The following is a 57,671-nucleotide window of genomic DNA, read 5'->3' on the forward strand; positions in this document are numbered from 1 at the left end:
CATGTGCTGCCGTCTTTCCGCTTTTTGTTGACCGCAAAAGCTTTTTTTCCAACATAGTTCAGTGCTGTACTGTTGATCCTGATCACTTTGACTGCCGGGCACTGGTAAAAAGCTCTGGCATCTATATGTCTGACACTGGCAGGAAGTATGAAATTTCGCAGTTTTGTACACTGTGCAAATGCGTTGCTGCCAATTCTTTTTTACTCTGCTACCAAATCTTATGTTCCGCAGATTCGGGCACTGGCTGAACGCATATTTTCCAATCGTTGTTACATTATTTCCAAAAATAACATCTGTAATTTCTTTGTTCCCGCTGAAGGCATTCTTGTCAATTGTAGTTACTTTATAAACTTTATCATTGATCACAACTGTAGCCGGAATCTGTATCACATTATATTCCGCAGCAAGACCTGTAACGCTTACTTCTCTTTCATTCAAAATCTTATAGCCAATTCCACCTATCAGGTACTTATAGCTTCCACCCTGTTCAGTTAACGGAGCTGCATTGAACTGATATCTCACAGGTTGTACAATATCGTTTTTCTCCCATATACCTCCTGTATATTCTTCTCTCTGGAAAAAGACATATATATTGTATGCACGTTCCACCTTTGTATAAATACCCTTTGCAGAACCGATTTCCCATTTCCTGTGAATATCGCTTTCCTGCGGTTTGAGAGAAAGACTCCAGTATAATGGTGTCCATCTGACATCTCCCTCAACAGGATTCGTATTCTGCGTTCCGGCACCGGTCACATTAAATTTATAGTAAGTGTTGGGATAGAAAACCAAAGGTTTGTCAAGTCCTTCAACGACACTGTCATTTGCACTTACCCCTTTGCTTTCATCTGTGTCTGTTGAAGTTTCCTCTCCGGCTGCCCAGATGAAATTCTGTGTATCTGCTCCATCCTGAAATTCCGCTGCACCGGTCGTACTGACCGGAACTGCTGCCAGAACACCTGCCAGCACCATAGCTGCTATTTTTTTCATTACTCTCTCCTCCTCTTTTTCAGCAGTATATCAAATATATACAACTGTTCAGTCCTTTCTTATAGCAATAGTGAACTGTTACTGTTCTGCTTACAATTTATATCTACATCTTGTATTTTACTTATTTTTCTGCTAAATGTCTACCTTGATTTTCTGCTAATCCTGTCGTATTTTTACTTCATCTGTATTCCACCTCTCATACGTGATATAATCCGCACCCATTTTCCTGAAAATGTCTACCATATCCTCATTCCGGCAAAGCCATACGGATATGCGGATTCCATTCTGATGAGCATTGTTGATATCATTCATACTGATATTTTTATACTCTGCACTTATGTCCAGATCATATTTCTTACACTGCTGTATCATAGAAGCATTCATGCGCACTGTACGGATCCACTGCATTTTTCCTGTAAATCCCATCTCACGCAGTTTACCAAGTGTTTCTATGCGAAAACAGATGAGTACCGGCTCTTTCTGTGATTCAGTCAGAAGCTGCATGAACAAATTCATGGCTTCTTCCGTACGGATTGACTTTATTTCAATCACCGGCGTCACAGAGTACTTATTGCAGCATGCAATATACTGTTCCAGTGTAGGAATAAGATTATCCGGATACTGCGAAGCATTTCTTCCATTTATAATCGGATACTGCTTTATCTCCTCATAAGTCATCTCTGAAATAAACCTGTCCTCCCCGCACATCCGCAACAAAGAATCATCATGAGAGACAACCAGAACTCCATCTGCGGTCTCTCTCACATCTGTCTCCACAAACTCCGCCCCATTGCGTCCTGCCGTCTCAAAGGCAGGCATGGAATTCTCAGGTGCTGCTGTCTGTTCACCTCTGTGCAAAATATAATGAGTAACTCCATCCAGGGGTTTCCGGAACTTTTCTTCATCTTCCGGTGCAGGTGTGATTTTCGGAGTTGGCGTGACCGTTACCGTCGGCTCCGGGGTCACAGATGGTGCTGGTTCATCCGGCGTCAGTGTAGGCGTAATTTCCGGAGTTTCTGACGCTGCCGGCAGGACGATCACTTCTATCTCTGATACATATCTGTCAGTACCATAAGAAACACTGGTGATTTTGACATTTCCCGCCTTTTTTGCAGTAACTTTTCCTTTCTTTGATACAGTTGCCACCGTTTTATCAGAAGAAGTATAAGTCAGCCTTTTTCCATACTTCTGCGGCTCCAGAATAACTGTCTTTCCTGCTGTTACTTTCACCTGTTTTTTGTATTTCTTAAAAAGAACTGTTTCCGTTTTATTACAGACAAAAACCTCGCAGTTTACTTTCAGTCCACTCATCTGTGCTGTGATCGTTGCCTGTCCGGGCTTTAAACCATATATCCTGCCATTTATAACCTTTGCACATTTTGAGTTACTGCTGGTCCATTTAAACTTCTTTGGACTCACTTTTGTATCATGATTCAGGATCTTTACTGTATAAGTGGCACCGGTCTTTACAACCACCTCAGATTTATGCACTCGATATTCGTCTGCTGCATAAGTATTATCTGCCACATATATTATACTGATAAAACCTGTAATTATAAGCACAATAGCAAATATGGCAGACCTTACAGTCTGCATGCCTGTTCTTTTGTCTCTGTATTCTTTTTTCTTATCTCCCATTATTCTATCTCTCATCTCTCATATGCCATTCCTGATCTGCTGCTTTTATTTCCGGTATGTTCCTAAACACTTCACAATCCTGATCACATTCGTCTCTGATGCAGGGACAGACCATCTTTACTTTTTTAAAATGTCCGGGAACACCCTCATATTGTACACTCCACAGACCATTGTAATGCAGCTGTTTACACATTCCTGTTTCATATTCATATTTAATCATATGTCTACCTCCGAACAGACAAAATTTTTACAGTACATTCTTCTGAAATCACTGTTTCTCCATGCAAAACGAAAGGCACTAACCTTCCAGCATCATGCACAGATCAGTACCTTTCTTTTTGTGTGTTTTTATGTCATATCTGCCCCGGCAATACCACAAGATAGTAAATTACAGAATAATCACAGCATTATTCCATATCTTCCAGTAATTTCTCATAAATCGGGAAGCAGTCAAATGTTGCGAAATAATCCTTCGGTGTCTCGGCACGGCGGATCATCTCGAAACTTCCATCTTCATGGAGAAGGATCTCAGAAGATTTCAGTTTACCATTGTAGTTATATCCCATGGCAAAACCATGAGCTCCTGTATCATGGATCACAAGAAGATCTCCCATATCAACCTTCGGAAGATAGCGGTCAATTGCAAACTTATCATTGTTTTCGCAGAGAGAACCTGTCACATCATACATATGATCACATGGCTGGTCTTCTTTTCCCATAACAGTGATGTGATGGTATGCGCCATACATTGCCGGACGCATCAGGTTTACAGCACACGCATCCACACCAATATATTCTTTATGAGTATGCTTCTCATGGATTGCCTTAGTTACCAGGCAGCCATACGGTCCCATCATGAAACGTCCCATCTCTGTATAGATTGCAACATCACCCATTCCGGCCGGAACAAGTACTTCTTCGTATACTTTGCGGACACCCTCACCGATCTCTCTGATATCATTCGGAGTCTGATCTGGTTTGTAAGCGATTCCAACACCACCGGAAAGGTTGATAAACTTCACATGAGCGCCTGTCTCCTTCTGAAGTTTCACTGCCATTTCAAACATCTCTTTCGCCAGCATCGGATAATACTCATTTGTCACAGTATTGCTTGCAAGGAATGCATGGATACCGAATTCCTCGGCACCTTTTTCCTTCAGGATCTTGAATGCTTCAAAAATCTGCTCTGTTGTCATACCATATTTGGCATCTCCGGGGTTGTCCATAATATCGTTGCTGATCTTAAACACTCCGCCCGGATTATAACGACAGCTGATCACCTTCGGAATATATCCTACGGCTCTTTCTACGCTCTCGATATGTGTGATATCATCAAGATTGATGATCCCGCCGATTTCATTTGCATATTTGAATTCTTCTTCCGGTGTATCATTGGAAGAAAACATGATATCTCCCTCTTTGCATCCGATTGCTTTGGACATCATCAGCTCTGTCATGGAAGAACAGTCACAGCCACAGCCATACTCCTGAAGGATCTGGATCAGAAATGGATTTGGAGTTGCCTTCACAGCAAAGAATTCTTTGAAGCCCTTATTCCATGCAAATGCTTCTTTCACTGCCTTTGCATTCTCGCGGATACCTTTTTCATCATAAAGATGGAAAGGTGTAGGAAACTGCGCGGTGATTTCCTGAAGTTTATCCAGGGTGACAAATGGTACTTTTTTCATAATAATCTTTTCTCCTCTTACTTCTTGTGTATATGTGTATATAAATGATCCTGACAATACTCGTAGTTTCCGTTACATTTAGAACAGAAACGGAATTCCAGATTCGGATCATCTTTCTCTGTACGGCCACAGACTGCACATTTGTGCTTCGTCACTTCCCCTGACTTGCTGCCACCCGGGAAGGGAACGGTCTTACTTTCTCCCATTGCTCTCTTAAACTGATTTCTGCGATGGATTTCCTTCGGATTGTATCTGTTAAGATTTCTTGTACCAAGGAAGAAAATAATAAAGTTCAGTAAGGATGCGATGATCGGCAGTGCCATAAACCATGCTCCTCCCATAAAATATCTGACAATATCATATACCACAAGAGCAGCATATACAATCGCCATCCACTTCATCTTGATCGGGATTACAAAGTACAGTAAAACCTTCATATCCGGATATGTCAGCGCATATGCCAGAAAAATAGATAAACTGATATAATACGTTGAAAACTGTGATCCATTCAGATAAGCATCTAACACTCCACCTGTGATAAAATACAAAATAAACGCAGAAATTACTGTAAAAATCATTCCAGATAAAATATATACAGTAAATCTGAATGATCCCCATGTACGTTCCAGCGATGCACTGATCGGATAATAAAAGAACAATATCGCAATCACAAACCATAAAGCAGATGACGTACTCGGCGGATAAATAATCCATGTAACAAGTCTCCATATCTGACCATGCAGGATTTCAGAGACATTCAAACTCAACATGGAAAGAGCCCCTGGATTAATATACATCAATGCATATCCCAGTACATAACTTACAATAATATAAATCGTAAGATTCTCAATCCCGCGATTTCCAAATTTTCGTTCCAGTTTGTCAATAAATTTCATAAATCTCCTTTTCTCACAAAATGCTATTCGTTCTTTCGTTACAGCGGATATCCACAATCTGCTTTCTCTGCGTAATTCTGCACCGAATAACTGCCTCTCAGTTCAGACACAAAATCAGAAAAACTTCTTCCTGGAAAGAAATATCGCTGCAATGATACTTGCCACTACAGAAAGGATGATAACGATAAGAAATCCCCATGGTGTCCTGGAAAACGGCATTCCCGCAGCACTCAGGTTCATACCATACGCACTGAAAACAATAGTCGGAATACTCATAACAATGGTAATAACAGCCAGAACCTTCATGACAATGTTCAGGTTATTAGAAATAACTGATGCAAAAGTTCCCATCATACTGCTGAGGATACCACTGTAAATATTAGCCATCTCAATGGCCTGCTTGTTCTCAATGATAACATCCTCCAGAAGCTCTGTATCCTCCGGATATTTCTTGATACTCTCCACCTTCAGAAGTTTCTCCAGAACCATCTCATTGGAACGCAGAGATGTGGTAAAGTATACCAGTGATTTCTCCAGTTCCAGAAGTTCCATCAATTCCTGATTTCTTGTAGACAGATGAAGTTTCTCCTCAATCTGCTCGCTCTTCTTATCTATAATACGCAGATATCTCAGATACATGCTGGCATTACGGTACAAAATCTGCAGAATAAATCTGGTTTTCATATAGGTAAAAAAGTTTCTTACCCTGCCTTCCATAAATCTTGTCAGAACCTGTGTGTCTTCCAGACATACAGTAAAGATCATCTTCTGAGTCACGATAATACCAAGAGGAATGGTCACATACCAGTCCTTCTCGTTACGTTCTTCAATCGCAGGTACATCTGCAAGGATAAGGGTATAATTGTCCTCCACTTCTATACGGGAACGCTCTTCCTCATCCAAAGGTGCGCGCAAATCGTCCACCTCTATCCCAAATTGCTCGGAAATTTCAAAAATTTCTGTTGCCGTAGGATTCGTCAGCGCAATCCAACAGCCCTCCTGTGGTTCCTGTATTTCATGGATAGCGCCATCGATTGTCTTAAAAATCCTTACCACGATCCACACTTCCCTTCTTTTTCTCGATTTCCCCTCAATAGATTGTTACTGTTTACTCTGTTCTCAGTAACAATAAATCTGCAACTATTCAGAGTTTCTGCAAGAGATTACTGAACAGTTACGTTTGCTCTTTATTTTCACAAAGACTCAAACATCATTATAATTTGAACATGAATTTTTGTCAATTCCAATGCTTTCGGTTTACAAAACTTTTACACTTCGCTATAATAAAGTAGTATTTATTTATAAAAGTCCCGTAAAGTGGGGCGTACAGATTGCGGGAGTGATTTTCCAAACACGCTCTAACTATGGCAACTGAATTCAGGTGAAATATCCCGCAAAGTGGGGCGTGCAGATTGCGGAAATGATTTTCCAGACACGCTCTAATACAATAACAGGAAAGGATACAAATCATATGAGCCAGTCATCATTTGGAAATAAATTTAAGGTAACTACCTGGGGGGAATCCCACGGAAAAGCTCTCGGAGCTGTGATAGACGGATGCCCGGCAGGCCTTCCTCTCTGTGAAGAGGACATTCAGAAATTCCTCGACAGAAGGAAACCCGGACAGAGCAGATACACCACCGCCCGTAAAGAAGGAGATCTGGTAGAAATCCTCTCAGGTGTCTTTGAGGGCAAAACCACCGGAACTCCAATTTCTCTGATGGTAAGAAATACAGATCAGCGCTCCAGAGACTACGGAAATATCGCATACTCCTATCGTCCCGGACATGCAGACTATACTTTTGACCAAAAATACGGATTCCGCGACTACAGAGGCGGTGGACGTTCTTCAGGGCGGGAAACCATCGGAAGAGTTGCAGCAGGTGCCATTGCTTCTAAAATATTAGAAGAACTTGGCATTTCAATCTGCACCTATACCAGATCTATCGGACCTGTTGAAATTGCTTCTTTTAATAAAGAAGAAATCCATCAGAATGCATTTTATATGCCGGACGCACAGGCAGCAGTGAAGGCCGGTGAATATCTGGAAGAATGTATGAAGAATCAGGACAGTGCAGGCGGCGTGATCGAATGTCGTATTACCGGAACACCTGCCGGACTTGGCGAGCCAGTCTTTGACAAGCTCAGTGCTCTTCTTGCCCACGCCCTGATGTCCATCGGTGCAGTCAAGGCTGTTGAAATCGGTGACGGCATTGCAGTGACTTCCTCAAACGGTTCCACTGACAATGATGGATTCACAGTCAAAGACGGTGAAATCATCAAAACCTCCAACCACGCAGGCGGAATCATGGGAGGAATCAGTGACGGCAGTGAAATCATACTTCGTGCCCATATCAAACCAACCCCATCCATCAGCCAGCCGCAGCAGACCGTAACCAAAGATAAAGAACCTCTTTCTCTGGAAATCCATGGCCGACATGATCCGGTCATTGTCCCAAGAGCAGTGGTTGTGGTAGAATCTATGGCAGCAATCACACTGGCGGATGCGCTCTTTGTCAATATGAGTTCCCAGATGGATAAGGTTCGGGATTTTTATCGGAAATAATTCCAATTAATCCACGCAAAAATACCTTCACTTGAATTCTGAGCTGATCTCAGTTTCAAATGAAGGTATTTTATTATCTGCCTATATTGCTGATTCTATGTAACGAATCTGTTATTCTTCCGGAACCGGCCAGATTCTGATACAGTTTGGCTCTGTAATCTTAATCGGCTTGCCGTTCATCACAATAATATTCTTCTCATAATCCACTGTAAAAGTAGTCAGTGTATTACTTGCATGATTAGCCAGCACCAGATGCTTATCATCCGGTAAAAGTACCAGATCTTTCGGATATTCACCACTGATCGGAAGTGTAAACTTCCTTGTCAGCATACCAGTCTCCTCATCACGCTCAAACATGGAAACTGTATCCTCACCTGCTGTTGTACAGAAAAGATGCTTGCCATCATTTGCAAGAGAAAGACCGGACGCTGCATTATGTGTATCATGAACATCCTTCTTCGCACTTGTCTCAATCGTCTGGATCAGTTCAAACGCCGGAACCTTACCGCTTCCATCATATTTGTAAGCCCTGATCTCATTACTGAGTTCAAAGAGAATATAAGCAAACTTACCATCATCGCTAAAACGAATGATACGCGGGCCGCTCTCTCTCGGACATCTCAGGATGTCTACCAGTTCCAGCTTATTGCGCAATTTGTTGACACGGTAAATCTTCACCTGATCAATTCCGTTATCTACTGCACAGAGATATTTATTATCCGGAGTTGGACGAACACAGTTCACATGGGGACGGAAGTTACGCTCTGCAACACTTCCGAGTCCTGTATGGAATACGCCATCCATCAGGCTTCCAAGTCTGCCGTCCTTATGAGTATGTACAACAGTCACCTTACCGTCATGATATCCGGCAACATAAAGATACTTACCGTCAACATCTGTAGAAAGGAAACAGCCTCTCATTCCATCAATATTTACACTGTTGATACGTGACAGATCACCATTTTTATCACGTTTAAATACTGCAACACCCTCATCCTCGATAGAATAAAGATACTTACCATTCTTTGAAACAGCCATGTGGGATGCATTACTTACTTCAACACTGCTGCGTTCTGTAAGAGTGCCATTCTCAACATCAACATCATAAACATGGATTCCCTGTCTGGAAGAGCCATGTGTATAAGAGCCCACATAAGCTACATATTTCTTTTCACTCATAATGCTTTTTTCCTCCTGCTGTCCTGAAGTTTATTTATCATCGCTCACTCTGTTCCCGTCTGCTGTCAGCGAGCAATAATATTTTCGTCCCAATATTGCCGGACGATGTCATACGATAAGGTGATTATAGCACATTTTCCTAATCAGAACAAGATTACGGAACTCAGTTTTATGTATTTTTTCCAGTTCATGGGTTACTGTCGTTACTGTTCACATACAAGCCAAAATTCTATTGCCGCAGGCAATCTGGAATGAATTTTGGCTAAGTTCTATACCGGATAAGCGCTCTGCTGTTTATTTGGTAAAATAATTTCTGACAGCCTCCAGTGTCTGGTCTATGATCTCATCTGTATGGGCAACAGATAAAAACATTGCCTCAAACTGTGACGGAGCCATATGGATTCCCTGCGCAAGCATTCCCTTGAAATATTCCGAGAAAGCTTTTGTATCTGAAGATTTGGCTGATGTATAATCCACAACCTCCTGCTCTGTAAAGAACAGGCTTCCCAGGGAGGATACGTGATTGATATGGTAAGGCAGATTTTTCTCTGCTAGGATTTTCTCCATACCGCCATAGAGACGTTTTCCTTTTTCCTCCAGATCTTTATAGATTTCCTGGTGCTCATAGAGGTATTTTAACTGTGTCAGTCCTGCTGCCATTGCAATAGGATTTCCGCTTAAGGTACCGGCCTGGTAAACCTTTCCCACAGGGGAAACCAGTTCCATAATCTCTCTGCGTCCGCCGTATGCGCCTACCGGCATACCTGCACCGATGATCTTACCATAGGTAACCAGATCAGGGGTCACGCCAAAATATTCTGCAGCACCGCCAAAAGCCAGACGGAAACCAGTGATAACCTCGTCAAAGATCAGAAGGGCGCCGTACTCATCGCAGAGCTTTCTCAGACCTTCCAGGAACCCCTTTTTCGGAGGAACCACACCCATATTGGCGCCTACAGCTTCCACGATAACAGCAGCAGTCTGTCCGTCAGCCTGCTCCATCAGTGCACGTACACTGTCCAGATCATTATAAACAGCAGTCATGGTATCCTCTGTGCATCCCTTAGGCACACCGGCACTGTCCGGAACACCGCTTGTCATCACACCGGAGCCTGCACTTACCAGCATGGCATCACTGTGTCCATGATAGCATCCTGCAAATTTAATGATCTTATTCTTTCCTGTAAATCCTCTGGCAACACGGACTGCACTCATAACAGCCTCTGTACCGGAATTTACCATACGCACCATATCCACATGTGGAATATGGTCACAGATGAATTCAGCCATCTCCACTTCGATTGCAGTTGCACATCCGAAGCTGAGGCCCTTTTCACATGCCTTCAGTACACTTTCTTTTACTTCCGGAAAATTATGGCCCAGAATCATAGGTCCCCAGGAATCGATATAATCCACATATTCTTTTCCATCAACATCATAAATATGGCATCCGTCTGCGCGGTCGATAAATCTCGGTGCAATACCGATTGCGCCATAGGCACGTACAGGACTGTTTACTCCTCCCGGAATCACCTTTACCGCTCTGTCAAATAATTCTTCTGATAAACCCATCAGCCGATTCTCCCTTCATCCATGCATTTTGCAAGTTCTTTTGCATAATAAGTAAGATAGATCTGGGCACCTGCACGGTATGCACTGACTGCCATCTCACACATAATACGTTCTTCATCGATCCATCCCATCTTTGCAGCTGCTTTCACCATTGCATATTCACCGCTTACACTGTATGTTGCAACCGGCACATTTACAGCCTTTGATACCTCAGAGACCATATCCAGATAAGACATGGCAGGTTTTACCATAATGATATCTGCGCCCTCTTCCACATCCGTAAGAGCTTCCTTCATTCCTTCTCTTCTGTTATGGAAATCCATCTGGTAGCTCTTTCTGTCACCAAAAGACGGTGCAGAACCTGCTGCATCACGGAATGGTCCGTAGAAAGCAGATGCATATTTTACTGCATAGGACATGATCGGTGCTCCATAATGTCCGTTCGCATCAAGAGCCTCACGAATAGCACGTACACGTCCGTCCATCATATCAGAGGGAGCTACCATATCTGCGCCTGCCTCTACATGGGAAACAGCTGTCTTAGCCAGTAATTCCAGTGTTGCATCATTATTTACATCATGACCGCAGAGCACTCCGCAATGTCCGTGTGAAGTGTACTCACACATACATACATCTGTGATATAGTACATGTCCGGGAACTGTTTCTTTGCTTCTCTCAGGGCTTTCTGTACGATTCCGTTGGGGTCGTACGCACCGCTTCCCACCTCATCCTTGTGATCCGGGATGCCGAACAGCATAATGCTGTTTACTCCTGCATTCTGCAGACGTTCCAGTTCAAAAGGAAGACGGTCTACACTGTAGCGGAACTGTCCTTCCATAGAAGGGATCTCTTCTTCAATTCCTGTTCCCTCTTTTACAAATAAGGGATAAATAAGGGAAGACTTGTCCATTCTTGTCTCTCTTACCATTTTTCTTAAATTTTCACTGCCTCTTAATCTTCTTGGTCTCTGAATTAAATCCATGTCTTTTTGCTCCTTTTATCAACAATTCTCATAACTGTTCCATTTTTTGCAGAATAGTTATCAGTTTTCCTGTTTCATCTCTTCCACAAGCTCTATGAGACTTTCGATGGTAGCCTTCTTTGCCATGCGGGTCTGCATACCATAAGCATCTGCTGCAGCTTTGGTCTGTTTTCCGATACAGGCAGCTTTTACCTTCGTATAGTCCAGTCCCTTTGTGCCTTCCACAAAGCCCTTTACAGTGGATGCACTGGTAAATACTACACAGTCCACACTTCCTGTCTCCAGCTCTTTCTTCTCATCGATCAGCCTGCTCTTTTCATAACAGGTTGTGTAAGTAGCAATGTCATCTACCTTCGCACCTGTCTGCTCCAGCAATTCTGTCAGCTTTTTATTTCCGGCTTCGGCTCTTGGGATCAGAATTTTTTCATTTCCCTGAAGTTGTTTTGCAAGCTCTGCCCCAAGAGTATCTCCGTCATACACACCTGGCACAAAATCAGCCAGCAGGTGATGCTCTTTCAGCTTTTTCTTCGTTCCTTCACCGATCACTGCGATCTTCGCCTGTCCCAGGCTGCGCACATCCATCTCTTTTCTGTCCATCTCGTCAAAAAAGATCTCCACACCTGCAGGGCTTGTAAAAATGATCCACTGATAAGTATCCAGTTTCTCAAATGCCTCATACAGTCTGCCATTATCCTCAACAGGTACTGTACAGATAGACGGCAGCTCCAGAACCTCGGCACCTTTCTGACGGAGAAGATCTGCTGTCTTTGAAATATGCTGTCTTGGTCTTGTGACCAGAACCTTCCAGCCTGCCAGAGGAAGTTTCTCGTACCAGGCAAATTTGTCAGCCAGAGAACATACCTTTCCCACAACAATAATGGCAGGTGTCTCTATCCCCTGTCTGTCCACCTCTTCCTTGAGGGTACCTACAGTAGCAACCACCCGCTTCTGTCCTGCTGTTGTTCCTTTCTGAAGAACTGCTGCCGGCATATCCGGGTCCATGCCGCCTGCAAGAAGTCCTTTGCAGATATCCTCCAGTGCTGCAATTCCCATTAGAAACACCAATGTTCCCTTTGTCTGGGTCAGTGCTTTAAAATCTATATCATACTCCTGCCCTGCGCGTTTATGTCCTGTAATAATATGTAAGGACGAACAGAAATCCCTGTGTGTCACAGGAATCCCATTGTAAGCAGGAACAGAAATCGGAGATGTCACTCCGGGCACGATCTCATAAGGGATTCCATTCTCAGAAAGAAGTTCCAATTCCTCCCCGCCTCTTCCAAAGAGAAAGGGATCTCCACCTTTAAGCCTTACCACTTTATTTCCTTTTTCAGCTTCTTCCAGAAGAACCTTATTAATATCCTCCTGCACCATTGTATGGTGATTTGCTCTTTTACCTACATTAATCAGTCTGGCATGCTCCGGGATCTTTGCCAGAACCCCTTCGCCCACCAGACTGTCATATACTACCACATCTGCCTGCTGCAGAACCGCTGCGCCCTTTAATGTAAAAAGCCCGATATCACCCGGTCCTGCACCAACCAGCCAAACCTTGCCAGCTGCCATGTTTCTTCTCCTTTTTGCGTCACAAGAATTTTCTTTTTATAATTTTTTTTATCTTCCCTCACAGTCAGATTTCAATTGCTTTGCAAGAGCTGTTCCAAGCTTCTCTCCATCCTCTGCTGCACCTCTGATCTGACCTGTAAGCCACTTTCCTGTAGCTTCACTGTAATATAAACCGCGGATAAAGATCTCATCTCCGCCCACCTCTGCAAATGCAGCTACAGGCGAAGAACATCCTCCGTCCAGATATTTTACATATGCGCGCTCTGCAGTTCCTGCAAGCCAGGCATCCCTGTCACAGTATCCGTCCAGATACCCATAATCCTCACCTTTGCGTCCCTGCACAGCCAGGATCCCCTGACCTGCTGAAGGAATCATCTCATCCGGTGTAAAATATCTGCTGATCCTGTTTTCCAGCCCCAGTCGTTTCAGACCTGCCGCTGCCAGGATCAGCCCTGAATACTCTCCTTCATCCAGCTTGCGAAGCCTTGTCTGCAGATTTCCACGGATACTCTTTACCTCCATCTCAGGATACAGCTTCTTTAACTGAAGAGTTCTCCTTAAGCTGGAACATCCCAGAGGTTTATCCGGATCCAGCTCCGCCACTCCCTCAGGAAGCACCAGTACATCTCTTGGATCCTCACGCTTTGAAAAGGCCAGAAGCGGAAGCTCTTCCGGCACCTCCATAGGCATATCCTTAAGACTGTGTACAGACAGATTGCTTTTACCATCCAGCAATGCCCTGTCCAGTTCTTTTACAAACAATCCTTTTCCGCCCACCTTATCCAAAGTACGGTCCAGAATAATATCTCCTGTTGTTTTCATAGTCAGGATATTTACTGTTATTTCAGAGCCGGCATTTTTTTCACGGTTTTTCTGCTCTATGTAACTTTTTACCATCTCACTCTGGAGAACTGCCAGCTTACTCTCTCTGCTTCCAATGATCACCTCAGTCATCATTCTCCTCCTCATTATCATCTTCCTGCGCAACCCTCTCCAGGGCATTCTGGATCTCTTCTCTTATCCTGCGCGCTTTTTTATGGTCCAGACCACTGGCTGTAATTCCCACTACCAGTCCCTCTTCCATATAAATTCCCGGGAAATAAAAATCGCACTGCTCCCTGTCACTGGCTACATTAACATAAACGCCTTCCTGCCTGCAGATCCTGTGGATCTCATCATTTAACTTTCTGTCATTGGTAGCTGCGATCACCATATATGCCATCGCAAAATCTGTACGCTTCACCGGACGTGTGATCAGCTCTACATAGCCGGCTTTGCCAAGCTCCATCATCTCCATGGTGACCTTCGGAGCAATGACTCTGATATTTCTGGTGAATGATAAAAGGGTTTTCACTCGACGAGTTGCAATGTTTCCGCCGCCTACAACCACGATATTCTTATCTGATAAGTCTATAAACATTGGAAAATACGGCTTATTCTTCATATATTTTCTCCAGTCCTGCCACACACTCAAGGAAAATCTCCTGATTCAGACTGTCACGCAGACCAAAGATCAGTTTATTTACTACTTTTCCTGCTGCCGTATCCACTGCATGGACCAGATTCTGCCTGTCATCCTCTTCCATAGGTGTTTTCTTTAATATCTTTGCAATCCTTAAATTCAGGTCATTGACTGCCTCATCTTTAATATCCTGAATTCTTGGGATCAGGTCTCTTCCATCCAGCCATTGGAAAAATTCATCCATCTGCTCTCTTACGATCGCGCCTGCTGCCTCCAGATTTTCCTGAAGCTCTGCAGGAACTTCCTCTATACGGAAGCTGTCCATGTCATAAAGTGTGACCCCCTGGATTTTTCCAACAGATGGCTCTATATCTCTGGGAACTGCCAGATCGATCAGGATCAGGTCATCCTTTGTCCTGATTCCCTGGAACAATTCTTCTTTTAATGTAAAATTCGGGCTTGCAGTTGCACTTACTACAAGATCACACTGTGGCATATACTCCATTCTGTCACCGTAATTAATACGCTTGCAGCCCAGCGGAATATTCACAACTCCGCTTCTGTACTGACGGATGGTCACTGTTACATCTGCACCTGCCTCCTGCAAGGCCTGAGCAGCCACCTTGCCCATCTCACCGTTACCGATGACCATACAGGTCTTATCCCTGAGAGAATACCCCTTCTCTGCCAGAAATCCGATGGCCTGATGGATCACTGACGGATTTCCATGGGAAAAAGGAACCTCTGTCTTAATTCTCTTTCCTGCTGTGGCAGCCATTCTGAACAGAACCTCCAAAACACCATCTGCCGCAAAATTCTCTCTTGCCAGATTCAGGGCATCCTTCACCTGTGTAAGGATCTGATCCTCCCCTATGATCTGTGATTTCAGACCACTGGTAAGATAAAAAAGATGCTCAACTGCCTCCTGATCCTTACGCTCTACAAAATATTGTCTGTAAGAATCCTCAGTAATTCCCTTTATCCTGCAGAGGCAGTCATAAAGACAGACATCCACCTCATCATCCACACTTGCCCAGACCTCCAGGCGGTTACAGGTGGACAGGATCACGCATCCATATATTCCATTTTGATTCTTTATTTTTTCCATTGCTTCACCGGCATTTTTCTTTGTAAATGCAAATTTCGCACGAATATCCACCGGTGCCATATTATGGTCAATTCCAATCATGGAAATACTCATAACTTCTAACTCTCCTTCGTATTTCACCATTCCTCATTCATTTCATATCAAATCAAATATCCCACTGGCAACAGGGTATTTGATTTGATAAGAAATCCGGACAGCTAAAAAGCACTGTCAGAGATATCATAATCATTTCCTGTTAAGATGTCAATTGTAAACACGGAAAAAACTCAGCATTAGAGTAAAGGATGTTACTGTTCACATACCACTATCCCGAGACATACAAGCCAAAATTCCATTGCCGCAGGCAATCTGGAATGAATTTTGGCTAAGTTACTGTGAACGGAGTGAACAGTAACTAAAGGATAACGTGACAAGACCTCATTACCGTTCGTTCTGCATCCGGTAATGAGGTCAGAATATTCTGTGTTTACTGTTTATCTATTCTCATCAAAACTTTACATTTCTTTCTGTAACAGGCGATTCCATATTTTATGATTGTATGAATTCCTTCCTGTTCCAACGCCTCAGTATATCTGATATCTATAATCTGCTGAAGTGCTTTTTCGCACTCTCCCTGAAGATTTCCGTCATCTGCATATTTTACTTCGATCACAATCCCCACATCTTCATCCTCTATACGGATCAGAATATCCCCGAATCCATCTCCTGATTCCCGATTGGACATTACTGACCAGTTCTCTTTGAATCCCAGAATCCCCAGCAGCAATCCATGATAGAAATTTTCTTTCGTTGGTTTCTGCGCAAAGGTATCTCTTATGCTGATCGTTTTCTTCATATATTCTGTAAAAATCAACTCTACTTTTTCCGGATTTTGGTTCAGCAGTGCATCACACAAATCACTGACTGTTTTTCCATCGTCCTTTACATTTTCTTTGAACATTTTCAGAATATGGTTGGTGATAATATTTCGGATTTCTCTATTGGGAATGACCAGATTATACCTGTTGCCACTGGGTTCCCCTCTCTGTGTCAGATATCCTGTCATAAAAAGTGTACTCCACAGATTGTCTATGGAAGAATATAATTCCTTATAGGTAAGCTCAGAATTAATTTCTTTCTGGACAATCCCTCCATTTACCAGCTGTTCCAGTTCCATTCTGGTCAGCTTCTGTGGTTTTCCCACACTGTCAATGAAATGGCTGATCACACTGTTTCCACTTGTATTCGCCCAGTAATTCTTCGGTTCCAGCCCGGGATCTGCCAGATGATCGCTGCAGAAATTGATCACATCCCATGGACAATAAACATCCACATTTCCAAACCGGTAGCCGTCATACCACTCTTTCACTGTCTCATAATATTTTTCCTGTCCATAATACCGGAGGAGTTCCTTTACTTCCGCATCTGTAAATCCAAATGTTTCATCAAAACTCTTATCTGTAATGGAATAAACCTTAAAGTTGTTAAGACCTGTAAAAATGCTTTCTTTTGCAATCCGCAGGCATCCTGTCAGCACTGCGAATTTCAGACTGCTGTTGGTTTTTAATGCATTCTCAAATAAATTACGGATCAGCAATACCATTTCATCATAATAGCCATTTTCATTTGCCTTTGCCAGAGGTACGTCATACTCATCGATCAGAACAATTACTTTGCTGCCATAGTGCTTTTCCAGCAATTCTGTCAGCTCACGGATACTGTACACCAGAGAATCGTTTGTCATTTCTTTTTTCTTTAACTGTGTCAGTAATTCGTGATCTGTTTCATCAAGCTCTGTGCTGTCTGAAAGTACGGATAGTCTGCGGGCTTCTTCATTGATTGTTTTTATGAGAAATCTTCGGGCTTCCTCATATGTGGCACCATTAATTCCCTTCAGACTGACAGAAACCACCGGAAATTTTCCCTGATATTTTTCACATAATTCCTGATTATCTGAAATCCTCAGCCCATCAAACAGAGTCTTATCTTTTCCAATCTCAAAAAAACTCTGGAGCATACTCATATTCAGGGATTTTCCAAAGCGTCTCGGACGGGTAAACAGGTTTACCTTTCCCCACTGGGTAAGCAATTGTTCAATTACATGTGACTTATCTACATAATAGAAATCTTCCCGACGCATCTCTTCAAAATTCTCAATTCCAATTGGAAGTTTTTTTAATCCTGCCATCTTATATCCCCTTCCATTTATAAAGCATACCTTCTTATTGTTATCCGTCTTATTACTGTTTATAATATCATGAATCCTATCGTAATTCCAGAAAATAATGTAACCTGTTACTATCGCAAGTGACAGTGGCAAGCGAAGTAAAATATGTAATAATATGATTGAGATACTTGCAGAAAATATTAACAGAAATGGAAGGTGATGAAAATTATGAAGATATTGAAGAAAGCAGGAGGGATTCTCCTTGTAATAATCGGAATATTATTTTTTGTATCTGCTTTAAAGATGATCTTTGTGGATAACCCCAAAACAAAAGCAGCTCTGAAAGACGCAGTTTACGTTGATGCAGCAGATACGATCGACCCGGAAAACGATGGAAAGACAGTCATTGTATGCGGCACATTCGAGCTGACTAAACCGGCACATGATGATGAGCTTGGACTGGACTTTGACAGCATCCGCATTTCAAGTTCAAAACAGACAATGAAATTAACAAAATCTTCTTCCAAAAAGAAGGAGGCAATGACTGACGACGAAAAGAAATATGGCGTTCTGGAATGGAATTCATCTTTCAGCAGCATGCCGGTATCAGGCCAGGGGAAAATTGGAAATTATGCACTTTCGCAGGATTTTATTGATGATATTATGCTGACCAAAACCTGGGAAGATTACGACAAGGCAGCATTATCATCTGCCGGTTATACATATGTACCGGATAACACCTATACACAGAAGCATTTTATAGAACCATCGAACCAGACGACACGTTCACATAAAGAATATGATGTTCGTTATTATTATTCTGCTGCTGATTTCGAAACAGGGCAAACCGTAACTGCTATCGGCATACAGGACGGACAGACTCTCAAATCCGCACCCGGAATCACAGAGAATCTGATGAAAAATAAACTTGACCGCGATGAAGCGATCAAACAGGGCGGCACCCCAGGTGTAGGAGCCCAGATCTTTTCAGTTGTTTCCTCATTGCTGTTAATATTGGGAGGGTTCCTTCTTATTATATTATGAGAAATAAATCTATAGCAATCCTCTTAAATGCATTATTTACGAGGATTGCTATAAAAATAAGATATTGTTGTATCATTAAATCAGATGGTTGGGCGATATCCTCTGTGACATACTCCGTATCTAGTACATCGTTTTCGAAATAACTATACCAATCGCGTAGGATGCGGATTGGTATAGTTATTTACGAAACGATGTACTAGCTTTTTACTTCTCAATTCTAAGCATGCGATATCCAATGCCAATATGTGTCTGGATGTATTGCACTCCATTTTTCTCAGGCTCCAGTTTTTTCCGCAATGTTGCCATAAAAACTCTAAGAGAAGCAACATCATTATCCGAACATCGTCCCCAAATCTGCTGGGTAATATAGGTATGTGTCAATACCTTTCCCACATTGCGGGACAAAAGACAGAGCAACTTATATTCTATAGGTGTCAGATGCAATTCCTCTCCCTTCAGATATGTACAGCCTGCCGTATAGTCTATCTTTAATCCACCATTCTCAAAAACAGAGCTTTCTATCTGCTCTCCGCTCTGCATAACCGCAAGTCTCCTCTGGGTGACACGGATACGCGCAAGTAATTCTTCAACAGAGAACGGTTTCGTAATATAATCATCTGCTCCTGCATCCAGCGCCTCTATTTTATCTGTGTCCTCACTTCTGGCGCTGATCACAATAATCGGCATATTCGACCAGGTACGGATTTTTTTTATCACTTCTACCCCTTCCATATCAGGAAGCCCCAGATCCAGAAGAACAATATCCGGATTGTGGGACGAAGCTTCCAGAATGGCTGAAGATCCGTTTTCTGCAGCCAGATATTTATAGTCATGTGTTTTTAATGTAGTAACGATCAGATTGCGTATGGGTCTGTCATCCTCAACCACCAGAATTAATGTTTTATTCATTTAATGTCACCTCGCTTAAGGGTAAAGTAAAAGTAAAATTGCATCCATGAGGATCATGATCTGTCAAAACCAGGGTTCCTTCATGTGCTTCTATAATAGAGTGGCAAAGTGCCAGTCCAAGTCCCAGACTTCGGTGACTATCCGCAACTGTCGTTTTCCCTGTATAAAACATCTCAAAAATATGTGACTTCATTTCTTCCGGAATTCCCGGGCCATTATCTTCCACACTTATCTGCGCTTTCCCATCTGTTTTCGTTCCCCGAATACAGATCACAGAACCCGGCGGTGTATATTTTATTGCATTATCAATTAAATTTACCAGAACCTGCATAATAAGACGTACATCCATACGTGCAAGAACAAGTTCTTCGCAGTCTGTCACAATTTTATAATCATCATGTTTCCGGCTGATATGCCTCAGGGATTCTGCAATCACCTCATCCAGAAGCTGGTCTGTAAATTTAAATTTCAGTCTTCCGTCATTCAGTCTGGTAATGGAAAGCAGATTCTCCACAACTCCGATCAGCCATTCAGAATCATCATAGATATCGCTATAAATCTGATGTTTTGTAGCTTCGTCCAGACGGTCACTATTGCCAAGCAGCATATCTGCATTACCGGAAATGGAGCAAAGCGGCGTACGAAGATCATGCGAAATCGCCCGAAGAAGATCTGCCCGCAACTGTTCATTTTTGGCTATAACTGCATTTTTTTCTTTTTCTAATGCATTTTTCGCATTTTCCATTGCAAGCGCACATTCATTTATTACAGACAACAGGATGCTGTATTCAAAAGTGTCCAGTGTTTCTTTTTGCAATGGTATCCCGATCACACCGTAAACATTATCCCCGCTTCGGATTGCCAGATATAAACATTTAGCCTGAGGAAAATGGTGTGTGGACGCACCGGCATGCTGTCTGTTTTCACAGACCCATTTGGCTATCTGCTGCTCTTCTGGTATCAAAAAATCTTCTGTGTCCTCTTTTTCCCCGGAGAAAAGCTTTCCCTCTGATAAAGTTCCATTTTCTACTACATATGCTGTAATATTGCGGTTTAATAAACGGAGAAGCTGTGTACAGGTGACATCAAGAATCTCTGTTTCTCCTTTTGCCTTTTGCAGCAGACGGTCTGTATCGAACAGAATCTGTGCACGAAAGGCAAGCTGTGTAGACAGCTTTGCATGTGTTTTCAGCTTTGCTGCAAGTGCTCCCGTAAGTACGGATGAAATAAGCATTATGAAAAATGTCACCGGATAACCCACCGCATAGGTTTTGAAAGACATCCTTGGTTCTGTCAGAAAAAAACAAAATAAAAATACACTTAAGAAAGAGCCTGCCACACTGCAAAGATAGCCATCTGTCACAATCGAAGTAAGCAAAACCCCCAGAATATATATGGTTACAATATTCGTATCCGTAAAATTCAGTTTCTGAAACAACAGACCAATTAAAGTGCATACCGCAAATATAAATACCGTCAGAAAATAATCCTTTGCAGACGGTTTTTCCATAGACCATGTAAATGACCGTTTCTGATGATTCACATTTTTTAAACTCATCCTGTCCCCCACCTTTTTTACTGTTTTGAAAATTATATCATGGGGCTGTGTTGTGGTCAAAAGTCTTTTTTACTATATGCGGAAGCACTTCTGAAGAGCTCTGTATTCTCCCAGCACCAGTAATTTACTATTCTCTTCCAAATACGTATCCGGAGAAATTGCAATATTAAATTCTCCTTCATTTTTTACTGCCAGAATATTAATATTGTAACGCTTTCTGATATCCAGTCCGCCTACAGTTTTTCCAGTCCATTCCTCTGGCACTTCTACCTCAAAAATCGCATGGGAAGCATCCACCTCCATATAATCAAGGATATGATCATCTGTGTAACGGATAGATGCCCATTTTGCAACCTGCTTTTCCGGATAAACCACCTTATCTGCACCATTGCGTAAGAGAAATTTTTCCTGAACATCACGTTCAGCTCTGGATATTACCAGTTTTGCTCCCAGTTCTTTCAGAAGGGAAGTGGTCTCAAGAGAATTCTGAAAGCTTCCTCCAATAGTCACAAAACAGATATCGTAGTTTCCAATTCCAAGGGATTGTAAAAATTCAGCATTGGTACTGTCCCCGATCTGGGCGTTAGTCACAAACGGAAGCACTTTGTCCACCCTTTCTTCATTCCAGTCAACTGCCATAATTTCATGCCCAAGCTGATTCAGCTGCATGGCAATATGTCTTCCAAATCTTCCAAGTCCAATAATCAATACATTCTTCATGATATTACTTTTCTCCTTCTCATCCAACTGTGATTTTCTCCAGAGGAAGCTTTGCATTTCCCTTATTTCTTCCTGAGAATACTGCATAAATCAGGGTCAGGCCGCCTACGCGTCCCAGATACATCAGTATGATCAGCACAACTTGTGAAAAAACATGAAGTCCCGGTGTGACTCCCAAGGTCAGACCTACCGTGCCCACAGCTGAAGCTGCTTCATACAGACAATCCAAAAGGGGAAGACCTTCGTATACGCTGATTGCAACACCTCCACAAAAGAATAATGTAAAATAGAGCATAGCTATTGTGGCTGCATTTTTTATCACATGATACTCCAGTCTCCGTCCAAAAGCCCCTGCATTTTCCTGACTGCGAAAGGTTGCAATTGCATTCAGAATCAGTACCGTAAAAGTAGTTGTTTTCATTCCTCCTGCTGTAGAACCCGGCGAACCACCGATCAACATTAACAGTATCATAACCGCTTTTGATGCCTCGCTCATCTCTGAAATGTCTATGGTATTAAAGCCGGCAGTTCTTGTAGTTACCGATTGAAACATGGCAGCTAACAGGCGTTCTCCCGCAGGCAGGTTTTTCAAATCACAGGCAAAGAAAAAAAATGCCGGAAAAACAATCAGGCATACAGTAGTCATGAGAATAATCTTGCTTTGCATGCGGTAACGTTTAAAATTCATTTTATTCCTATAAATATCATCCCAGGTAAGAAAACCAATTCCTCCTGTAATGATCAGCAGCATAATTACCACATTTATAAGGATATTTCCGGAATAGCCCGTCAGAGACGGAAAGGCATTATCTGCTGTTCCCAGAATGTCAAATCCTGCATTACAAAAAGCAGAAACAGAATGAAAGGCTGCCATCCAGATTCCCTTTAAGCCATAATCCGATACAAAAACCGGCAGCAATAACATAGCTCCTGCTGCTTCAATCAAAAGAGTCCCCTTTAAAATGAACCTTGTCAGTCTGACAATTCCTCCAACTTTAGGTGCTGAAATTGCATCCTGCATTGTACTTCTTTGCATGAGAGATATTTTTTTCCCTGAAAGAAGCGAAACCGCTGCCGCTACGGTTACTACTCCAAGTCCACCTATTTGTATAAGCGCAAGAATAACTGTCTGTCCGAACACAGACCAGTAACTTCCGCTGTCCTTTACTACAAGTCCTGTAACGCATACTGCCGAAGTGGCTGTAAAAAGTGCCTCATGAAATGGCGTCGGCACTTTGTCCAAAGAGGAAACCGGAAGCATCAGCAAAATGCTTCCCAAAAGAATCACACCTGCAAATCCCAGAATAATTAGCTGAAAAGACGTCAGGTGTTTTTTCTTACACATTTTTTCCGGCATAAATGATCATAACTCCTTACTAATGATTCTATAGCAATATCTTCATAATGCGTTTTATTATATACAATTGCTTTCAAAGATAGTATAAAAATCTATGATTCCGTATTAAGATTGTATAAAGACAGTCAATACTTTTACACAAGACGTATCAGCATATGGCATAATCTTATTGATGTAGAACTGTCTGTTTATCATAGAAATCACCTTCATGGTTCCATGATACCCGCAATCGCATCAAAAAATAACAGGTATTGTGATTTATAACCGCAATACCTGTTATTTTGCTACTTGTCTGATTCGATTAAACACACACTAATTCATCTGACATTTCTCTCTGAGAGTGTCATAAATTTTCTTTGTTTCTGATTCATCTACGCCATTTACCACCAATATTTTTCCGCCTATATCCATAACTACATATGAGTGGCAGGATGCATGGGTGTAGCGGATATAATCTCCATAAATATCATTTCTGAAATTTCCCATACCATACTTCAGGTTTCCCATACCATTTGTTCTGCGATCATTCCCATTTTGAAATAAATTTTCTTTGTATGAGATACTGTCAATCTGCTCATAATCCACTGTATAATCACTCCATCCCTGTGCCTCAACAGTAAAATCATTATCATGGAAACTGATATCAATACCACCCCAGAACAAAGTCCATATAGTAAATATTACGACAAAAACTGATACGATTACATATATCACGATTGTCTTCTTGTTATACTGGATTTTTAATTTTTCTCCGGCTGCCATTTTTTTCTTATAAAAAAGATAAGAATAAAGAATGCTGACAATTGCAGCAGCCATAATGCTCACAATATACAAAACCAAAGCAGCAATGCTTTCTCCAAAAAGGCCGCAAAGCATACATAAGACACCTGATGCCACCCATAATTTTCCACTGAATCTATGAGTTGCACTCCAGTTTTCTTCATCCTGCAATGTCCATACAACCCTGATTCCTATGGTGTTATTCTGTTTCACCTTTGGCAAATAATTTCCTATAATCATAAACAGTAATCCTGTTCCAAAGTAAATTACTGCCATAAACAGATTCTCACTATCCGCATCCATACTGATCAGTCTTGCCATACCATTATAGATTAACGCGGTAACAGGTATCATCCATATGACCATCCCTATAACCTTGCTGCTCTGCTGTCTGTTCCTGTTGTCATAAAAGATGATTGTCACCAGTATACAATCTGTCACTACAAAAAACACGTTTATCCATATGCTCTGCGCCATCGTAAAACCCACCAAAATTCCTGCAAGCATTACCAGTACAGAACAGATCAATGTACCTTTATATTTTTTAATCATTTCCTTCATAATCCGATACCCCCTTTAAGTCTGTGATCCACAACATAACATCCTCCAATACAGAAGTATTTAGTTCGTAATAAATAAATTTTCCTTCCCTTTTGCTCCTGATCAGATCAGCATCCTTTAATATTGCCAGATGTCTGGATATAGACGCCCCCGTCACTGAAAAATGTTCACATATCTCTCCTGCTGAAAGCCGTCCGCCCTTTAACAAATTTAGAATCTCACGTCGTATTGGATCTGCCAGTGCTTTCAATGTATCCTGTAATCCCAATAGTTCATCACAGCCTTTCATTTAACATTTAACCTAATTGTTAAATATAATATAGTATAAAGAATATCATATGTCAAGTGCACTCTCTTATTGCTTATTACTTTTTGCAATTTTCGAAGAAGGGGACTTCATCCTGCCCGGAAGGCTTTTTATGTTATAGAAACATTACGGAGTAATTTCCTATAACATAAAAAATAAGCAGCCACGCACGGTAAGGTGCATGACTGCTGTAGTTTTCAGGCAAATTTAAAAGCAAAAACAGAAATTTTCTATTCTGTATCACGGTGAATATTTTCTTACTCTTAACGGAATCCCATTCTGAGCAGCCAGGATTTTACTCTGCTCTACTTTTTCCTCGCCAATCACATCTACAACTGTGAAGCGTACATCATCAAGATACTGCTTGCAGTCTCTTGCAAATTTCAGCATGGCGTCAAAGGACTTCTCGCCGTATGCTGGACGGACTACTTCATTGTAGGAAGCTGCATCCGGCATATTCAGGCTGATGGATATACTGTCTACAGCCTGACAGATTTCTTCTGCAGTAGAACGTTTGTGAATCAGATCAGATAATCCGTTGGTATTCAGCCTGATCCGGAATGGGTATCTTTCCCTGATATATTTGCTTACTGCTATAAGGTTCTCAAGAGCCATGGTCGGTTCTCCGTATCCGCAGAAAACCACTTCATTACAGTCAGAAAAATCAAACTCATCAATGGCTTTGTAAATCTCTTCCAATGCAGGTTCATGTTCAAACCAGAGATTGGATGCCTCACCGATAGCATCCTCTGTATTTCGGATGCAGAAAGTGCATCTGCATGGACATTTATTGGTGATGTTAAAATATACCTGGTTTTTATATCTGTATATGATATCTGTTGTCATTTTATATTCTCCTCAGTGTCAAGCGGATAAAATCATCCGCTTCGCTACTTGATCCGGTTAAATTCAGTTGTTTCATTTTTCGTATTATTTCGCAATATTCGTCTTAAATCCGATTTTATCAAGTGCAGTACCGATGATCACAAACATAATGGCACTTCCACCTGACTGTACAATACTTCCGCTGACAGAGGTAAAGAAGGATGCTGTAAATCCAAACATAATTCCTTCTGCAATATAGTATCCTGTTGCTGAGATGGCGAATGCAAGGAATAATGCAACTACATTTCTCTTTGTGACCAGCTTTGTTCCTTTAGAAGAAAACGGAAGACAGATCAGCATTTTGATAATTATGGTTGCAGGCGCCCATACAGGTGCTGTCAGAAGATCTGCCAGGCCACCTCCGATCGCTCCTGCCGCACATGCGTAAGGTAGTGGCAGAAATGCTGCTGCCAGATAGATCATCGTGTCGCCCAGATGTACATATCCTCCGTTCACTCCTACCGGAATATGGAAAATATAAGCTGTCATTAAAGTAGTCAATGCTGCCATTACCGCTGTGGCTGTGATCCTTTTCACTGTATCGGCTGTTTTGATGTTTTCTTTTGCTGTTAATTCAGACATAATATGGTCCCTCCTGTTATATATTTTACTTAACTATCCGGCATTTGGTATCTATGATTTCCTGTTTTATATCTGTGTCAGTATCCCCAGATATTTTTCAAAGCAGACTCCGTCATTTCTGTCAGTTCCTTCTTCCACTGCATCGTGAATAGCTCCTCCCAGAAATTCAACAGCCTTCTCCACACATGCTTTCATGGGAATCCCTCTCACCATTCCCGCACTCAGTACAGATGCCAGAAGATCTCCTGTTCCGGAATAACTGCCGCCCTCTTTTACAGAAAAACACCAGTCTGCTTTTTCTTTCTCCAGAACCAGATTTCCCATTCGTGCTCTGCCGTCACTGCCGGACACCTCTACTCCTGTGATCACAATTGCTTCCAGCCCAAAACGCTGAGTCAGATTTCTTCCAGATTTTTCAATTTCCTTAAGCAACTGTGTTTCTTCCATATCAGAAAGTGCTTTCATTCTTTCTTTCATCCCCTCTTCTCCATACAGAAGAAGAAGTGCCTCTGTCAGGTTCGGCGTAATCACTGTAGCTTCTCTGACCAGAGTCCGCATTTTTTCACAGAGAGTCTCTGAATAGGTTTTGTATGTTTCCCCTCTGTCTCCCATAACCGGATCAACCAGGATATGTGTTCCCTCTGTGCAGAACATATCTACAAATTTCAGGATCAGATCCACCTGTCTGGCATCTCCCAGAAATCCTGTATAAACACCATCCGGTGTAAATCCCGTTTTTTTCCACTCGTCCATGATCAGCTCCATCCGGTCTGTATAATCATCCCAGAAATAAGATCCATATCCTGTCTGATTACTCAATATTGCGGTGGGCAGCGGACAAGCCTGGACTCCCATGACGGAAATTACAGGAATCGCTGCTGTAAGAGAGCATTTTCCCAGACCGGACAGATCATGAATTACTGCAATTTTTTTCAATTTTTTATTCCTCTTGCTTTCTTTTATGCTTTGTATTAATATAGCATCACAGTGGATATATGAATATAGCCAGATTTAATGTTTTTTTAAGGGTCAGTTTATTTTTAACCCTATAGCAATTCAAGAATGCCATCAGCATGTTTGAAGGATCGGAGTTTTACATATGGAATTGATTTTAGATAAGAATAAAAAAAGGGAGCACCTGTATCTGGAGGTGTTCCACTATTACAGGGAGCTGATCATGGAGAAAAAGCTCCCGCCCGGAAGCAGGATGCCCTCTCTTCGAAAATGTTCGCAGGAACTAAAGCTGAGCCGCACCACCATTGAAAATGCCTATCTGCAGCTGGCTGCGGAGGGATATATTATTTCCAAAGCCCAGAGCGGATACTATGTGACAGATATAGCTGACAGACAACACACATCTGTCAGAAAAACAGAGAAACATGCTCAGACACCTTGCCGGTTTGATTTTGCATCTTCAGGAGTAGATCGGGAGAGTTTCCGTTTTGACCTTTGGAGACGTTATATCAAAAGCGCTCTTCGCCAGGATGAAAGATTACTGTCTTATGGAGAGCCTCAGGGTGAGGCTGACCTGAGAGATACACTTGCCGATTATGTGAGAGAACGTAGAAACGTGCTATGTAGTGGGGAGGATATTGTGATCGGTGCAGGTATCCAGAGCCTTTTGCACATCCTCTGCCCGCTCCTTGATCAACGTCGGACTGTTTCTTTTCCCAATTCTTCTTTTGTACAGGGAAGTACTGTGTTCCATGACTATGGATTTCAGGTAGATTACAGGAATAAGGACTGTGATATTATTTATGTTTCCCCTGCACATATGACAAAATGGGGTGATATTATGCCTGTTTCCAGACGCCTGGAACTGGTGAATTACTCTGCTGCACATGGCAGTCTGGTCATTGAGGATGATTTTGAAAATGAATTTGTGTATCTGCAGAAGCCTACCCCTTCTCTTTTTGGTCTGGCAGGCGGTCAGAATGTGGTGTATCTGGGAACCTTTTCCAGACTTCTGCTGCCCTCCATCCGTATCAGTTTTATGGTCCTGCCTCCGGAGCTGTCTGCACTGTACAGAAAAAAAGCAGACCAATATAATCAGACAGCATCAAAGGCAGAGCAGATTGCTCTGTGCCAGTTTATCCGGGATGGTCACCTGGCAGCACAGACCCGTAAGCTGAAACGTCTGTATTCTGTAAAGCTGAAAGCACTCCGCAGTGCTGTGCGGGAAGTATTTGGAAAAGATTCCCAGATCCAGACCGGAGCCGCAGGTACCAGCCTGGCCCTGACTCTGTCCACAACTCTTACCTGGCAGGAGCTTCAAAAAAAGGCACAGACCAATGGTCTGCGCCTGCAGCTTCTGAGAGAGGCTCCCGGTAAGATTACCCTGATTCTCTCCTGCTCCTCCATGCCTGTGGCAGATTTCGTCCCGGCATGCAAGCTGTTAAAGAATATCAGTCAGATACAGAATTAGTATCCTCTGTTATTATCAATCATATAAAGCAATGCATTACAGATACATGCGGCAACATTGCTTCCGCCCTTTCTTCCTCTGGCTACAATATAAGGTACGTCTGCCTGCATGATCAGTTCCTTGGACTGAACCACGTTTACAAAGCCTACCGGCACACCGATGATCAGCTCAGGATCCAGCTTGCCATCCTCAATCAGTTCATAGAGACGTACCAGCGCAGTGGGGGCATTTCCGATGGCAAAGATCAGCTTCTTTCCCATGGCAGCAGCCTTATCCATGCTGGCTGTAGCTCTTGTGGTTCCGTTGGCTTTGGCTGTGGCAGCTACGTCCTCGTCAGAGATAAAGCAGAATACTTCTCCGCCGTAACGGGAAAGGACTCTCTTGTTGATCCCGGACTCTGCCATGTGTGTATCTGTCACAATGCAGGCACCGTCTTTGATAGCAGCAATTGCTTTCTCAACTGCATTCTCAGAGAAACAGAGATTCTCTGCATAATCAAAGTCTGCGCTTGTGTGAATACATCTCTTTACGATCAGCTCTGTTCCGGGAACCAGCTTTTTATCTCCAAGTTCCTCTGTGATGATCTCAAAGCTGCGTTTCTCTATATCCATTGGTTTTACATTTTCCAGTTCTACTTTCATTCCTTATCTCCCAAATTCCATAAATTCCCGTATACAATAGTTACATCTATCACTCATTATAGCAATCCTCTAAAATAATGCATCTTAATCCAGCCCATCAGAGTGTGAAATTTTACGAGGATTGCTATAGTTTATCTGGATTTTCACCATATAGTTCCGGATCAGATCCCCTGCTCCAGAATGTCATAGATTTTCTTCATATCCAGATGCTTCCTCAGTTCTGCTGCCAGGATATCATACTGGGTTTCTTTAAATGCTGCAAAATCGATTCCTGTCATCTGAGATACATCGATTCCCTTTTTCTCACCCAGAACACGTATAACAGCCTCTGCCACATCTTCCCTGTCAAAAACTCCATGGACATAGGTTCCGCAGACATTTTTACGGTATGCACCGTCTTCCTTACACTCTCCTGACACCTGATCTTCAATGGATACACTGTGTCCGGCCTCGCCTTTTAACACAGTTTCTCCCATATGGATCTCGTAACCCTCCAGTTCTGCGCCGGAAAGTGCCTGAAGCTCTCCCTCGAGTTCCAGAAATCTGCCGGAAACTCTGGTTCTGGTTTTCTTTTCCGCAAAAACAGTATCCATAGGAAGCAGTCCCATTCCCTTGATGGTTCCTCCGGCTTCCACATGATGAGGGTCACTTAAGGTCTCACCCAGCATCTGATAACCGCCACAGATTCCAAAGATGATCTTACCCTTTGCAGCTTCCTTCAAAACTGCAGCTTCCAGACCATTAGCCCGCATCCACAGCAGATCTTCCATTGTATTTTTTGTTCCTGGAAGGATGATCATATCCGGATTTTTCAGTTCACTGACATGCTGTACATATCTCAAGGAAACTCCCGGGATACTTTCCAGTGGATTAAAATCTGTGAAATTGGAGATCCTTGGCACCCGGATCACTGCAATATCAATAAGATCCACTTCCTGTTTTCTGTCAAATCTTTCTGTGAGGCTGTCCTCATCCTCCACCTGAATATCCAGATACGGAGCCACTCCCACTACAGGGATATGGCTTCTCTCCTCCAGCATCTGCACTCCCGGATCAAGGATGGTCTTGTCGCCGCGGAATTTGTTGATAATCAGACCCTTTACCATCTCTCTTTCATCCGCTTCCAGAAGCTCCACTGTACCGATCAACTGTGCAAAAACACCACCTCTGTCAATATCTCCCACCAGAAGCACCGGTGCCTTTGCCATCTTTGCCATTCCCATATTTACGATATCTTCTGTTTTCAGATTGATCTCCGCCGGGCTTCCGGCCCCCTCGATCACAATGATATCATTTTCTGATGCCAGTTTATCATAGGCCTTCATAATGTCAGGCACCAGCTTTTTCTTATATTTAAAATAATCTCTGGCACTCATGGTTCCCAGGACTTCTCCGTTTACGATCACCTGGGAGCCTACATCATTGGTAGGCTTCAGAAGAATGGGGTTCATCAGCACAGAAGGCTTAATTCCGGCTGCTTCCGCCTGCATCACCTGAGCTCTGCCCATCTCCAGCCCCTCTTCTGTAATAAAAGAGTTCAGTGCCATATTCTGGGATTTAAAGGGTGCCACCCTGTATCCATCCTGTTTAAAAATCCTGCAAAGCCCTGCTGCCAGAAGGCTTTTTCCTGCATTGGACATTGTCCCCTGCACCATAATCGCTTTTGCCATTTTTTGTTTCCCCTTTTCTCCTGTATAAATACTTATGAAAGCACTTCTTCCAGTACCTCTATCAGCTTTTCATTCTGTTCATGCAGCTTCACTGCCACACGGTAATATCCTTTTTTCAGCCCCAGATAGTTACTGCAATCCCGGATCAGGATCCCCTTTGCAACACATCTTTCAAAGAGATCCTCAGGTCCGTAAAAGAATATATAATTTGCTTCAGAAGGATATACCGTCAGCCCAACCTGTCTCATCTTTTCCTTCATCCATGCAGATTCCCTGAAAATGATCTGCCGTCCTGCTTCCACATATTCTGATTCCTTCAGTGCTGCCATTCCTGCCTGCTGTGCCATGGTAGACACATTCCAGGGCTGGGTGACTGCCTCCATCCGGTCAAGTACTTTCCTGTCCGAACAGAATCCATAGCCCAGACGCACACCGGGGATCGCATATCTTTTGGTAAATGCCTTAAGAATAAAAAGTCCCGGATATTTTTCCAGTTTTCCCTTCAGCGTATATTTCTCCGGATCTTTTACAAAATCCAGGAAGCACTCATCTACTACCATAAATATTCCCTGCATGGCACAGGTTTCCAGGATTTCTTCCAGAAGGTCCTGAGGTATGGTAATCCCTGTAGGATTATTGGGATTACACAGGAAAATAATATCCGGCTTTTCTCTTTTCAGAACATCCGGATAATCTTTCTGTATACAGAAATCATTTTCCTCTTTCAGATAATATCTGCTGATCTCACAGCCAACACTGACCAGTGCCTGTTCATACTCCGCAAAGGTAGGAGCAGGAAGAAGGGCCTTCTTTGGATTCAATGCCCTGCTGAGGGAAAAAATAAGGTCTGCGGCTCCATTCCCGCAGATCAGATATTCTTTTTTTGTATATTCATAATCTGCGATTGCCTCTTTCAGAGGTCCGCATCCTACACGGGGATAATCACTCAGGTCCTCTACGCTGTCTATGATCGCCTGCTTTACACTCTGCGGTGTTCCCAACGGATTACAGTTTGCAGAGAAATCCAGACAGTGATCATATTTATAAACATCACCGCCATGTATATGTTTTGTCATCAGTTGTCTCCTGTCTTACTATACATGTTTTATATTAATTACTATTCGGCAATCCACGTTACCGGAATTATAAAAAGAAACAATATCGCACCGCGCTTCCGATCAGAATAAATATCACAGCCCCCAGGATCGCTGTTGCATAAAGCAGACGATTGGAACGTCTGATATCCTCCACCTCCACAGGGCGGATTCCATCTCCTATGGTTGGTTTCTCATAAAGCTTTCCGAAATAGTAAGCATTGCCTGCAAGCTGTACCTCCAGCGCACCTGCCATTGCTGCCTCTGTCTGTGCAGAGTTGGGGCTGGCGTGATTTCTTCTGTCTCTGCGGTAAATCTTCGCTGCATTTTTCACATCCATTTTTACAAATGCAGAGGCTGCCACCATCAGCCATCCTGAAAGTCTGGCTGGAATATAATTGGCCACATCATCCAGCTTTGCAGCGCAACGACCAAAATACAGATATTTATCATTCTTATAACCCAGCATGGAATCCATGGTATTGATTCCTTTGTAAAGAAACATCAGCCACACTCCGCCGATTGCCATATAGAACATCGGTGCTATGACACCGTCTGAAGCATTCTCTGCCACAGTCTCTACTGCCGCCTTTGTAACACCCTCCTCTGTCAATGACTGGGTATCACGGCCTACGATCATGGATACTGCATAACGGGCCTCATCCAAAGTTCCGTTTTTCAGTCTGTCATAGACTTTCATGCTCTCTGTTTTCAGAGATTTCGTTGCCAGAAGCTGATAACACCAGAAGGTTTCCAGTGCAAATCCCGCCCATACTGAGATTCCATAGAGAATGTGGAGGATCAGAAATGGGATTCCACCGCTTAACAGACAGACAAGGATCACTTCCACTATACCTGCAGCCAGTTCGCCCTTATCTGTTTTCGGAAAAATCTTCCGAAGTATTTTTTCCAGAAATGCGATCAGATTTCCGATCAGACACACCGGATGATACAGCCATCTGGGATCTCCTATCATAAGATCAAGTATGAAGCCTGCTGCAAGGGCAGGCATACTGTAATATAACATATTTTTAAAACTCCTTGTTATGATATTCCAGACATTTCATGAGAAAAGCCCTGGGAATCTGGGGATTTCCATAATAATAGATATGAGGATATCCTGCCAGCAGATTACTGCTGCTATGTATACAGTCCCAGCCTCTTTTACTTAAAGGCTTCGCCGCATGGAAGTCACTTCCACAGTTCTCAGAATCAAAATAGTGGAATTCATGGGCCGGAATCTCGCCGATCTCCTCTGCACTTCTGCCAAAAACAGGTTTCCTGGCGGTTAATGTGATATATCCAAATCTGGTCAGTCTGGGAGTACGGAAACATTTTCCGGGGATCACTCCGCAGGTTTTCCGGAACACTCCGCCCATATCCTCCATCTGCTCATGAAGATACATGAAGCCTCCGCATTCTGCCATACATGGCATGCCCTGTTTAACTGCCTGTGCAATCTCTTCTTTCATGGATGCATTGCGTTCCAGTGCCTCTCCATTTAATTCCGGATAACCGCCATAAAGAAGAATCCCATCCAGATCTGCAGGAAGATGTTCATCATGAATTGGCGAGAAATCAACCAGCTCTGCCCCCATTTCCTGAAGGAGACGGAAATTGTCTTCATAGAAGAAACAAAAGGCTTCATCCTTTGCCACTCCGATACGCAGCTTCTGTGGCAGACAATATCCATATGTCCTGTCTTTCTGTATCAGAGATTCCGGCACTTGCAGCTCCTCTGCATTTTTGGCAAGCCCAAGGATCTGTCGATTTCCAGTGTATCTTCCAATATTCCGGCCAGCTTCTGCAAGCGTTCCCTCAGATCAGAAATCTCCTCAGGAAGCACAAGACCCAGATGACGGCTCTCGATCACACAGTCCTCTACCTTTGGCACATATCCAAGAACCTCCACCTCAAGCTGTTCTTCCACCAGCTTCTTCATTCTGGGATAAAGCATGGGAGACATCTGGTTAAAGATCACGCCTTTGATATGGCTTTTCTCTTTGTACTCCATAAAACCTTTGATATAAGCTGCCAGGGAAATACTCATTCCTCTGCTGTTTACCACAAGGATGACCGGAGTATCTGTGGTATCTGCCAGGTCATAGGCGCTTGCTTTCGTGGATATTCCACCCACGCCGTCATAATAGCCCATAACACCTTCCATCACTGCAATATCGCAGTCTGCTGCATTTTTTCCAAGCAGGTATCGGGTAGTCTCGGCATCTGTAAAAAAGGTGTCCAGATTACGGGATTTCGTCCCGATGACTCTGGAATGAAACATGGGATCTATATAATCCGGTCCGCATTTAAAAGATGCCACTTTCATTTTTCGATTGACCAGTGCCTGCAGAAGTCCGCAGGTGATCAGTGTTTTGCCACTGCCGCTGGCTCCTGCTGCAAGAAGTATTCTTGGAATATCCATCCCTGTTCTCCTCTGTTTCTGTCCTATATTTTTTCAACAATTTCAGGGCATTCCAATCTATTAACTGTTAATCTGTATTTCCTTAACTGTTAATTTGTAATCCCTGATATCTGCATCATTTGTTATTTCCCGGGATTCTGAAGTGTAATAATATAAATAGGATTCTCGCCCATCATCATATGATAACGTCCGATTGCCTTTGAACGTGCCGCACTTAGCTGCACGATTTCATTTTCTTCAAATCCAAACTCTTTCGCTGTTTCCAATGCTTCAGACACAGTTTCAAGAGTGATACAGTTGATCACGATCCGGACATGAGGGTTCTTTTCAAGTAACAGCTTCACGATCTCTTTCAGATTTCCTGACGAGCCTCCGATAAAAGCATGGGTTGGTACCGGAAGATCTTTCAGAGCCTCCGGTGCAAGTCCTTCCACAATCTCCAGATTATCCGCTGCAAATTTCACCTTATTCCGGTGGATCAGTTCAACTGCGTCTTCCTTTTTCTCAATTGCCCAGACCTGTCCCTGATGAGCACGAAGTGCCATCTCTATTGACAGTGAGCCTGTTCCTGCACCCACATCATAGCAGACAGAATCAGCAGTCAGCCGCAATTTGGAAAGGGATACCGTACGCACCTCTTCCTTTGTCATAGGCGCTTTGCCTCTGATAAATTCTTCATCTCTGATCCCATGCGTCTCCAGACGTGTTCCTGCATTTTCATTTACTGCACAGATGACGGACAAAGGATCACCCTTATATTCTGTCAGCTCGCTGGCAGGTTTTACAAAAATCTTCTCATTTTCATAAGACAGATTCTCTCCCACATAAAGGAGCACATCACCCATCCCGTATTTTACCAGTTTCTCTGCCAGAACTGCTACACCGTCTGAGGTTCCAAGTATGGAAAATACTTTCTCCGCATAACAGATATGTGAGATAAGATTACATCCTCTTCCATGTGCACTGACGATTTTGGCATCATCCCAGGACAATCCTATTTGGGACATAAAATATACAACTGAGGAAATCCCACACTGAATCTCTATCTCTGTATTATTTTGTGCTGAACTATCCCGTTCTTCCTCACTCTTCTCTGATCCGTTCTTTCTCTGTACTCTCAGATCCGCACTGTCCTGACACAGTACTTCCAGAAGTTTTCTGGCTCCACTGTAGAAGCCCACATCTCCGGAAAGGACAATCACAATATTGTCATACTCCGGGTGTGCATCAATATAATCCCTGATCTCCTGGCTTCTGTATTCCACGAACACATCCTGTCCCGGACGTTTCACAGAATCCACCATCCTCCTGGCACCGATCAGAAGATCCGCCTGCTCCAGGCTGTTCTTACCCTGGACAGTGAGAAGTTTTTGACTTCCCATTCCAATTCCCAGCAATGTAATATGCGGTCTGTGGGCTAAGCTGAAATGTTCTGTAAGAAATCTCTTACATTCTCTCACAGACATTCCTTTCTCCTTCAGAGGACGCCCGATGATCACAGGAACTGCATCACATTCCAGGGCAGCATCGATCTTATCCTGAAATCCACCTGCTTTTCCTGTATCCTTTGTGACCAGATATCTGCAGTCATACTGTCTGAGCATTGCAGCATTCAGCTCTCTGGAAAAAGGTCCCTGCATTCCTATCAGATGTTTTCCCTCAAATCCCAGCTCTGCACAGGCTTTCATCACATTGGGCAGAGAAAGGACTCTTGCATAAAGACGGTTCTGATAATCCTTCATGCCTGTGAAGCCGGCCAGTTCCTTGCTTCCTGTTGTCAGCAATACATTTCCCTGGGTCTGATCCAGATAATCTGTAGCAGCCTGAACACTGTCCACATATACTGCCCTGTCCTCATGTTCTCCTGCTTCTCTCAGCACCCTGTAATATGCTGTCTGCGTATTCTCACAGGCTGTCCTGATATTTACAGTCACCTCAGCAGCATAAGGATGAGTGGCATCCAGCACCATTTCCGGTTTCTCCTGTAAAAAGGTCTCCTCCATGGCTGCTGCATCCAGTCTTCCGGTCTGAACAGTGAGAAATTCATTTTCTGTAAGAGATTTGCTGCCATATTCTGTGGCAACAAATCCCTTTGTCTCTATCTTATGATCTGCCAGAAACCGGCAGATCTCGTATCCTTCTGTTGTTCCCGCAAAAACAAGAACTTTATACATTCCTATATCCCCTCGGTGTTACCATCTTATTGTTGATTTCCTTTGTCTGAGAATTACCGATAAATACTGTGGTAAACATATCCACCTGTGTATCTCTCAGTTCTTTTAATGTCATTACATGAGCTTCTTCGCCTTCTCTTGCGATATTGGAAACTGTTCCGCAGATGGTATCCGGTGATTTGTATTTCATCATCAGATCACAGGCTTTCTGCAGGTAATCATGACGTTTTTTACTTGACGGATTATAAAGGCATACAACAAAATCTGCCTGAGCTGCTGCCAGAAGTCTTGCCTCTATCTTTTCCCATGGTGTGAGAAGGTCACTTAAGCTGATCAGACAGAAGTCATGGATCAGAGGTGCACCCAGAACAGCAGCTCCGCCTGTTGCAGCTGTCACACCCGGAATGATCTCCAGTTCTGTTTCCGGATAATTGACACCAACCTCATACATCAGACCTGCCATACCGTAAACCCCGGCATCACCGCTGCAGATCATGGAAACAGTCTTACCTTTCTTTGCCTCTTCAAAAGCAAGGACACAGCGGTCCACTTCCTTTTTCATTGGTGTAGTCATAAATTCTTTTCCCGGAAAATATTCCTTCACCAGGTCTACATATACGGTATATCCGATGATCGCATCACTTTCATTCATGGCGCGGATCGCTTTTCCTGTCATCTGGTCATAAGCTCCCGGTCCGATTCCGATTACATATATTTTACTCAAAATGTATCCTCCATTCCCTGGCAGCCACTGCTGTGGTCACACCATTTTCTCCTGTTTTTCTCTGCAGCAGTCTGCCATTTCCACTGGCAAGGACTGCACTTCTCTCACAGACATTGTCCACACCTGTGATCTTTTTTACAAAAGGTGAGGGAGTAAATTCTCCAGGCACCTGTTTTAATTCTTCTTCTGTATAAGTCACAAAAGGAATCTGCCAGTCCTGTGACAATGACAGGATTCCCTTTTCTTCTTTCTTCAGATCGATGCTTGCGATCTGCTCAAATGCTTCTTTATGAAATCCGGATCTGTCCAGCACCTTCTGCGCTGCCTCTGCGATTCCACGGGCATCCTTGTCTTTCCTGCAGCCCATACCCAGAGTCAGACATTTCGGAACTACCTGTGTGGTAGAAATAAAAGGATTACAGGAAGTATGTACAGTAACTGCAACTCCGCAGTCTATATTCGTACAGTCTGTCCCTGTTCCATCAAAACCAGAGCTTTTCTGTGTTTCCTCTTCTGATCTGTCATCCGTACTGTTGACAGGATTCCCATATTCGTCACACCGGGCCAGCCCCTCCGGCAGTTCGCCGTCCGTCGGAAACTCACTGTAAAATCCAACTTTCTTTCCCGCCAGAAGTGCAGCAGAGACTTCCTTTGCTGCTTTCATGTTAAAGATATTGCAATTATTTTTCTTTGCAAAAACATCTACTGCAAAACGGTGATGCAGGTCTGTGGCTGTTGTGACCACTGGTATTGCTTCCAGAATTTCTGCTGTTTTTAGCGCCAGTTCATTGGCACCGCCCAGATGTCCTGACAGAAGGGAAATGACAAACTTTCCACACTCATCTACGACCAGCACCGCAGGGTCTGACTTCTTTGACGCTACATAAGGCGCAATGCTGCGGACGGCAATTCCGGTGGCACCGATAAAAATCAGTGCATCTGAATCAGAAAATTTCTCTCCTGCCCATGCAGAGGTACTGATCTGAATGGAATCCGGAAGATATTTACTTTTTTTATCCAGTTCTGCTGTCATACCGGCAGCTTCCAGCCCCCGGCATAATCTCTCCCCGGTCTGCTGACCGGTAAGGCTGAAGCATATAAGTGCAACCTTCACTGTTATATTCCTTCTCTTTCTCCTGTTTACAGTAATCTCATAAACGATAGCAATTCCTTAAGGTTACCAGATTCTATGAGTGATGTGTTTTTGATTTCACAGCTTCACGAAATTCTGTGGTAAACTCCGGATCATACAGCTTGGAACGGTCATAGTGTGCTGCTGCAACTGTATCTCCGATGATCATCAGAGCTGTTTTTGTAATATTATTTTCTGCAGCTGTTTTTGCCAGTGTTCCCACTGTGCAGACGAAGGTCTTCTGTTCCGGCCAGGTTGCCTTATATACAATGGCTGCTGGTGTATCTGCTGTGTAGCCGCCTTCAATAAGACGTTTGCTCAGTTCTTCCAGCATTCCTGTACTTAAGAATACAACCATGGTTGCCTGATGAGCAGCAAATGACTGAATGCTTTCCTTGGACGGAACCGGAGTTCTGCCTTCCATTCGTGTAATGATCACACTCTGGGAAATATCCGGCAGAGTATATTCCAGATTCAGGGCACTTGCAGCACCGCAGAATGCACTGACACCCGGACAGTAATCATAAGCAATATTTTTCTCATCCAGAATATCCATCTGTTCACGGATCGCACCGTAAATACACGGGTCTCCGGTATGAAGGCGGACAGTTGTCTTTCCTTCTGCTTCCGCCTTCTCGATCACATGGATCACTTCCTCCAGTGTCATTTTTGCACTGTTGTGGATAGTGCAGATGTCCTTTGTATATTCCAGAAGCTTTGGATTTACCAGTGATCCTGCATAGATCACCACATCTGCTTCCTCCAGATACTGTTTTCCTCTTACTGTGATAAGATCCGGTGCTCCCGGACCTGCTCCTACGAAATGTACCATAATCTATCATTCTCCTTTATAAATTTATTTCAACTGTTCAATACTTTCACAGTTGTGAGTCAAAATCCATTCAAGCGGATATTCGCAATCCGCTTCGCTACTTGCTCATAACCGAATAACTGCTCCGCAGTTTATCAGAAGGAGCTTGCACTCCTCCTGATACAAGCAAGTCCCCACCCACTGCTTATTGCTTTTCGCAATTGAAGCAGGGGACTTACTTGATTCGGTTAAAATCGCCTTTGCGATAGGATCTTTACTGTGCCTCATCATTCTGTGCATTGATCAGTGTTATCAGCTTCTCTGCATCTGCAGTCTGCCCCAGATACCCATAAGTATTATTAAAAATCACTGCCCCCAGAAGAATCTGCTCATAGGATCTGTGATTTAAATAAAACTGGATCCTGTCCAGGATCTCTTTCATGGTCTTCTGAAGTATCTGATATTTTTCCAGAATGTCTATTGCTTCATCTGTAGTAGATGCATTCAGGATTTCCTTTGCACACTCTAACGATGCTCCTGCCCGGATCGCATTGGATGCCAGCACTTCCATCCTGGCATCTGCACTGTGGGAATGGGTATTCATGATCCCTGCTGCAACTTTTACAAACTTTCCAATATGGGCGATGAAAAGGATTCCCTTAACTCCCATATCAATTGCCATGTCAATGGTCTCACCTACATAATTGCTGCATTTGATATTTTTTTCATAAGGGAGATCCATATGCTCCCGCAGATAATCTGCCCCGTAATTTCCCGGTGTTACCAGAAGATATTCTTCTCCCTGGGAAAAATGCTGCTTCATCTCTACATTGATACTCTGTACAAGAGCAGCTTCGCTCATAGGTTCTACAATCCCGGAAGTTCCCAGAATGGAGATTCCTCCCACAATTCCCAGACGTGGATTAAAGGTTTTCTTTGCAATTTCCACACCTTCAGGAACGGAGATGGTGATCTTCAGTCCGCCCTCATAATCATATTTCTCAGCAATTTCTGTAGCTTCACGCAAAATCATGGCCTTTGGCACAGGATTGATGGCTGCTTCCCCGATTTTCTGGGAAAGTCCGGCTTTTGTTACCCTTCCCACACCAACGCCTCCGTCGAGGATGATTCCCGGTTCTTTTGTTTTCTGCACCGTAGCATAAACCAGTATTCCGTTTGTAGTATCCGGATCATCTCCTGCATCCTTCTGAATTGCACAGGTCACCTGATTTCCTTCAATCCGGATGTCTTTCAGTTCCAGTGTAAGCAGGATTCCCTTAGGAGTCATCAAGGTGACATCCTTCTGCATGACACCACCCAGCAGGATCTTTGCAGCACCCTTACATGCAGCTGCTGCGCAGGAGCCTGTTGTATAGCCAAACCTCATTTTTTTATTGCCACGTATCACGTAGTAATCTTCCAGTCCGTTTTTCATGATATCTCCTTTGCTGCATTGTTGTCACATCCTGTCTGCAGATTACTATAATGTCATTTATATAACATCTACATAAAAAGGAGGGATTTCTGTGTGCAACAAAATCCCTCCTGAAAGTTCTTTTCCCGAAATATCCTCTGGTTGCCGCAGATCATATTTCCTCTCTACAATGAAAAGCAGACAGTATCTGGCTGTTACAGTAACGGACTTGCGCAGGAATTTCACCTGACTTCCTGTAATGCTTTTCCAGAATTATTTCCGAGAATCATTATATAATTTTGAGCAGTAAAAGTCAACGCATTTCATGGCTATACCACCTTGTTATACTACCTTATGCTTCAGCCATTTCCTACTGTGGAAGCGAAGAGAAAATACGATTCCCCGCACTGTCCAGTCAGTAAACATTCCAATCCATACAGCCATTGGGCCGAAGCCTCTGAAACGAATCAGATATACACAAAGACAAAAACGGAATGTCCACATAGTGATACAGGATGTGATCATGGAAAATTTTACATCTCCGGCTGCTCTAAGGCCATAAGCAGGGATAAATGCCAGGGTCCATACAATAGGTTTGACAACCGTTATCCAGGATATCATATGGAAACACATTCTTGCACTTTCCGGTTCCATACCACCCAGCTTTGTGACCGGAATGGTTAAGGCAAACACCAAAAGACAGCTTGCAACAACAATGATTTCTGCAAGAACACTTAATTTCTTAATATAGTAAACTGCCTCATCCTTTCTGCCCGCTCCCAGACACTGTCCTACTACAGTCATCAGACCGATTCCTACACCGATAGCTGCAATACCGTTAAGGTTCTCAAGGATATTCGTCATTGCCTGAGCTGCAATGGCTACCGTCCCCAGTGTAGATACGGAAGACTGTATTGCCAGCTTTCCAAGCTGAAACATGCTGTTCTCTATACCGGACGGGATTCCCAGAGCCAGAACTCTTCTGATCATTTTTCCATCCGGACGGATCTGTCTGTAATTTCTGACTACAATAGGCTGTCTGTCCATACGAAGCTGCCAGAGTACCACTACAGCACAAAAGACTCTGGATGCAAGAGTTGCGATGGCAGCTCCTGCCACTCCCATATTGAATCCCCAGATCAGCGCCGCATTTCCGCCGATATTAATCACATTTGAAATAACCGATACTGTCATTGGCCCTCTGGTATTTCCCTGGGATCGGAATATGGATGCTCCCGCATCATAGAGTGCTATAAATGGAAAGGATAATGCCGTATAGAAGAAATACACCTGAGAGGCAGTCATAACATCTGCTTCTACTTTTCCGAATATCAGTTTTAACAGCGGCACACGAAACAGCAGGCACAGAGCAGTCACTGCTACAGATATGGCAGTAATGATAAATAATACCTGTCTTGCTGATTTATTTGCCATTTCATGATTTTTCTGACCTATGTACTGTGAACAGAGGATTGCACCGCCTGCTGCCAGCGCTGAGAACGCCTGGATCACCAATACATTGATGGAATCCACCAGAGATACTGCGGATATTGCAGCAGAGCCTACATTGCTGACCATCATGGTATCCACAGTTCCCATCAGGGAATTCAGTACCTGTTCAAAAATAACCGGTATCAACAGGGTTCGGAGCATTTTGTTTGTAAAAATATGTTGCTGTTCTTTCATTTTTTTCCACCTGAATCTATTTTCTTTTTTTGATTATACGCTTAATTTTCTGTGATGCAATAGAATAAAATGTATTTTTTAACGTTTTCAGGGTTACTGTTCACCCGCCACTATTCCGCGAGGTGTTTTGGCATGAATATGCCAAAATCCCGAGACATACAAGCCAAAATTCCATTGCCGCAGGCAATCTGGAATGAGTTTTGGCTACATTACTGTGAACAAAGTGAACAGTAATTTTTCAGGAAATCTGATAATTGTTCTTGTTATGTTCTTCAAAATCTGATACAGTAAATCTGTTAAAAATAAGGCAGGGCATATCAGCCCGCAATTCTTAAATCTTATACAAATCAAGAAAGCAGACAGATCATATGCAAAGAATCCTTAAATATATTATCTCCGAAAATACAACTCCGGTCACGATTCTGGACTTTCTAAAAAAAGAGGGGTTTTCCCGCCACATATTAAGCTCAATGAAGAACACTCCCAACACCATCATTCTCAATGGTGAACGTGGTTTCGGACGATCAGTGCTTAAACCGCAGGATCATCTGATCGTCACTGTTCCTGAAACCGAATCAGGAGAAAACATTATCCGTACAAAGATGGATTTGAATATCATTTATGAAGATGAGGATATCCTTGTGATAAACAAGCCTGCAGATATGCCTGTGCACCCTTCTGCGGGAAATTATGAAAATACTCTGGCAAATGGAATCGCCTGGTATTTTGCAGAAAAAGGAGAAGATTTTGTTTACCGCTGTATCAACCGGCTGGACCGGGATACCACCGGTGCTCTGATCCTTGCCAAAAATCCCCTCAGCGCAGCGATTCTGTCAGTTCAGATGAAAAAACGTCAGATTCTCAGGACTTATCTCGCACTTGTAGACGGGCTTCTTCCTGACTCCGGAACGATCAACGCTCCTATCGCACGAATGGAAGGCTCCGTGATCACCAGGGAAGTAAATTTCGGAACCGGGGAGTCTGCAATAACTCATTATGAACGGCTGGCGGCAGGAAAAGAATATTCTCTGGCCGAACTTCATCTGGAAACAGGACGCACACACCAAATCCGTGTGCATATGAAATATATCGGGCATCCTCTGCCCGGAGATTATTTATACAATCCTGATTACCGTCGGATAAACCGCCAGCCCCTCCATTCTTATCAGCTGGAGTTTACTCATCCGACAACCGGAAAGGTCATGCTTTTTACTGCTCCGCTTCCCATTGATTTCATTTCTGCCTTTTATAGCAATCCTCTAAAATAATGTATTTATAGCAATTCCATAAATTACTGCAAACAAAACAGTTCATCAGCTTTTTGTCTGATGAACTGTTTTGATATGAATGCATATACATTCTTACTTATTTTTCTCATAAATGATCAGAAGACCTCTCAGAAGAAGTTCCTCATCCAGAATGATTTCTCTTTTACAATGGGGAACGATTTTCTTTGCCAGACCACCGGTTGCCACTACAGTTGCCTTCTCCCCCAATTCCTCTTCGATCCTGTCAATAATTCCATCCAGAGCTGCTGCATTGCTGTAAAGAACCCCACTCTTCATACATTCGATCGTGTTTTTCCCAATCACATGTCTTGGCGCATCAATACTGATTCCGCTGAGCTGGGAAGCCCTCGCAGTAAGTGCATCCAGGGAAACCCCTACACCCGGAAGAATCATTCCTCCTACATACTGCTTCTTACTGTTGACAACAGACGCTGTGGTTGCAGTTCCCATATCAATAAGGATTAACGGCACCGGATAACCGGCAATTCCTGCCACTGCATCAGCAACCTGATCTGCACCAAGCTGTCCCGGATTATCCATCATAATATTCAGTCCTGTCTTTACACCAGGTCCGAGAACAATTGCATTTTTCTTAAGAATTTTCTCTGCGGCAAGTTTCACAATATTTGTGATCTGCGGCACTACAGAAGAAATAATACAGCCCTCAATCTCTGTTTTTTTTATATGATAGATATCAAGAACATTCTTTAAATCCACCGCATATTCCAGTTCCGTCTTTGTACGGTTAGTAGAAAGGCGTTCTATAAAATATGTTTTCCGGTCATCAATACATCCAACTACAATGTTGGTGTTTCCAACGTCAATTGCTAAAATCATAATTATTTATCTCCAATTTCTTAATCGTCCTGTTCCCTTAACAGACAGAATCCTGCATCAGCGAAAGAATTTTATCCAGGATCCTAAAAGCTGCGTCTTCTTTACTCATAAGCGGAAGAGAGATTTCCTCATCCTGTGTGATCAATGTCAGTACATTGGTATCTCCCTGAAATCCGGCGCCCTCCACTTTCACATTGTTGGCAGCCACCATATCCAGATTTTTCTTTGCCAGCTTGGCTCTGGAATTGTCGATCACATTCTGTGTCTCCATGGAAAATCCGCAGAGAAACTGTCCATGCTGTTTGTGTTCCCCAAGAAACTTCAGGATATCATCTGTTCTTTCCAGTTCTATGGACATCTGTCCATCACTTTTCTTAACTTTTTCTTCACTGATCCTGGCAGGGCGGTAATCTGCCACAGCAGCAGCTTTAATAATGATGTCCTGTTCGTTGCTGACAGAAGTTACAGCTTCATACATGTCTCTTGCAGTCACAACAGGTATCAGATTTACAAACATGGGAGGTTCAATTGAAGTACGTCCGCTGACCAGCGTGACATCTGCACCGCGGAGCATGGCAGCTTTCGCAATAGCATAGCCCATTTTTCCTGAAGAATGATTGGTAAGATAACGAACAGGATCAACAGATTCCTGTGTAGGACCTGCAGTTACAAGGATTTTCTTTCCTTTCAGATCTTTCTCACAGGCAGCTTCGCGCTCAATATAGGCAAGTAATGTCTCAGGTTCCGGCATTTTTCCCGCTCCTGTGTCACCACATGCCAGATATCCGCACGCCGGAGCGATCACTTCATATCCGTAATGCTCCAGAATCTTTAAATTATCCTGTACTACAGGATTCTCAAACATATTGGTATTCATGGCCGGGGAAATGAATTTTTTACATTTGCATGCCATGATCGTGGTAGTAAGCATGTCATCTGCGATCCCATGTGCCAGTTTACCGATCACATTAGCACTTGCCGGTGCGATCATCACTACATCTGCTTTCTTTGCAATCGATACATGCTCTACCTGAAACTGAAAATTCCGGTCAAAGGTATCCACCAGACATTTATTTCCTGTGAGAGTTTCAAAAGTGATCGGATTGATAAAATTCGTGGCATTCTCTGTCATCAGCACATGAACATCTGCATGGCGTTTCTTCAGCGCGCTTGCCAGATATGCAATCTTATACGCCGCAATGCTGCCTGTCACTCCCAGTAATACTGTTTTTCCTTCCAGTGTCATTTTCCTTTACCTCTTTCTCCGAACCATATTATTTCTGGCTGTTTCTACGTCTTTATACTTACATGTCAAAATCTATCATAATTCATCTTTGATAACAGGATTCTGACTTTTACAATTCTATTTATTATAGACTAATTATTATCAAAAATGCAATAAGTGATTTGTTTTATTTGCGAAACAATCAGAACGTTACTGTTCACAGTAACGTAGCCAAAATTCATTCCAGATTGCCTGCGGCAATGGAATTTTGGCTTGTATGTCTCGGGATTTTGGCATATTCATGCCAAAACACCTCGCGGGATAGAGGTATGTGAACAGTAACGGTGAACCTCAGCAAGATTACACTTAACCGTTGTTTATAAAGATTTCCTGCATTATAATAATAATCAGTCAGATATCCATAATTTGCGCTGGACTCTACCTGACTTAACTGACAGACCGGATTACTATAATATACTGATATCAACATATAAATCCGGTGTATGACTTTGTGGAGGAATATAGGAATATATGAAGAATTATCAGATCACGCAATGGTGCGCAGCTTTTATCAGACAGCAGGTACAGGAAGGAGACTTCTGTATTGATGCTACAATGGGAAACGGAAATGATACGCTTCTGCTTTCGCAGCTATGCGGAGAATCAGGAAAGGTTCTTGCCTTTGATATTCAGGAGCAGGCACTGACTGCAACCCAAAAGAGACTGAACGCCGGACATGTTCCGGAAAATTACCGACTGCTTCTGGAATCTCACGCAAATATGGCAGAATATGCCACACCAGACAGTGTAAGCTGCATTGTATTTAATTTTGGTTATCTTCCCGGAGGAGATCATTCACTTGCAACCAGAGGTAAAACCAGCATTCAGGCATTGACCCAGGCTTTAACCCTTCTGAAAAAAGGCGGAATGATTTCTCTTTGCATCTACAGTGGCGGCGATTCCGGATTTGAAGAGCGGGATCAGATCCTTGACTGGCTGAAAAACCTTGATCCCCATCAATATCTGGTAATCAAAAGCGAATATTATAATCGCCCCAACAACCCACCGATACCAGTGCTGATAATTAAAAATTAACTGTATCTGTTCCAAAAAGCAGCAGAAAAGATTTTTCATATCTCTCCTGCTGCTTCTTGTTATGCCTTTTCTTCAATTTTTGTTTGTTCTCCGGGCACTTATACTTCGATTTCTGTTTTACTTAATCTGTAATGGTAATCTTCTCAATAACCGGCTGCTGATCTGACGGGATTGTTCCATTGTCGTCTGTCGGTTTTGCATCCTCGCAGATCTTATCAACAATATCCATGCCTTCTGTCACATGGCCAAATCCTGCATAATCTCCGTCCAGAAATGTACTGTCTGCCTGAACAATAAAGAACTGCGAGCTTGCGCTGTCCGGATCACTGGCTCTTGCCATGGAAATAGTCCCTCTTGTGTGGGAAATATCATTGTCTACTCCATTGTTGCTGAACTCACCCTTAATATTCTCTTCAGATCCACCTGTTCCGTCTCCGTTGGGATCACCACCCTGGATCATGAATCCATCCATGATACGGTGGAATGTCAGTCCGTCATAAAAACCTTCCTGTGCAAGTTTCACGAAATTTGTCACTGTGATCGGTGCTGTATCTGCATCCAGTTCCACATCAATCGTACCGTAATCCTTTACTTCAATCTCTGCGTGATGAATTCCTGTCAGTTCTTTGGAAGTATCCAAAAGCACACTGGTTGTACTGCTGTCTGAAGAATCTTTATTTTCAGAATCTGTATCAGCAGAATCACTCTTTTCATCAGAACCATCAGAAAATCCGGCTTTTTCTGCCTCTTCTTCACTTGCTACATTATCACTGTCAGAAGAAGCAGCTTTTGTCTCCGTCTCTTCCTGAGAAGAAGTCTCCTCTTTCGCTGTTTCCTCTGTTTTTGTACTCTCTTCTGTTTTATCACTGCTGCCACATCCTGCCAGTAAACCTGCTGACATAGCTGTAACACAAAGTGCTGCCAGTAATTTTCTTTTCATTTTCCTTTACCTCCGAAATCATTTACAACAATCTGATTATAACCTATCTCAGAAAAAAAACAACTCTTTTCACAAAATGTTCAGATTGTGGATGTTTCCTGTGTTTACTTCTTTCTGATTGCCTGTTAAAATATATATGGCTGTTCAGTTCTGTACCTTCCCTTTTTGCAGTGAAACCGGAACAACAGACTGATGAACAGTCAGAATATATCTGCAAAAGAAAGCGAGGAATCCAAAATGGAAAAAATAACAAGTTTTACCATTGACCATATCAAATTACAGCCTGGAATTTATGTTTCACGTAAGGATCCGGTTGGCGGCAGTATGATCACTACCTTCGATATCCGTATGACTTCTCCTAACGAAGAACCTGTGATGAATACCGCTGAGCTTCACACGATCGAGCATCTGGCAGCAACATTCCTGAGAAATCATAAAGAGTTCGGCTCTAAAATGATCTACTGGGGACCGATGGGATGCCGTACAGGTAATTATCTTCTTTTAAATGGCGATTATGAGTCCAAGGATATCGTTCCGCTTATGATCGAGACTTTTGAATTTATACGTGATTTTGAAGGTGAAGTTCCGGGAGCATCTGCAAAAGACTGCGGAAATTATCTGGATATGAATCTGCCTATGGCAAAATATCTGGCAGGAAAATTTCTGGATGAAGTTCTTTATGATATCAAGCCAGACAGACTTATTTATCCACAGTAACATTCTACAGTATTACAGCAATCCTCATAAACAACACACCGAAAAAGATTTCTATCGTATTTTTCAGACAAAAAAAGCAGAAGCTGACAGGTCATTATCCCCCGCAGCTTCTGCTTTTACTTATACATTTCTGTCAACATTTTTCCAAAAAAGCCTTTATTGTACCTCTCATAGAAATATATTTAAAGAGGACTGATACAAATTTTTATATCATCAGATTATTCTGCACTTTCATCATAAGACGTATCTGCTGATGTATCTGCTGCAGTCTCACCTGCGTCTGCTGATGTATCTGCTGCAGTCTCACCTGCGTCTGCTGCCGGAGCTGTTGTTGTCACAAAATCTCCGCTTGCATAACAGGTCTGTCCATTATAATCCACACGAATCCATCCATTCTCGCATACACCTGTACTGTTCAGCTGAGTTCCGGCTGCCACACTTGAAATCAGATCTGCATCTGAACTTGCATCAGAACGAAGATTTAATTCTGATGACGCATAATAGGTACCGGATTTCACTTCTACTTTTACACCACTGGCTGTCTGCTCTGCTGCCGGCGTTGGTGTTGCTTCCGGTGTTGGTGTTGCCTCTGAAGCCTCAGGAGTAGGTGTGACTTCCGGTGTTGGTGTTACTTTAACGATCATAACGCTGGAATCAATAGTAGGATCAAATCCGCATCCCTGAGCAGCAAATGCAAGTCCCAGTACAAGAACCAGCCAAAGTGATTTCTTCATAAGTAGTTTCCTCCTTTATCAAACACGCTCTGTCCCCTCGTGTTTTCTGTGTTCGCTTTATGTATTAATATACACGATTCTTACAGATAATTCAAGTATGCGTTTTGTCCTGCTTTGTCTGCTTTCTTCCATTTGCGCGGAATTGCTGCAGGGTTACTGTTCACTCCGTTCTCAGTAACGCTGTAGGTTCTGTGTTTATCTACAACAATTCATAAAGGACTTCCACCTCGCCGCCACAGATCATTCCCAGATTCGCACCGCCCTGGTTAGACAGATTATATTTTCTGATTTCACCATGCTGCGCTTCTGGTGCATATTTCAAAGCCTGAAATTCTACATTTCCGCCTCCGATGCTTCCATATGAATTCCCGTCTTTATCAATAAACATTTTACTTCCTGTCCCTCTTGGAGAAGAACCACTCTTGGATATGATCGTGATCATAATTCCATTTTCTTTTTTCCTGACAGCATCCTCCACAGCTCCATCAATATAAGAAACATCATACCTGTTCTTTTCCTGAACGATCTCCGCAGCAATACTTACAGCAATCTCTGCCGGCATATGTCCTCCGATCGGCAATCCAATCGGTGCATGGATACTGTTGAGCTGTTCTTCGCTGAAACCTTCTCCGAGTAATTTTTCTCTGGTCAGTTTTACCTTATTTTTACTGCCGATCATTCCCAGATAAGTATAAGGGCGTCTCAGGATCTGTCTGGCACAGGCACTGTCTCCGAGATGACCTCTTGTCACGATCACATAATAAGCATTTTCATAGGCCGGTATTTTGTCTGAAAGTTTATCATAGCTGCCTTTGATCAGCCGATCGGCATCCGGAAATCTCTCTGAAGTCACAAAATCTTCTCTGTCATCCATAACAGTCACATGAAATCCCAGCATTTTTCCGATTTTTGCAACAGGCTGCGAAACATGTCCGCCTCCAAAAATGATAAGCTGCGGATTTTTCACATAAATTTCCACAAAGAAATCTACATCTCCCATATGAACAACTTTTGTCTCCTGGCACTCCGCCAGATCAGCTTCATATTTTTTCCAGAAATCTGCTGTATTTTCATCGGATGATAAACAATGGTTTTCTTTTATCAGACATTTTTCGCCCTTATGATTCCCGTTTAAAACCATTGCTGTTTTTACTTTTCCTGTTTCTTCCAAAATTTGATAAATTTTTCTGTACATAACTCTCTCCTGTTTCGATATAAAATACCTTTTGACCATGACATCATTATATATTATAATTGACAGAAAAAGGGGGATTATTATGAAAAAAAACTTTTTTCTACACAGTCTGCCCTTCAGACTGCTTGTCGGCGTGGCTTTTGGAATCTGTATCGGACTTCTTCTTAATATAATAGATGAATCTGCCATTACGACTGCAGTACTGAATGTGGTTGTAACATCGAAGTATATTCTTGGTCAGCTGATCAGCTTTTCTGTTCCGCTGATCATCATTGGATTTATCGCACCATCTATTACCAGACTCGGAAACAATGCTTCCAGAATGTTAGGTGTTGCAGTCAGTATTGCTTATGCTTCCTCACTGGGAGCTGCTTTATTCTCTGCATTATCCGGATACCTGCTGATCCCACATTTGTCCTTCAGCTCCACTGCCAGTCATCTCAAAGCTTTGCCGGATGTAGTTTTTGAACTTTCCATTCCACAGATAATGCCTGTCATGAGTGCACTTGTACTGGCCATTATGCTGGGACTTGCATCTGCATGGACAAAAGCCAGTCTGATTTCTTCTTTTCTTGAAGAATTTCAGAAGATCATACTGGCTATTGTATCAAGAGTCATTATTCCGATTCTCCCATACTTCATCGGACTGACTTTCTGTTCACTGGCATACGAAGGAACAATCACCAGACAGCTTCCTGTATTCCTTCAGGTAATCGTCATTGTTCTGATTGGACATTTTATCTGGATAGCTCTTCTATATATACTTGCAGGAATTTATTCCAGAGAAAATCCTCTGAAAGTTGTGAAACATTATGGTCCCGCCTACCTCACAGCCATAGGTACCATGTCATCTGCTGCCACACTGCCAGTCGCCCTCCAATGCGCACACAGAGCAAAACCTCTCCGAAAGGATATGGTAGATTTTGGTATTCCACTGTTTGCCAATATTCATCTCTGTGGTTCTGTCCTCACAGAAGTATTCTTCTGTATGGCAATCTCCAAAATTCTCTATGGTGCAGTTCCTGCGCCGGGGGCCATGGTTCTTTTCTGTGTCCTGCTTGGAATTTTTGCCATTGGTGCTCCGGGTGTACCGGGAGGCACCGTTATGGCATCTCTCGGTATTATCACCGGTATCCTGAAATTCGGCGATTCTGCTACAGCTCTGATGCTGACTATCTTTGCCCTTCAGGACAGTTTTGGGACAGCCTGTAACGTAACAGGCGATGGTGCCCTGACTCTGATTCTTACCGGATATGCCAGATACCACAATATCAGAGAACAGAAATTGCAATAAAAGTTTAAAATACCATCATATCTGTCTTTTTCTCAGATATGATGGCCTTCATTTTCTTACGGACGAATCACCTTATCTGCACCTGTCATACGCTCTGCAATCGTATACATATCGGTAACTTTTCCAACCATCAGTTTCTCCATCAGTCCATAATGCTTCAGGCAGGTACCGCAGGTCAGGATTTCCACGCCTTCTTCTTCCATCTTTTTCAGATCTTCCAGACTTTCAGAGTCTTCTGTTGTAAGTTTTGCACCTCCATTATAGAAAAGGATTGTATCCGGATGTGTTTCCATCTGAGAAAGGGCATAGATAAATCCTTTAATCAAAATCTTTCCCAGTTCATCATCACCATTTCCCATAACATTTGAGGAGATTACTGCTACCGTCACTTTTTTATGCGGTGCTTCGCAGACAAATTCCTCTTCTTCCAAGGTACCACCTGTCTGTTCAGTCTGTACTGCCATCTTCACCTGATACTTTTTGTCTCCCAGTTTTTCAGATACAAACGTACAACCTGTTTTATTTGCAAGTCTGCTCAGATTATTCACTGCGGTTTCATTATCGATCAGAATTTCAATCTCATCACCGACTGCCGCATTATCAATAACCTTCTTTGTCATCACTACCGGAATCGGACACTGTTTTCCCATTACATTTACTTCATGTTTCATTTTCTGTCACCTCTTGTTATTCTTTATATTCACTGCTTATTACTCTTCGCAATCTCCCTAGAGCGTGTCTGAAAAATCATTCCCGCAATCTGCACGCCCCACTTTGCAGGATATTTCACCCGAATTCAGTTGCCGTAGCCCACTACGGCGCCCTCATCCGGGCAAAATATCCCACAAATTGTGACGCACATCTTGCAGAAAGCCTTTTTCAGACACGCTCTAGGGGACTTACCTGATTACAACAATTCCATAAAATATATATTTTACATCTGATTCTTACCGCGTTTAATATATTTTCCTGTTTTCTCCAGAATTACTTTTCCATCCTGCACCACATGAGCTCCTCTTAAATATACGCTGTCAATATCTCCATGAAGCTTAAATCCCTCATATGGATTATTATCCGTATGATACAGATGTGTCTTTGCAGAGATAACGTTTTCCTTCTCAGGATCAAATACAACAATATCTGCATCACTTCCCTCACGTATCACGCCCTTATTGGGATACACTCCGTAAAGTTTAGCTGCATTCTCACTTAACAGACGGCACATCTGTTCCTGCGTGATCCTGCCTGTGCGTACACCGTATGTATAAAGCAGAGTTCCTCTCGTCTGTACTCCCGGCAGCCCTCCCGGAATCTTCGTGAAATCATCTTTACCAAGAGCTTTCTGCTCCATTGTAAAGCTACACTGGTCAGTTGCAACCGTCTGGATCTGATCATTCGCCAGTGCTTTCCACAGGCAGTCCTGATCTGCTTTCTTACGGATTGGAGGTGCACACACGTATTTGGCACCTTCAAAATCCGGTTTTGAATATACACTGTCATCCAGAAGCAGATACTGCGGACAGGTTTCCGCATATACCTTTTGTCCGTTCATTCTGGCACGCATAACTTCTTCAAATGCTTTCCGGTTGGTAAGATGTACTACCATTACAGGAGCATTTGCTGCATCTGCGATCACAAGAAGGCGGTGAACTGCCTCTGCCTCCATAATATCCGGACGCACCAACGGGTGATTCTCAGGTCCCAGACGTCCCTCTTTTTTGGCTTCTGCGATCAAAGCATCGATTGCCCCTGCATTCTCACAATGTACCCCTGCAAAACATCCATATTCATTTAATTTCTTAATAATCTTATAAAGGTCACCGTCATCTACGATCATTGCCGGATAAGTCATGTAAAGCTTAAAACTGGTAATCCCTTCATTGATCATATCCTGTATTTCTCTCTCAGTTTCCTCATTCCATTCCACAACAGACATATGGAAAGAATAATCACAGGAACATTTCCCATCTGCTTTCTTATGCCACTTCTCAAGGCCTTCCTTCAGCGTATGACCACCTTTATCCTGAGACGCATAATCGATCACCAGAGTTGTTCCTCCTGCAATGGCAGCTCTTGTTCCTGTTTCAAAATCATCTGCCGTCACTGTTCCTGCCACTTCCAGGTCAAAATGTGTATGTCCGTCTATAAATCCCGGAAAAAGCAGCTTACCGTTTACATCAACTACCTGTGCATCCTCTGCTTCCAGATTCCGGCCTACTTTTACAATCTTCTCTCCATCTATAAGAACATCTTCTCTGACAGACATATCCCCCGATACTACTGTACCATTCTTCAGTAAAGTTTTCACTGTTTCTGACACCCCTTTCTTTATTATAAGTTAGGGACAAAAAGTATTTTACCCCTAACTTATCGCAATTCTCATGTTTAAAATATACCACGATTCCTATATCACTTCAATGATTTATGATTATAATCACAAATTTTTTAAGGTATTCACATTTATTTTTTTTAGGCTCTTTTTATTTCCTTTTTTTTATGATAGAATATAAAAAATGTGCAGTTTCCATGTGTCTGCACTGAACGTTTTGACGGATAAATTTATCCGCTTTACTACATGCTCATAATCGAATGACTGTTACTGCTCAGACTATAGAAGCCCCTGCCTGATTCGGTTATGATCCGTTTAAAAGTTATATTAATAGGAGGAAATCAAATGGGACGACTTACTGTGTTAAAACAAATCGCTGCTGATCTTGCTTCCCAGTTCGGACCTGACTGTGAAGTAGTAATCCATGATCTGAAAACTTCGGAGCCGGAACATTCCATCGTCTACATCGTAAATGGTCATGTTACAAACAGAGATATCGGAGACGGACCATCCAATGCTGTTTTTGATGCGATCCGCAATCAGGAAAAAGGAGCAACCCCCGAAGACCATACCGGTTATCTGATGAAAACAGCAGACGGCAAGATCCTGAAGTGCAGCACTTCCTACATTCATGATGACGATGGTACCCTTCATTATGTTTTCGGAATCAATTATGACATTACCAAGCTTACTATGATCGAATCTGCCCTTCATTCTCTTGTCACTCCGGAAAATAAGGAAGAGAAGCCCAAAGAGATCACTCATAATGTCAATGATCTTCTTGATCATCTGATTGAAGAATCTGTAGCTCTTGTAGGCAAACCTGTTCCTTTAATGAATAAGGAGGATAAGGTTACTGCTATTCAGTTCTTAAATGATGCAGGTGCTTTCCTTATTACAAAATCCGGAGATAAGGTTGCAAATTATTTCGGAATCTCCAAATATACATTGTACAGTTATATTGATGTAAATAAGTAAAAACAGGAAAGAATGATATAAAAACAGACCTGCATGGTACTTTTCCATCAGGTCTGTTTTTCTTCTGTTTTCTTTTTTCATCTAGCGCCGGTATATCGTTAAATATGCTCTCTCTTTCATCTCCTTCCTCGTATGTTTTTTCGATATTCCTTTATAGACTGATTATAACACAGAACAACAGCATTTTTTCTCTTTCACGCGAACAGTAATTATATGGTGTGAATGGTATGGAAAAAGGTTGTCTTTAAATTTGAAATCTTTTATACTTGATATATATACAACATTTTGATGATAAATTTTATTAATCCTTATCAGACGGAGGTGCTGTTATGTCTGAACAGATTTTATCTGCTGTTCATGGTGTCACTACCATGCTCTTTGGAATTTACTGTTCTGCATTTTTTCTTGGGATCAAACCGATCAGAAAAAATATCCTGACTATGTTTCTGTTATTTTTAGGGCAGGGACTGTTATATGTAATTGATCTGGCATTATTGGGGGAAACTCTTGCAAATATGTCCTATCCTCTGATCGTACATTTTCCATTGGTTTTATTCCTCTCCGTTCATTATAAGTATCCTCTGATTTCTTCCGCTGTTTCTGTCTTTTCTGCCTATCTGTGTTGCCAGATAAGCAACTGGACCGGATTATTCGCTTTGGCAATAACAGGATTACAGTGGTGTTATTATTCTGTGCGGATCTTAACAACAACCTTAACTTTTGTCCTTCTTTATCGATATGTATTTCGATCTACAAAAACAATTTTTACAAAGAATGCACGTGAGCTTTCCATCATCGGTTTCCTGCCATTTGTATATTACGTTTTTGATTATGCTTCCACCAAGTTTTCAACTTTACTTTATTCCGGAAATAAAGCAGTTGTTGAGTTCATGGGATTTGCATTCTGCATTGCCTACCTGGTATTTCTCATCATCTACTTTCAGGAATATGAGAATAAACAGGAGATAACGCAATACAGCAATCTTCGTGAAATGCAGCTTCAATCCATGCAAAACGAAATTGAACAGGTAAAGATCAGCAGCCAGAGACTGGCGATCCTGCGGCATGATATGCGCCACCATCTGAGTATTATTCTGACCCAGCTGCAAAACGGACATCCGGATAAAGCACAGGAATACATCCATGAAATTAATTCTGCATATGACGATACGATCATCGCCGCCTATTCCGGAAATGAAATGCTGAACTCTGTGCTTTCCATTTATCATTCCCGTTTCGCAGACAGAGGATTGTCTCTTATATGCAATGTTTCTACAGGAAAAGAACTTCCATGCTCCGATCTGTCCCTCTGTACAATCCTGTCCAATGCGCTGGAAAACTCCATGCATGCACTGGAGCAGCTAGAATCACCTTCAAAATGGGCCCGGCTTACTCTTTCACAGAAAAAGAATCACATTCTGTTCCAACTGGAAAATCCCGTAGAAAAAATTCCGGCATTTGTAGATGGAGTTCCGGTTTCTACCAGAAACGGGCATGGAATCGGTGTCAGGAGTATTATTTATTATGTGGAACAATTGCATGGACAGTGTCATTTTTCTATCGTGGACCATTGCTTTGTCCTGCGAATCATCATCTGACACAGGATTTTCACTGCCGGATACAATACATACATTTATTCACAGAAAGGTTTTGATAAAAATTATGAATATTGCAATTTGTGATGATGAAATACTCTTTACCCGGGAATTAAGTTCACTTCTGACTCACTGGGCGGAAAAAAATGATTTTTCACTTACCCTGTATCCATATTCCAACGGTGATGATCTGTTAACAGCTCTCCGGACAATTCCGGTAGATCTGATCTTTCTCGACATCATCATGCCATTATTAAACGGCATAGATACAGCAAGAGAAATACGCAGCATGGGACTGACTGTTCCTGTGATTTTTCTGACTTCTTCCAGAGAATTTGCCCTGGATTCCTATGATGTAAAAGCTTTTCATTATCTTTTAAAACCAGTAAATACTCTGAAACTTTTTTCTGTTATGGATGATTTTTTTAAAACTTATCATGTTCCGGCTGAAACTTTCGTCGCACATACTGCAGACGGATTCTGCTCAATTACGCTCAATGATGTAGATTATCTGGAAGCTCAGAATAAACAGGTTCTGGTCTGCCTTTCAAATGGAACTACTTTAAAAATCCGCGAATTATTTGTAAAGTGTGAAGGGGTCTTTACTCCGGAAAAAGGATTCTTTAAATGTCACCGAAGCTATATTGTAAACCTGTCCCACATAAAACAGTTCACAAGAACTATGGTCACTACCGGCATTTCCTCTGTCCCTATTTCCAGAAATAACTATTCTGCATTCAAAGATGCCTA

51 protein-coding genes and 5 pseudogenes (1 of these 56 running past the window's edge) are annotated in these 57,671 nt (G+C 42.6%); 12 read left to right on the forward strand and 44 right to left on the reverse strand.

Annotated elements, in window-relative coordinates:
• The 7 genes and pseudogenes from AC075J_RS10585 to AC075J_RS10615 form a co-directional block, all read right to left on the reverse strand.
• On the reverse strand, nucleotides 1–194 hold a 194-nt coding region (locus AC075J_RS10585; protein ID WP_476390314.1), incomplete at its 3' end, for a leucine-rich repeat protein.
• 13 nt (nucleotides 195–207) lie between these two features.
• Nucleotides 208–990, reverse strand: a pseudogene (locus AC075J_RS10590) (leucine-rich repeat protein); the annotation flags it as partial.
• Nucleotides 991–1,146: 156 nt separating this feature from the next.
• Entirely contained in the window at nucleotides 1,147–2,628 is a 1,482-nt protein-coding gene (locus AC075J_RS10595; RefSeq protein WP_022381483.1) for a glycerophosphodiester phosphodiesterase family protein, read from the reverse strand.
• A gap of 4 nt (nucleotides 2,629–2,632) precedes the next feature.
• On the reverse strand, nucleotides 2,633–2,848 hold the full coding sequence (locus AC075J_RS10600; RefSeq protein WP_022381482.1) for a hypothetical protein: 216 nt from the start codon (nucleotides 2,846–2,848) through the stop codon (nucleotides 2,633–2,635).
• 187 nt (nucleotides 2,849–3,035) lie between these two features.
• Nucleotides 3,036–4,316: a diaminopimelate decarboxylase gene (locus AC075J_RS10605; protein WP_008704744.1), complete on the reverse strand. Its 1,281-nt coding sequence runs from the start codon at nucleotides 4,314–4,316 to the stop codon at nucleotides 3,036–3,038.
• Between the two features lie 17 nt (nucleotides 4,317–4,333).
• On the reverse strand, nucleotides 4,334–5,212 hold the full coding sequence (locus AC075J_RS10610) for an acyltransferase family protein (protein WP_022381481.1): 879 nt from the start codon (nucleotides 5,210–5,212) through the stop codon (nucleotides 4,334–4,336).
• 114 nt (nucleotides 5,213–5,326) lie between these two features.
• Nucleotides 5,327–6,268 (reverse strand): magnesium transporter CorA family protein, encoded by a 942-nt coding sequence (locus AC075J_RS10615; protein WP_020993736.1) that lies wholly within the window; start codon nucleotides 6,266–6,268, stop codon nucleotides 5,327–5,329.
• A gap of 190 nt (nucleotides 6,269–6,458) precedes the next feature.
• Between AC075J_RS10615 and AC075J_RS10620 the strand changes: the two genes are divergently transcribed.
• Nucleotides 6,459–6,587, forward strand: coding sequence for a DUF6783 domain-containing protein (locus AC075J_RS10620; protein ID WP_349826391.1), 129 nt, complete (start codon nucleotides 6,459–6,461; stop codon nucleotides 6,585–6,587).
• Here the strand turns inward: AC075J_RS10620 and AC075J_RS10625 are convergent.
• Nucleotides 6,579–6,683, reverse strand: a pseudogene (locus AC075J_RS10625) (DUF6783 domain-containing protein); the annotation flags it as partial. The gene AC075J_RS10620 and the pseudogene AC075J_RS10625 overlap by 9 nt on opposite strands.
• On the opposite strand from AC075J_RS10625, the gene aroC reads away from it, so the two are divergent.
• Nucleotides 6,684–7,778 carry a chorismate synthase gene (gene aroC, locus AC075J_RS10630; RefSeq protein ID WP_008704750.1) on the forward strand — a complete coding sequence of 365 codons (1,095 nt, stop codon included), beginning with the start codon at nucleotides 6,684–6,686 and terminating at the stop codon, nucleotides 7,776–7,778. It abuts the pseudogene before it with no gap.
• Between the two features lie 111 nt (nucleotides 7,779–7,889).
• Here the strand turns inward: aroC and AC075J_RS10635 are convergent, their stop codons facing one another.
• From AC075J_RS10635 to AC075J_RS10670, 8 genes are all read right to left on the reverse strand, one after another.
• Entirely contained in the window at nucleotides 7,890–8,957 is a 1,068-nt protein-coding gene (locus AC075J_RS10635; RefSeq protein WP_008704751.1) for a lactonase family protein, read from the reverse strand.
• A 294-nt stretch (nucleotides 8,958–9,251) separates the two neighbouring features.
• Nucleotides 9,252–10,529, reverse strand: coding sequence for a glutamate-1-semialdehyde 2,1-aminomutase (gene hemL / locus AC075J_RS10640; protein WP_022381480.1), 1,278 nt, complete (start codon nucleotides 10,527–10,529; stop codon nucleotides 9,252–9,254).
• Complete coding sequence (gene hemB / locus AC075J_RS10645; RefSeq protein ID WP_008704753.1) at nucleotides 10,529–11,512, reverse strand: porphobilinogen synthase; 984 nt, start codon at nucleotides 11,510–11,512, stop codon at nucleotides 10,529–10,531. The genes hemL and hemB overlap by 1 nt, the downstream gene beginning before the upstream one ends.
• 60 nt (nucleotides 11,513–11,572) lie before the next feature.
• Complete coding sequence (gene cobA / locus AC075J_RS10650) at nucleotides 11,573–13,078, reverse strand: uroporphyrinogen-III C-methyltransferase (protein ID WP_022381478.1); 1,506 nt, start codon at nucleotides 13,076–13,078, stop codon at nucleotides 11,573–11,575.
• Between the two features lie 48 nt (nucleotides 13,079–13,126).
• The gene (hemC, locus tag AC075J_RS10655) at nucleotides 13,127–14,047 is read right to left on the reverse strand and encodes a hydroxymethylbilane synthase (protein WP_330381260.1); all 921 of its coding nucleotides are present in this window, start codon (nucleotides 14,045–14,047) and stop codon (nucleotides 13,127–13,129) included.
• Complete coding sequence (locus tag AC075J_RS10660; protein WP_022381476.1) at nucleotides 14,025–14,522, reverse strand: precorrin-2 dehydrogenase/sirohydrochlorin ferrochelatase family protein; 498 nt, start codon at nucleotides 14,520–14,522, stop codon at nucleotides 14,025–14,027. Before AC075J_RS10660 ends, hemC begins: the two co-directional genes overlap by 23 nt.
• A complete protein-coding gene (gene hemA, locus AC075J_RS10665; protein ID WP_019161306.1) occupies nucleotides 14,512–15,741 on the reverse strand; it encodes a glutamyl-tRNA reductase in 1,230 nt (409 codons plus the stop codon). Before hemA ends, AC075J_RS10660 begins: the two co-directional genes overlap by 11 nt.
• A gap of 373 nt (nucleotides 15,742–16,114) precedes the next feature.
• Entirely contained in the window at nucleotides 16,115–17,815 is a 1,701-nt protein-coding gene (locus AC075J_RS10670; protein ID WP_022381475.1) for an AAA family ATPase, read from the reverse strand.
• A gap of 207 nt (nucleotides 17,816–18,022) precedes the next feature.
• Between AC075J_RS10670 and AC075J_RS10675 the strand changes: the two genes are divergently transcribed.
• Nucleotides 18,023–18,838: a hypothetical protein gene (locus AC075J_RS10675; RefSeq protein WP_055053413.1), complete on the forward strand. Its 816-nt coding sequence runs from the start codon at nucleotides 18,023–18,025 to the stop codon at nucleotides 18,836–18,838.
• Between the two features lie 204 nt (nucleotides 18,839–19,042).
• On the opposite strand, the gene AC075J_RS10680 is transcribed toward AC075J_RS10675, so the two are convergent.
• From AC075J_RS10680 to AC075J_RS10720, 9 genes are all read right to left on the reverse strand, one after another.
• Nucleotides 19,043–19,747, reverse strand: coding sequence for a response regulator (locus AC075J_RS10680; protein WP_019161280.1), 705 nt, complete (start codon nucleotides 19,745–19,747; stop codon nucleotides 19,043–19,045).
• Entirely contained in the window at nucleotides 19,740–21,305 is a 1,566-nt protein-coding gene (locus tag AC075J_RS10685; RefSeq protein WP_055053412.1) for an ATP-binding protein, read from the reverse strand. The genes AC075J_RS10680 and AC075J_RS10685 overlap by 8 nt, the downstream gene beginning before the upstream one ends.
• A gap of 72 nt (nucleotides 21,306–21,377) precedes the next feature.
• Nucleotides 21,378–22,025: a potassium channel family protein gene (locus tag AC075J_RS10690; protein ID WP_055053464.1), complete on the reverse strand. Its 648-nt coding sequence runs from the start codon at nucleotides 22,023–22,025 to the stop codon at nucleotides 21,378–21,380.
• 19 nt (nucleotides 22,026–22,044) lie between these two features.
• Nucleotides 22,045–23,382: a TrkH family potassium uptake protein gene (locus AC075J_RS10695; protein WP_055060043.1), complete on the reverse strand. Its 1,338-nt coding sequence runs from the start codon at nucleotides 23,380–23,382 to the stop codon at nucleotides 22,045–22,047.
• A gap of 312 nt (nucleotides 23,383–23,694) precedes the next feature.
• Nucleotides 23,695–24,723: an SdpI family protein gene (locus AC075J_RS10700; protein WP_055060044.1), complete on the reverse strand. Its 1,029-nt coding sequence runs from the start codon at nucleotides 24,721–24,723 to the stop codon at nucleotides 23,695–23,697.
• A complete protein-coding gene (locus AC075J_RS10705) occupies nucleotides 24,707–25,012 on the reverse strand; it encodes an autorepressor SdpR family transcription factor (RefSeq protein ID WP_196801867.1) in 306 nt (101 codons plus the stop codon). Before AC075J_RS10705 ends, AC075J_RS10700 begins: the two co-directional genes overlap by 17 nt.
• A gap of 258 nt (nucleotides 25,013–25,270) precedes the next feature.
• Complete coding sequence (locus tag AC075J_RS10710) at nucleotides 25,271–25,876, reverse strand: TIGR04100 family radical SAM protein (protein ID WP_008704792.1); 606 nt, start codon at nucleotides 25,874–25,876, stop codon at nucleotides 25,271–25,273.
• 84 nt (nucleotides 25,877–25,960) lie between these two features.
• Nucleotides 25,961–26,497 carry a TIGR04002 family protein gene (locus AC075J_RS10715; RefSeq protein ID WP_008704793.1) on the reverse strand — a complete coding sequence of 179 codons (537 nt, stop codon included), beginning with the start codon at nucleotides 26,495–26,497 and terminating at the stop codon, nucleotides 25,961–25,963.
• A 66-nt stretch (nucleotides 26,498–26,563) separates the two neighbouring features.
• Nucleotides 26,564–27,433, reverse strand: a complete 870-nt coding sequence (locus AC075J_RS10720) for a pyridoxamine kinase (protein WP_055060045.1) — start codon at nucleotides 27,431–27,433, stop codon at nucleotides 26,564–26,566.
• A gap of 163 nt (nucleotides 27,434–27,596) precedes the next feature.
• Here AC075J_RS10720 and pdxR point away from each other — a divergent pair, with 163 nt between their 5' ends.
• Entirely contained in the window at nucleotides 27,597–28,922 is a 1,326-nt protein-coding gene (pdxR, locus tag AC075J_RS10725) for a MocR-like pyridoxine biosynthesis transcription factor PdxR (RefSeq protein ID WP_055060046.1), read from the forward strand.
• On the opposite strand, the gene AC075J_RS10730 is transcribed toward pdxR, so the two are convergent.
• The 11 genes and pseudogenes from AC075J_RS10730 to AC075J_RS10780 form a co-directional block, all read right to left on the reverse strand.
• Nucleotides 28,919–29,563 (reverse strand): precorrin-8X methylmutase, encoded by a 645-nt coding sequence (locus tag AC075J_RS10730; RefSeq protein ID WP_008704797.1) that lies wholly within the window; start codon nucleotides 29,561–29,563, stop codon nucleotides 28,919–28,921. The genes pdxR and AC075J_RS10730 overlap by 4 nt on opposite strands.
• 161 nt (nucleotides 29,564–29,724) lie before the next feature.
• Complete coding sequence (locus AC075J_RS10735; protein WP_055053407.1) at nucleotides 29,725–31,233, reverse strand: cobyric acid synthase; 1,509 nt, start codon at nucleotides 31,231–31,233, stop codon at nucleotides 29,725–29,727.
• Between the two features lie 32 nt (nucleotides 31,234–31,265).
• Entirely contained in the window at nucleotides 31,266–32,309 is a 1,044-nt protein-coding gene (locus AC075J_RS10740) for a pyridoxal phosphate-dependent aminotransferase (protein WP_055053406.1), read from the reverse strand.
• Between the two features lie 67 nt (nucleotides 32,310–32,376).
• A complete protein-coding gene (gene cbiB / locus AC075J_RS10745; protein ID WP_055053405.1) occupies nucleotides 32,377–33,354 on the reverse strand; it encodes an adenosylcobinamide-phosphate synthase CbiB in 978 nt (325 codons plus the stop codon).
• Nucleotides 33,355–33,358: 4 nt separating this feature from the next.
• A pseudogene (locus tag AC075J_RS10750) lies at nucleotides 33,359–34,752 on the reverse strand (cobyrinate a,c-diamide synthase).
• Nucleotides 34,753–34,874: 122 nt separating this feature from the next.
• Nucleotides 34,875–36,926 carry a precorrin-6A reductase gene (gene cobK / locus AC075J_RS10755; RefSeq protein ID WP_119250647.1) on the reverse strand — a complete coding sequence of 684 codons (2,052 nt, stop codon included), beginning with the start codon at nucleotides 36,924–36,926 and terminating at the stop codon, nucleotides 34,875–34,877.
• Nucleotides 36,919–37,650 (reverse strand): precorrin-3B C(17)-methyltransferase, encoded by a 732-nt coding sequence (cobJ, locus tag AC075J_RS10760; protein WP_008704807.1) that lies wholly within the window; start codon nucleotides 37,648–37,650, stop codon nucleotides 36,919–36,921. Before cobJ ends, cobK begins: the two co-directional genes overlap by 8 nt.
• The gene (locus AC075J_RS10765) at nucleotides 37,643–38,764 is read right to left on the reverse strand and encodes a cobalt-precorrin 5A hydrolase (RefSeq protein WP_119250648.1); all 1,122 of its coding nucleotides are present in this window, start codon (nucleotides 38,762–38,764) and stop codon (nucleotides 37,643–37,645) included. The genes cobJ and AC075J_RS10765 overlap by 8 nt, the downstream gene beginning before the upstream one ends.
• Nucleotides 38,765–38,837: 73 nt before the next feature.
• The gene (cobM, locus tag AC075J_RS10770; RefSeq protein WP_119250649.1) at nucleotides 38,838–39,614 is read right to left on the reverse strand and encodes a precorrin-4 C(11)-methyltransferase; all 777 of its coding nucleotides are present in this window, start codon (nucleotides 39,612–39,614) and stop codon (nucleotides 38,838–38,840) included.
• Between the two features lie 253 nt (nucleotides 39,615–39,867).
• Nucleotides 39,868–41,028: a cobalt-precorrin-5B (C(1))-methyltransferase CbiD gene (gene cbiD, locus AC075J_RS10775; RefSeq protein ID WP_119250650.1), complete on the reverse strand. Its 1,161-nt coding sequence runs from the start codon at nucleotides 41,026–41,028 to the stop codon at nucleotides 39,868–39,870.
• 321 nt (nucleotides 41,029–41,349) lie between these two features.
• Nucleotides 41,350–42,693, reverse strand: a complete 1,344-nt coding sequence (locus tag AC075J_RS10780) for an MATE family efflux transporter (protein WP_055152927.1) — start codon at nucleotides 42,691–42,693, stop codon at nucleotides 41,350–41,352.
• Nucleotides 42,694–43,061: 368 nt separating this feature from the next.
• Between AC075J_RS10780 and AC075J_RS10785 the strand changes: the two genes are divergently transcribed.
• Nucleotides 43,062–43,961, forward strand: a complete 900-nt coding sequence (locus AC075J_RS10785; RefSeq protein WP_008704813.1) for an RluA family pseudouridine synthase — start codon at nucleotides 43,062–43,064, stop codon at nucleotides 43,959–43,961.
• 93 nt (nucleotides 43,962–44,054) lie between these two features.
• On the opposite strand, the gene AC075J_RS10790 is transcribed toward AC075J_RS10785, so the two are convergent.
• Entirely contained in the window at nucleotides 44,055–44,819 is a 765-nt protein-coding gene (locus AC075J_RS10790) for a type III pantothenate kinase (RefSeq protein ID WP_008704815.1), read from the reverse strand.
• A gap of 37 nt (nucleotides 44,820–44,856) precedes the next feature.
• Nucleotides 44,857–46,065 carry a bifunctional phosphopantothenoylcysteine decarboxylase/phosphopantothenate--cysteine ligase CoaBC gene (gene coaBC, locus AC075J_RS10795; RefSeq protein WP_008704816.1) on the reverse strand — a complete coding sequence of 403 codons (1,209 nt, stop codon included), beginning with the start codon at nucleotides 46,063–46,065 and terminating at the stop codon, nucleotides 44,857–44,859.
• Nucleotides 46,066–46,575: 510 nt separating this feature from the next.
• On the opposite strand from coaBC, the gene mnmM reads away from it, so the two are divergent.
• A complete protein-coding gene (gene mnmM / locus AC075J_RS10800) occupies nucleotides 46,576–47,139 on the forward strand; it encodes a tRNA 5-(aminomethyl)-2-thiouridylate-methyltransferase MnmM (RefSeq protein ID WP_008704818.1) in 564 nt (187 codons plus the stop codon).
• A gap of 121 nt (nucleotides 47,140–47,260) precedes the next feature.
• On the opposite strand, the gene AC075J_RS10805 is transcribed toward mnmM, so the two are convergent.
• Complete coding sequence (locus tag AC075J_RS10805) at nucleotides 47,261–48,079, reverse strand: peptidylprolyl isomerase (RefSeq protein ID WP_020993724.1); 819 nt, start codon at nucleotides 48,077–48,079, stop codon at nucleotides 47,261–47,263.
• 237 nt (nucleotides 48,080–48,316) lie between these two features.
• Here AC075J_RS10805 and AC075J_RS10810 point away from each other — a divergent pair, with 237 nt between their 5' ends.
• Nucleotides 48,317–48,796, forward strand: coding sequence for an S-ribosylhomocysteine lyase (locus AC075J_RS10810; protein WP_008704822.1), 480 nt, complete (start codon nucleotides 48,317–48,319; stop codon nucleotides 48,794–48,796).
• Between the two features lie 218 nt (nucleotides 48,797–49,014).
• On the opposite strand, the gene AC075J_RS10815 is transcribed toward AC075J_RS10810, so the two are convergent.
• On the reverse strand, nucleotides 49,015–49,530 hold the full coding sequence (locus AC075J_RS10815; RefSeq protein WP_008704825.1) for an SH3 domain-containing protein: 516 nt from the start codon (nucleotides 49,528–49,530) through the stop codon (nucleotides 49,015–49,017).
• A 199-nt stretch (nucleotides 49,531–49,729) separates the two neighbouring features.
• Complete coding sequence (locus AC075J_RS10820; protein WP_008704827.1) at nucleotides 49,730–50,725, reverse strand: XdhC family protein; 996 nt, start codon at nucleotides 50,723–50,725, stop codon at nucleotides 49,730–49,732.
• An 82-nt stretch (nucleotides 50,726–50,807) separates the two neighbouring features.
• Between AC075J_RS10820 and AC075J_RS10825 the strand changes: the two genes are divergently transcribed.
• On the forward strand, nucleotides 50,808–52,019 hold the full coding sequence (locus AC075J_RS10825) for a dicarboxylate/amino acid:cation symporter (protein WP_008704829.1): 1,212 nt from the start codon (nucleotides 50,808–50,810) through the stop codon (nucleotides 52,017–52,019).
• Between the two features lie 56 nt (nucleotides 52,020–52,075).
• Here the strand turns inward: AC075J_RS10825 and yedF are convergent, their stop codons facing one another.
• A complete protein-coding gene (gene yedF, locus AC075J_RS10830) occupies nucleotides 52,076–52,690 on the reverse strand; it encodes a sulfurtransferase-like selenium metabolism protein YedF (RefSeq protein ID WP_008704831.1) in 615 nt (204 codons plus the stop codon).
• Between the two features lie 29 nt (nucleotides 52,691–52,719).
• Nucleotides 52,720–52,869 (reverse strand): annotated as a pseudogene (locus AC075J_RS10835) (DUF6783 domain-containing protein).
• Here AC075J_RS10835 and AC075J_RS10840 point away from each other — a divergent pair.
• A pseudogene (locus AC075J_RS10840) lies at nucleotides 52,819–52,926 on the forward strand (DUF6783 domain-containing protein); the annotation flags it as partial. The pseudogenes AC075J_RS10835 and AC075J_RS10840 sit on opposite strands and share 51 nt — an antisense overlap.
• A 27-nt stretch (nucleotides 52,927–52,953) precedes the next feature.
• Here the strand turns inward: AC075J_RS10840 and hydA are convergent.
• Nucleotides 52,954–54,327, reverse strand: coding sequence for a dihydropyrimidinase (gene hydA / locus AC075J_RS10845; RefSeq protein WP_476390312.1), 1,374 nt, complete (start codon nucleotides 54,325–54,327; stop codon nucleotides 52,954–52,956).
• Nucleotides 54,328–54,693: 366 nt separating this feature from the next.
• On the opposite strand from hydA, the gene AC075J_RS10850 reads away from it, so the two are divergent.
• The 3 genes from AC075J_RS10850 to AC075J_RS10860 all read left to right on the forward strand — a co-directional run.
• Nucleotides 54,694–55,326, forward strand: a complete 633-nt coding sequence (locus AC075J_RS10850) for a helix-turn-helix transcriptional regulator (RefSeq protein WP_020993722.1) — start codon at nucleotides 54,694–54,696, stop codon at nucleotides 55,324–55,326.
• Between the two features lie 329 nt (nucleotides 55,327–55,655).
• Entirely contained in the window at nucleotides 55,656–56,924 is a 1,269-nt protein-coding gene (locus AC075J_RS10855; protein WP_476390313.1) for a sensor histidine kinase, read from the forward strand.
• A 64-nt stretch (nucleotides 56,925–56,988) separates the two neighbouring features.
• A protein-coding gene (locus AC075J_RS10860) for a LytR/AlgR family response regulator transcription factor (RefSeq protein ID WP_020993721.1) crosses the window boundary here: on the forward strand, nucleotides 56,989–57,671 show its 5' portion. It continues 34 nt past the right edge of the window; only the first 683 of its 717 coding nucleotides appear in the window; it begins with the start codon at nucleotides 56,989–56,991; the stop codon falls past the right edge of the window.

This window comes from Blautia sp. ZXY-1-C6, assembly GCF_056339875.1.

Coding starts and splice junctions, on each gene's coding strand:
- yedF (WP_008704831.1), bottom strand. CDS start 52,690: ATGAAACATGAAGTAAATGTAATGGGAAAACAGTGTCCGATTCCGGTA.
- AC075J_RS10675 (WP_055053413.1), top strand. CDS start 18,023: ATGAAGATATTGAAGAAAGCAGGAGGGATTCTCCTTGTAATAATCGGA.
- AC075J_RS10855 (WP_476390313.1), top strand. CDS start 55,656: ATGTCTGAACAGATTTTATCTGCTGTTCATGGTGTCACTACCATGCTC.
- AC075J_RS10810 (WP_008704822.1), top strand. CDS start 48,317: ATGGAAAAAATAACAAGTTTTACCATTGACCATATCAAATTACAGCCT.
- AC075J_RS10825 (WP_008704829.1), top strand. CDS start 50,808: ATGAAAAAAAACTTTTTTCTACACAGTCTGCCCTTCAGACTGCTTGTC.
- AC075J_RS10595 (WP_022381483.1), bottom strand. CDS start 2,628: ATGGGAGATAAGAAAAAAGAATACAGAGACAAAAGAACAGGCATGCAG.
- coaBC (WP_008704816.1), bottom strand. CDS start 46,065: ATGACACTGGAAGGAAAAACAGTATTACTGGGAGTGACAGGCAGCATT.
- AC075J_RS10730 (WP_008704797.1), bottom strand. CDS start 29,563: ATGAAAGTAGAACTGGAAAATGTAAAACCAATGGATATAGAGAAACGC.
- AC075J_RS10660 (WP_022381476.1), bottom strand. CDS start 14,522: ATGAAGAATAAGCCGTATTTTCCAATGTTTATAGACTTATCAGATAAG.
- AC075J_RS10690 (WP_055053464.1), bottom strand. CDS start 22,025: ATGAAGAATGTATTGATTATTGGACTTGGAAGATTTGGAAGACATATT.
- cbiD (WP_119250650.1), bottom strand. CDS start 41,028: ATGAAAAACGGACTGGAAGATTACTACGTGATACGTGGCAATAAAAAA.
- hemA (WP_019161306.1), bottom strand. CDS start 15,741: ATGAGTATTTCCATGATTGGAATTGACCATAATATGGCACCGGTGGAT.
- AC075J_RS10635 (WP_008704751.1), bottom strand. CDS start 8,957: ATGAGTGAAAAGAAATATGTAGCTTATGTGGGCTCTTATACACATGGC.
- mnmM (WP_008704818.1), top strand. CDS start 46,576: ATGAAGAATTATCAGATCACGCAATGGTGCGCAGCTTTTATCAGACAG.
- AC075J_RS10850 (WP_020993722.1), top strand. CDS start 54,694: ATGGGACGACTTACTGTGTTAAAACAAATCGCTGCTGATCTTGCTTCC.
- AC075J_RS10785 (WP_008704813.1), top strand. CDS start 43,062: ATGCAAAGAATCCTTAAATATATTATCTCCGAAAATACAACTCCGGTC.
- AC075J_RS10700 (WP_055060044.1), bottom strand. CDS start 24,723: ATGAAGGAAATGATTAAAAAATATAAAGGTACATTGATCTGTTCTGTA.
- hemB (WP_008704753.1), bottom strand. CDS start 11,512: ATGGATTTAATTCAGAGACCAAGAAGATTAAGAGGCAGTGAAAATTTA.
- AC075J_RS10685 (WP_055053412.1), bottom strand. CDS start 21,305: ATGAGTTTAAAAAATGTGAATCATCAGAAACGGTCATTTACATGGTCT.
- AC075J_RS10735 (WP_055053407.1), bottom strand. CDS start 31,233: ATGGCAAAAGCGATTATGGTGCAGGGGACAATGTCCAATGCAGGAAAA.
- AC075J_RS10815 (WP_008704825.1), bottom strand. CDS start 49,530: ATGAAGAAATCACTTTGGCTGGTTCTTGTACTGGGACTTGCATTTGCT.
- AC075J_RS10600 (WP_022381482.1), bottom strand. CDS start 2,848: ATGATTAAATATGAATATGAAACAGGAATGTGTAAACAGCTGCATTAC.
- AC075J_RS10680 (WP_019161280.1), bottom strand. CDS start 19,747: ATGAATAAAACATTAATTCTGGTGGTTGAGGATGACAGACCCATACGC.
- AC075J_RS10805 (WP_020993724.1), bottom strand. CDS start 48,079: ATGAAAAGAAAATTACTGGCAGCACTTTGTGTTACAGCTATGTCAGCA.
- AC075J_RS10670 (WP_022381475.1), bottom strand. CDS start 17,815: ATGGCAGGATTAAAAAAACTTCCAATTGGAATTGAGAATTTTGAAGAG.
- hemL (WP_022381480.1), bottom strand. CDS start 10,529: ATGGGTTTATCAGAAGAATTATTTGACAGAGCGGTAAAGGTGATTCCG.
- pdxR (WP_055060046.1), top strand. CDS start 27,597: ATGGAATTGATTTTAGATAAGAATAAAAAAAGGGAGCACCTGTATCTG.
- AC075J_RS10740 (WP_055053406.1), bottom strand. CDS start 32,309: ATGACAAAACATATACATGGCGGTGATGTTTATAAATATGATCACTGT.
- AC075J_RS10705 (WP_196801867.1), bottom strand. CDS start 25,012: ATGAAAGGCTGTGATGAACTATTGGGATTACAGGATACATTGAAAGCA.
- cobK (WP_119250647.1), bottom strand. CDS start 36,926: ATGTATAAAGTTCTTGTTTTTGCGGGAACAACAGAAGGATACGAGATC.
- cbiB (WP_055053405.1), bottom strand. CDS start 33,354: ATGTTATATTACAGTATGCCTGCCCTTGCAGCAGGCTTCATACTTGAT.
- AC075J_RS10710 (WP_008704792.1), bottom strand. CDS start 25,876: ATGACAACAGATATCATATACAGATATAAAAACCAGGTATATTTTAAC.
- AC075J_RS10620 (WP_349826391.1), top strand. CDS start 6,459: ATGCTTTCGGTTTACAAAACTTTTACACTTCGCTATAATAAAGTAGTA.
- AC075J_RS10780 (WP_055152927.1), bottom strand. CDS start 42,693: ATGAAAGAACAGCAACATATTTTTACAAACAAAATGCTCCGAACCCTG.
- AC075J_RS10820 (WP_008704827.1), bottom strand. CDS start 50,725: ATGTACAGAAAAATTTATCAAATTTTGGAAGAAACAGGAAAAGTAAAA.
- hemC (WP_330381260.1), bottom strand. CDS start 14,047: ATGAGGAGGAGAATGATGACTGAGGTGATCATTGGAAGCAGAGAGAGT.
- AC075J_RS10715 (WP_008704793.1), bottom strand. CDS start 26,497: ATGTCTGAATTAACAGCAAAAGAAAACATCAAAACAGCCGATACAGTG.
- cobM (WP_119250649.1), bottom strand. CDS start 39,614: ATGGTACATTTCGTAGGAGCAGGTCCGGGAGCACCGGATCTTATCACA.
- AC075J_RS10610 (WP_022381481.1), bottom strand. CDS start 5,212: ATGAAATTTATTGACAAACTGGAACGAAAATTTGGAAATCGCGGGATT.
- AC075J_RS10695 (WP_055060043.1), bottom strand. CDS start 23,382: ATGCCGGAAAAAATGTGTAAGAAAAAACACCTGACGTCTTTTCAGCTA.
- AC075J_RS10790 (WP_008704815.1), bottom strand. CDS start 44,819: ATGATTTTAGCAATTGACGTTGGAAACACCAACATTGTAGTTGGATGT.
- cobA (WP_022381478.1), bottom strand. CDS start 13,078: ATGGCAGCTGGCAAGGTTTGGCTGGTTGGTGCAGGACCGGGTGATATC.
- aroC (WP_008704750.1), top strand. CDS start 6,684: ATGAGCCAGTCATCATTTGGAAATAAATTTAAGGTAACTACCTGGGGG.
- AC075J_RS10605 (WP_008704744.1), bottom strand. CDS start 4,316: ATGAAAAAAGTACCATTTGTCACCCTGGATAAACTTCAGGAAATCACC.